Source organism: Psychrobacter piscatorii, assembly GCF_043641605.1.
Lineage (GTDB): Bacteria > Pseudomonadota > Gammaproteobacteria > Pseudomonadales > Moraxellaceae > Psychrobacter > Psychrobacter piscatorii_C.
The window spans coordinates 198,062-255,732 of the sequence record NZ_JBHZRK010000002.1; the positions used below are offsets into that span (position 1 = coordinate 198,062).

48 protein-coding genes (1 of these 48 cut by a window edge) are annotated in these 57,671 nt (G+C 44.5%); 21 read left to right on the plus strand and 27 right to left on the minus strand.

The window, feature by feature from the left end:
* Positions 1-33 precede the first annotated feature (33 nt).
* The 5 genes from ACHUET_RS03220 to ACHUET_RS03240 all read right to left on the minus strand — a co-directional run bounded on the left by ACHUET_RS03220 (position 34) and on the right by ACHUET_RS03240 (position 6,803).
* A complete protein-coding gene (locus tag ACHUET_RS03220) occupies positions 34-738 on the minus strand; it encodes a hypothetical protein (RefSeq protein ID WP_394210609.1) in 705 nt (234 codons plus the stop codon).
* Between the two features lie 228 nt (positions 739-966).
* Complete coding sequence (locus tag ACHUET_RS03225) at positions 967-2,115, minus strand: CaiB/BaiF CoA transferase family protein (RefSeq protein ID WP_394210611.1); 1,149 nt, start codon at positions 2,113-2,115, stop codon at positions 967-969.
* Positions 2,108-4,309 (minus strand): 3-hydroxyacyl-CoA dehydrogenase NAD-binding domain-containing protein, encoded by a 2,202-nt coding sequence (locus ACHUET_RS03230; RefSeq protein ID WP_394210613.1) that lies wholly within the window; start codon positions 4,307-4,309, stop codon positions 2,108-2,110. Before ACHUET_RS03230 ends, ACHUET_RS03225 begins: the two co-directional genes overlap by 8 nt.
* Positions 4,310-4,380: 71 nt before the next feature.
* Entirely contained in the window at positions 4,381-5,589 is a 1,209-nt protein-coding gene (locus ACHUET_RS03235) for an acetyl-CoA C-acetyltransferase (protein ID WP_394210615.1), read from the minus strand.
* A gap of 62 nt (positions 5,590-5,651) precedes the next feature.
* Positions 5,652-6,803 (minus strand): acyl-CoA dehydrogenase family protein, encoded by a 1,152-nt coding sequence (locus tag ACHUET_RS03240; RefSeq protein WP_394210617.1) that lies wholly within the window; start codon positions 6,801-6,803, stop codon positions 5,652-5,654.
* Between the two features lie 378 nt (positions 6,804-7,181).
* Here ACHUET_RS03240 and ACHUET_RS03245 point away from each other — a divergent pair, with 378 nt between their 5' ends.
* On the plus strand, positions 7,182-7,820 hold the full coding sequence (locus tag ACHUET_RS03245; protein WP_394210619.1) for a TetR/AcrR family transcriptional regulator: 639 nt from the start codon (positions 7,182-7,184) through the stop codon (positions 7,818-7,820).
* Between the two features lie 136 nt (positions 7,821-7,956).
* Here the strand turns inward: ACHUET_RS03245 and ACHUET_RS03250 are convergent, their stop codons facing one another.
* Complete coding sequence (locus tag ACHUET_RS03250; RefSeq protein ID WP_394210621.1) at positions 7,957-8,592, minus strand: hypothetical protein; 636 nt, start codon at positions 8,590-8,592, stop codon at positions 7,957-7,959.
* Between the two features lie 537 nt (positions 8,593-9,129).
* Between ACHUET_RS03250 and ACHUET_RS03255 the strand changes: the two genes are divergently transcribed.
* Positions 9,130-10,329 carry a sugar transporter gene (locus ACHUET_RS03255; protein WP_394210623.1) on the plus strand — a complete coding sequence of 400 codons (1,200 nt, stop codon included), beginning with the start codon at positions 9,130-9,132 and terminating at the stop codon, positions 10,327-10,329.
* Positions 10,330-10,377: 48 nt separating this feature from the next.
* On the opposite strand, the gene arfB is transcribed toward ACHUET_RS03255, so the two are convergent.
* From arfB to ACHUET_RS03285, 6 genes are all read right to left on the minus strand, one after another.
* Complete coding sequence (gene arfB, locus ACHUET_RS03260) at positions 10,378-10,791, minus strand: alternative ribosome rescue aminoacyl-tRNA hydrolase ArfB (protein WP_394210625.1); 414 nt, start codon at positions 10,789-10,791, stop codon at positions 10,378-10,380.
* A gap of 76 nt (positions 10,792-10,867) precedes the next feature.
* On the minus strand, positions 10,868-11,722 hold the full coding sequence (locus ACHUET_RS03265) for an HpcH/HpaI aldolase/citrate lyase family protein (protein WP_394210627.1): 855 nt from the start codon (positions 11,720-11,722) through the stop codon (positions 10,868-10,870).
* Between the two features lie 216 nt (positions 11,723-11,938).
* The gene (locus ACHUET_RS03270) at positions 11,939-12,700 is read right to left on the minus strand and encodes an SDR family oxidoreductase (RefSeq protein ID WP_286708012.1); all 762 of its coding nucleotides are present in this window, start codon (positions 12,698-12,700) and stop codon (positions 11,939-11,941) included.
* 51 nt (positions 12,701-12,751) lie between these two features.
* On the minus strand, positions 12,752-13,534 hold the full coding sequence (locus tag ACHUET_RS03275) for an SDR family NAD(P)-dependent oxidoreductase (protein WP_238037170.1): 783 nt from the start codon (positions 13,532-13,534) through the stop codon (positions 12,752-12,754).
* Positions 13,535-13,537: 3 nt separating this feature from the next.
* Positions 13,538-14,545: an NADP-dependent oxidoreductase gene (locus ACHUET_RS03280; RefSeq protein ID WP_394210630.1), complete on the minus strand. Its 1,008-nt coding sequence runs from the start codon at positions 14,543-14,545 to the stop codon at positions 13,538-13,540.
* Between the two features lie 22 nt (positions 14,546-14,567).
* Positions 14,568-16,373: an acyl-CoA dehydrogenase gene (locus ACHUET_RS03285; RefSeq protein WP_394210632.1), complete on the minus strand. Its 1,806-nt coding sequence runs from the start codon at positions 16,371-16,373 to the stop codon at positions 14,568-14,570.
* Between the two features lie 273 nt (positions 16,374-16,646).
* Between ACHUET_RS03285 and ACHUET_RS03290 the strand changes: the two genes are divergently transcribed.
* Complete coding sequence (locus ACHUET_RS03290) at positions 16,647-17,657, plus strand: GlxA family transcriptional regulator (protein WP_394210634.1); 1,011 nt, start codon at positions 16,647-16,649, stop codon at positions 17,655-17,657.
* Positions 17,658-17,693: 36 nt separating this feature from the next.
* Here ACHUET_RS03290 and ACHUET_RS03295 read toward each other — a convergent pair whose 3' ends face one another.
* On the minus strand, positions 17,694-18,974 hold the full coding sequence (locus tag ACHUET_RS03295; protein ID WP_394210636.1) for an LD-carboxypeptidase: 1,281 nt from the start codon (positions 18,972-18,974) through the stop codon (positions 17,694-17,696).
* Between the two features lie 236 nt (positions 18,975-19,210).
* Here ACHUET_RS03295 and ACHUET_RS03300 point away from each other — a divergent pair, with 236 nt between their 5' ends.
* On the plus strand, positions 19,211-19,690 hold the full coding sequence (locus ACHUET_RS03300) for a YkvA family protein (protein WP_394210638.1): 480 nt from the start codon (positions 19,211-19,213) through the stop codon (positions 19,688-19,690).
* 157 nt (positions 19,691-19,847) lie between these two features.
* Here ACHUET_RS03300 and ACHUET_RS03305 read toward each other — a convergent pair whose 3' ends face one another.
* Positions 19,848-20,153: a hypothetical protein gene (locus ACHUET_RS03305; RefSeq protein WP_394210640.1), complete on the minus strand. Its 306-nt coding sequence runs from the start codon at positions 20,151-20,153 to the stop codon at positions 19,848-19,850.
* A gap of 91 nt (positions 20,154-20,244) precedes the next feature.
* Entirely contained in the window at positions 20,245-20,793 is a 549-nt protein-coding gene (locus tag ACHUET_RS03310; RefSeq protein WP_394210642.1) for a hypothetical protein, read from the minus strand.
* 388 nt (positions 20,794-21,181) lie between these two features.
* Here ACHUET_RS03310 and dnaQ point away from each other — a divergent pair, with 388 nt between their 5' ends.
* The 3 genes from dnaQ to nudC all read left to right on the plus strand — a co-directional run bounded on the left by dnaQ (position 21,182) and on the right by nudC (position 25,699).
* Complete coding sequence (gene dnaQ, locus ACHUET_RS03315; RefSeq protein ID WP_394210644.1) at positions 21,182-22,795, plus strand: DNA polymerase III subunit epsilon; 1,614 nt, start codon at positions 21,182-21,184, stop codon at positions 22,793-22,795.
* Positions 22,796-22,943: 148 nt separating this feature from the next.
* On the plus strand, positions 22,944-24,626 hold the full coding sequence (locus tag ACHUET_RS03320) for a hypothetical protein (protein WP_394210646.1): 1,683 nt from the start codon (positions 22,944-22,946) through the stop codon (positions 24,624-24,626).
* Positions 24,627-24,757: 131 nt separating this feature from the next.
* Positions 24,758-25,699, plus strand: a complete 942-nt coding sequence (gene nudC, locus ACHUET_RS03325; RefSeq protein WP_394210648.1) for an NAD(+) diphosphatase — start codon at positions 24,758-24,760, stop codon at positions 25,697-25,699.
* Between the two features lie 66 nt (positions 25,700-25,765).
* On the opposite strand, the gene ACHUET_RS03330 is transcribed toward nudC, so the two are convergent.
* A complete protein-coding gene (locus ACHUET_RS03330; RefSeq protein ID WP_394210650.1) occupies positions 25,766-26,695 on the minus strand; it encodes a DMT family transporter in 930 nt (309 codons plus the stop codon).
* Positions 26,696-26,788: 93 nt separating this feature from the next.
* Between ACHUET_RS03330 and ACHUET_RS03335 the strand changes: the two genes are divergently transcribed.
* The 6 genes from ACHUET_RS03335 (at position 26,789) to ACHUET_RS03360 (ending at position 32,260) form a co-directional block, all read left to right on the plus strand.
* Complete coding sequence (locus ACHUET_RS03335) at positions 26,789-27,679, plus strand: LysR family transcriptional regulator (RefSeq protein WP_394210652.1); 891 nt, start codon at positions 26,789-26,791, stop codon at positions 27,677-27,679.
* A 297-nt stretch (positions 27,680-27,976) separates the two neighbouring features.
* Positions 27,977-28,834 (plus strand): RnfABCDGE type electron transport complex subunit B, encoded by an 858-nt coding sequence (locus ACHUET_RS03340; RefSeq protein ID WP_201601960.1) that lies wholly within the window; start codon positions 27,977-27,979, stop codon positions 28,832-28,834.
* A 91-nt stretch (positions 28,835-28,925) separates the two neighbouring features.
* On the plus strand, positions 28,926-29,621 hold the full coding sequence (gene nth, locus ACHUET_RS03345) for an endonuclease III (RefSeq protein ID WP_201601959.1): 696 nt from the start codon (positions 28,926-28,928) through the stop codon (positions 29,619-29,621).
* A 479-nt stretch (positions 29,622-30,100) separates the two neighbouring features.
* Positions 30,101-31,267: a methionine adenosyltransferase gene (gene metK, locus ACHUET_RS03350; protein WP_201601958.1), complete on the plus strand. Its 1,167-nt coding sequence runs from the start codon at positions 30,101-30,103 to the stop codon at positions 31,265-31,267.
* A gap of 75 nt (positions 31,268-31,342) precedes the next feature.
* Positions 31,343-31,702, plus strand: a complete 360-nt coding sequence (locus ACHUET_RS03355; RefSeq protein WP_101205642.1) for a DUF3144 domain-containing protein — start codon at positions 31,343-31,345, stop codon at positions 31,700-31,702.
* Positions 31,703-31,921: 219 nt separating this feature from the next.
* Complete coding sequence (locus ACHUET_RS03360) at positions 31,922-32,260, plus strand: hypothetical protein (protein WP_201601774.1); 339 nt, start codon at positions 31,922-31,924, stop codon at positions 32,258-32,260.
* A 121-nt stretch (positions 32,261-32,381) separates the two neighbouring features.
* Here ACHUET_RS03360 and ACHUET_RS03365 read toward each other — a convergent pair whose 3' ends face one another.
* From ACHUET_RS03365 to ACHUET_RS03395, 7 genes are all read right to left on the minus strand, one after another.
* Positions 32,382-34,025 carry a BCCT family transporter gene (locus ACHUET_RS03365; RefSeq protein ID WP_201601776.1) on the minus strand — a complete coding sequence of 548 codons (1,644 nt, stop codon included), beginning with the start codon at positions 34,023-34,025 and terminating at the stop codon, positions 32,382-32,384.
* Between the two features lie 166 nt (positions 34,026-34,191).
* Positions 34,192-35,457 (minus strand): PQQ-dependent sugar dehydrogenase, encoded by a 1,266-nt coding sequence (locus ACHUET_RS03370; protein WP_394210655.1) that lies wholly within the window; start codon positions 35,455-35,457, stop codon positions 34,192-34,194.
* A gap of 202 nt (positions 35,458-35,659) precedes the next feature.
* On the minus strand, positions 35,660-38,257 hold the full coding sequence (gene clpB / locus ACHUET_RS03375) for an ATP-dependent chaperone ClpB (protein ID WP_394210657.1): 2,598 nt from the start codon (positions 38,255-38,257) through the stop codon (positions 35,660-35,662).
* Positions 38,258-38,566: 309 nt separating this feature from the next.
* The gene (locus tag ACHUET_RS03380; RefSeq protein WP_201601782.1) at positions 38,567-39,148 is read right to left on the minus strand and encodes a L,D-transpeptidase family protein; all 582 of its coding nucleotides are present in this window, start codon (positions 39,146-39,148) and stop codon (positions 38,567-38,569) included.
* Between the two features lie 111 nt (positions 39,149-39,259).
* Positions 39,260-40,051 carry an SDR family NAD(P)-dependent oxidoreductase gene (locus ACHUET_RS03385; RefSeq protein WP_201601783.1) on the minus strand — a complete coding sequence of 264 codons (792 nt, stop codon included), beginning with the start codon at positions 40,049-40,051 and terminating at the stop codon, positions 39,260-39,262.
* Positions 40,052-40,123: 72 nt separating this feature from the next.
* Positions 40,124-41,842 carry an AMP-binding protein gene (locus ACHUET_RS03390; protein ID WP_394210660.1) on the minus strand — a complete coding sequence of 573 codons (1,719 nt, stop codon included), beginning with the start codon at positions 41,840-41,842 and terminating at the stop codon, positions 40,124-40,126.
* Positions 41,843-42,110: 268 nt separating this feature from the next.
* Positions 42,111-43,229: a DNA topoisomerase IB gene (locus ACHUET_RS03395; protein WP_394210662.1), complete on the minus strand. Its 1,119-nt coding sequence runs from the start codon at positions 43,227-43,229 to the stop codon at positions 42,111-42,113.
* Between the two features lie 187 nt (positions 43,230-43,416).
* On the opposite strand from ACHUET_RS03395, the gene ACHUET_RS03400 reads away from it, so the two are divergent.
* Positions 43,417-43,869, plus strand: a complete 453-nt coding sequence (locus tag ACHUET_RS03400; RefSeq protein ID WP_394210663.1) for a GNAT family N-acetyltransferase — start codon at positions 43,417-43,419, stop codon at positions 43,867-43,869.
* Between the two features lie 95 nt (positions 43,870-43,964).
* Here ACHUET_RS03400 and ppnP read toward each other — a convergent pair whose 3' ends face one another.
* From ppnP to ACHUET_RS03420, 4 genes are all read right to left on the minus strand, one after another.
* A complete protein-coding gene (gene ppnP, locus ACHUET_RS03405) occupies positions 43,965-44,249 on the minus strand; it encodes a pyrimidine/purine nucleoside phosphorylase (RefSeq protein ID WP_394210665.1) in 285 nt (94 codons plus the stop codon).
* A gap of 42 nt (positions 44,250-44,291) precedes the next feature.
* Positions 44,292-45,387 (minus strand): peptide chain release factor 2 gene (prfB, locus tag ACHUET_RS03410; protein ID WP_201601788.1). Its coding sequence is split into 2 segments (ribosomal slippage): positions 44,292-45,314 and positions 45,316-45,387, totalling 1,095 coding nucleotides; the frame shifts between segments, so codons are not numbered across the junction.
* 115 nt (positions 45,388-45,502) lie between these two features.
* Entirely contained in the window at positions 45,503-46,204 is a 702-nt protein-coding gene (locus ACHUET_RS03415) for an HAD family hydrolase (protein WP_394210667.1), read from the minus strand.
* Positions 46,205-46,513: 309 nt separating this feature from the next.
* Entirely contained in the window at positions 46,514-47,050 is a 537-nt protein-coding gene (locus tag ACHUET_RS03420) for a gamma carbonic anhydrase family protein (protein ID WP_394210668.1), read from the minus strand.
* A 500-nt stretch (positions 47,051-47,550) separates the two neighbouring features.
* Here ACHUET_RS03420 and carA point away from each other — a divergent pair, with 500 nt between their 5' ends.
* From carA to ACHUET_RS03455, 7 genes are all read left to right on the plus strand, one after another.
* Positions 47,551-48,792, plus strand: a complete 1,242-nt coding sequence (gene carA, locus ACHUET_RS03425; protein WP_394210670.1) for a glutamine-hydrolyzing carbamoyl-phosphate synthase small subunit — start codon at positions 47,551-47,553, stop codon at positions 48,790-48,792.
* A 152-nt stretch (positions 48,793-48,944) separates the two neighbouring features.
* Positions 48,945-52,208 carry a carbamoyl-phosphate synthase large subunit gene (gene carB, locus ACHUET_RS03430; RefSeq protein WP_394210672.1) on the plus strand — a complete coding sequence of 1,088 codons (3,264 nt, stop codon included), beginning with the start codon at positions 48,945-48,947 and terminating at the stop codon, positions 52,206-52,208.
* A gap of 214 nt (positions 52,209-52,422) precedes the next feature.
* Positions 52,423-53,100: a hypothetical protein gene (locus ACHUET_RS03435; protein ID WP_394210674.1), complete on the plus strand. Its 678-nt coding sequence runs from the start codon at positions 52,423-52,425 to the stop codon at positions 53,098-53,100.
* Positions 53,101-53,251: 151 nt separating this feature from the next.
* On the plus strand, positions 53,252-53,728 hold the full coding sequence (gene greA, locus ACHUET_RS03440) for a transcription elongation factor GreA (protein WP_394210676.1): 477 nt from the start codon (positions 53,252-53,254) through the stop codon (positions 53,726-53,728).
* Between the two features lie 507 nt (positions 53,729-54,235).
* On the plus strand, positions 54,236-55,138 hold the full coding sequence (locus ACHUET_RS03445) for a hypothetical protein (protein WP_394210678.1): 903 nt from the start codon (positions 54,236-54,238) through the stop codon (positions 55,136-55,138).
* A 237-nt stretch (positions 55,139-55,375) separates the two neighbouring features.
* Positions 55,376-56,644: a putative DNA modification/repair radical SAM protein gene (locus ACHUET_RS03450; protein ID WP_394210680.1), complete on the plus strand. Its 1,269-nt coding sequence runs from the start codon at positions 55,376-55,378 to the stop codon at positions 56,642-56,644.
* A 196-nt stretch (positions 56,645-56,840) separates the two neighbouring features.
* On the plus strand, positions 56,841-57,671 hold the 5' portion of the coding sequence (locus ACHUET_RS03455; RefSeq protein WP_394210681.1) for a TIGR03915 family putative DNA repair protein. The gene runs 42 nt beyond the window's last position; the window shows 831 of its 873 coding nt (coding positions 1-831); it begins with the start codon at positions 56,841-56,843; its stop codon lies off the right edge, out of view.

Consider the following 57,671-nt stretch of genomic DNA (forward strand, 5'->3'; position numbering starts at 1 on the left):
ATATTTGATCACTCTACTAGCTTGTCCTAAATACTATTCAACATCATCCAATAGCTTATTCAGCTCATCAACCATTGCGTCATCTATGATGCTGCCTTCCACATAACTTACGATCTCATCTACAGTCGTTAGATCCATGGCCGCAATGCCCAAGCTGGCTAGCTGCTCATTGATCGAGTCCAAGCTATCATTATCTTTGGAGTCGTCTAACAATTCCTCTTCAAACCTGCCTCTGACGAACCAATACATTTTTTCTAGCACGGTTTCTTTTTTGGTCAAAGTAGAATAGCCATCGCCATAAATGAACAGATTAAAATGATAAGGTATTTCTACATCATTAATGAAGAAAGTACGCTGACACTCTAGTGTATAGGCCTGAATCTCTTCGCCTTCAGTGCTGTCGTCATTTTGAGTATCCTCATCATATTCAATCGCCTCCTCTACCAATCCGCCTAGCAACTGATAGCCGCCCACTTTGATTTTGTGATTATAAATGATAGCAGAGTCTGCAATTGCATCAAAAATAACGGCGCTGACATCTAAAGTATGATTATCAATATCATAAAATGCTTTTAGTGCAGGCAAAAATCCTGTCAGCTCCTCTTCAGGTACTTGAATGAGAAACTGCTGCTCATATATTTTAATCATATCTTCAGGCGCATAGGTATTGGCAGTGTCGCTCTCGTTTCTACCTGTTGGCTGCAAAGGTAGAAAATTATACGGGTTATGTTTGGTCATTCAAAACGGCCTTTTTGCTTGAGTTAAATTTGTGAAATGTTTGTGTTGCTCAATCTTTAAGAGCCTTATTGCATGATACTTTTTTTAATATCACGGCGCTCTAGATTCTATACACATATTGTCTCTTATTCAGGCAATTTTAGATAGACAGATATACAAGTTCAATCACTGTAGTTTAAACAAGCAGTCCAAATAACACAGACTAAAAAGGTATCTCCATACCAGTGACTAGCTCATTTGCTGCCATCCTGAGGTTGCATGATGTTCATCTTGATGCGCAAACAAATGGTGAGCCTTGGCTTCATATAGATTCAGCACGGGGGTCACACAGACGTCTGTTGCTGCAAATACATGTTGCCAATGCTCAAGCGTTTGACTGGCAAATTTTTCCGCCATTGTTTTAGTCGCTGTTTGACTCTCAGGCCTATTGGGCATGATACCAAGCTGCCAGTGTATTTCTTTGAGCGCTAGTAACTCCAATACCTCACATAGACCTTGCCAAAACTTCAACTCCAAAGCGCCGACTGCTATATAGCGTTCATCAGCGGTTTGGTACAACCGATAGCATGGCAATGCACCGCCTAAAAAATCATGCTGCGGCATGAGTTCCTTTCTTGAATTGCCACTCGAAGCACTATTTGAATTGTCACCTGAAAAAGGACTGATTAGCTTACCCGTCACCTTTGGCATAATCATATGATTGTACAAACTGTGCGTCATACTAATAGCAATGTGTCGTCCTTTGCCCGTACGTTGGGCAGCAAATACAGCAGCCAACAGGGCTATCACTGCTGTGTCACTACCACCTGCCAAGTCCGCAAATTGAATATTAGGCATAGCCTGATCGCCCTCTGCTGTTTTTAACTGATCAAGCACACCGCTCATGGCCATGAAATTAATATCGTGACCGGCCTTATCAGACCAATTATGATTTATTTGAGAGCCATTTTCTGAGTAAGTACCTTCTTTTGCGTAACTGCCTGCGACGCCATAACCAGTAATAGATACCATCACCAACTTTGGGTTGATGGTATGTAAGGTTTTAGCGTCTAGTCTCATTTCTGCCAAGACACCTGGGCGAAAGCTATCTAGCATCACATCAGCTTCTTTAAGATGTGCTTTTATAGCTTCAATGGCTTTGGGATCATGAAAGTCATATTTTTCGGTCGTCTTACCGTGGTTCAGAGCTGCGAAGAGCTCACCAAATACCCGAGCAGGATCACCTTGTTTGGGTTCGATTTTAAGGACGTCTGCGCCCAAGTCCGCAAGCAGGCGCGTGGCAAAAGGTCCCGGTAGATTACGAGTCAGATCGATCACTCGTAACCCTTGTAGACAGTCAGCCATTTGATCGTGATTTGATAAATGCGCATCAGTCATCGGAGAATGCCTCGCCTTTGGCTGCCATATCTAGCAAAATCTGAGCAGGCTCAAAACGTTCGCCATATTTCGCAGCCAGCTCACGACTCCGCTCAACAAACGCACTCACGCCCATTGCATTGATAAACTGTAGTGTACCACCGTGCTGCGGTGCAAATCCCCAGCCAAAGATAGACCCTATATTCGTATCAGCAACTGAGCGCACAACATTCTCCTCATAGCACTTAGCAGATTCATTGGCTTGAATAAACATCAAACGGTCAACCAAATCTTGCTGCGAGGGTTGCTCTGATTTTGGCGGATATAAATTTACTAGCTCAGGCCATAGATGCTTATCACCTTCTTTTGGATAGTCATAGAAGCCTTTACCATTTTTTTTGCCTTCGCGCCCATGCTCATTGACCAGTGTTTTTAGTATGTCATAAGAAGGACGCACTACGATTGACTTACCTTCGGCTGCCATATCTACCTGCTGCTGCTCGCTGACGTGTAATGCTAAGCTCAATGACACCTCATCTTGCAATGCTAAGGGCGGCATCGGCATACCTGTTTTTAGTCCAGCGACTTCAATACTACGCGGATGCACACCCTCTCCTAGCATCGCAATGCCTTCTGATACATAGGTACCAAATACTCTGGAAGTATAAAAACCATGACTGTCATTGACGACGATAGGCGTTTTACCTATTTGCACAACATAGTCAAAAGCTTTGGCCAATGTCGCATCGTCGGTTTGCGCGCCCATGATGATCTCAACGAGCGACATCTTATCTACTGGCGAGAAAAAATGCAGACCAATGAACTGGTTTGGTCGCGTACTGGCTTTTGCCAATCCTGTAATCGGTAGCGTTGAAGTATTGGACGCATAGACAGCCTTGTTTGAAATCACTGCTTCACTTTGCTGGGTACACTTGGCTTTGATTTCTCGGTTTTCAAATACTGCCTCGATGATGAGATCACAATCAGCCAAATCATCGTAAGAGACGGTTGGTGTAATACGTGTTAAGAGCGCTTGTTTTTTCTCTTCGGTAGTACGCTTTCGGCTGATGGCTTTATCCAAAATATTAGCAGAGTACGCTTTGCCTTTTTCAGCATTGGCAATATTTGTATCCAATAGTACGACATCTATACCTGCTTTGGCAGTGACGTAAGCGATGCCTGCGCCCATCATACCAGCCCCTAAGATACCGACTTTTTTGGTCGGTGTCCGCTCAAACCCTTGAGGGCGAGACTGACCTTTTTTGATGCTATTTAGCTGAGTCCATAAGGTGTTAATCATGTTTTTAGATTCATTGGACAGTACGCAAGCGGCAAAATAACGCGACTCAATCTCAAGCCCCGTATCGATGTCTACGAGGCATCCTTCAAACACACAAGACATAATGTGATTAATCGCTGGATAGTTGCCATGAGACTTCTGATTGGCCATGGCTGGGGCGATAGAGAATATAGGCACTACCTTTGGATGCTTGCTATCGCCGCCAGGAATTTTAAAGCCTTTCTTATCCCATGGCTGCTGAGCGCTTGGATTGTTTTGAATCCAGTCTTTTGCTTGCTTGAGCATGTCTGCTTTATCAGTGGCCATTGCATCAATAAGTCCAATGTCTTTTGCCGCAGATGGTCGCAATTCTTTGCCTTGCGTCATCAGCTCCAGTGCCACCTGAATGCCGACCAATCGAGGCAAACGCTGCGTACCACCACCGCCAGGTAGCAAGCCCAGTTTCACCTCGGGCAAACCTAGCTTGGTCTTAGGCATGTCAATGGCAATACGATAATGACAGGCAAGTGCCAACTCTAAACCACCGCCTAATGCGGTTCCTGTCATAGCAGCAACGACAGGTTTACCTGATGTTTCAAGCGTACGCAAACTCCCTTTTAACTCTTCGGTCAGTACAAATGCTTGCTCGGCTGTCTTGATTTGGCTCAATTGGTCGATATCTGCGCCAACCACAAAGGTGTCTTTGGCCGATGTGAGAATTAAGCCTTTGGCTGCATCATCATTGATAAAACTATCGACTATCGTGGCGAATGCCTCCGTAAAGCCATCACCAATGACATTCATTTTGCGATTGCTCTGGTCAATCGTAATGGTAACGATGCCATCATCATCACGCTGGGCGGAGAAGTTTTCTAGTGCGTTAATGGCAGTCACGCTATCTGCTGTCTGGTTAGCTGCTTGGTTGTTTGTCATCATTTTTATCCCTTAAATGATTCTTTATCTATTATTTTTTGTCTACTTGTTTTTCATTGTATTTGAGAAAGAAGTTAGACGCGCTCGATGATGGTCGCAATACCCATACCACCGCCCACACATAGCGTGATCATAGCGGTCTGCAGATCGCGTCGTTCTAACTCATCAAGGACAGTCGTCATTAGCATCGCGCCCGTTGCGCCAAGCGGATGACCCATAGATATTGCACCACCGTTGACGTTGACGATATCAAGCGAGATTCCAAAATCATCAGCGGTATTCATCGGTACAGCAGCGAAAGCTTCATTAATCTCCCACAGGTCTATATCAGAGGCTTGCATGCCCGCTTTATCGAGGGCTTTTTGGCAAGCTGGCGTCGGTCCTGTCAACATAATAGCTGGCTCTGAGCCAATGACTGAGGCCATCGTGATTTTGGCGCGTGGTTTTAGCCCTGCTTTCTGACCAGCGGCCGCGCTACCGACCAAACAAATGGCAGCGCCGTCGACAATGCCCGAAGAGTTGCCTGCATGATGCACGTGATTGACGGTTTCAATTGTCGTATATCTATCCAAAATAACGCTATCAAAGCCCATTTTACCCGGCATAATAAAAGAAGGCTTTAGGCCAGCTAAAGTCTCGACATTGGTATTAGGTCGGATGGTTTCATCTTTATCCAGCAGCATCATGCCATTGATATCGGTGACAGGGACGACAGACTTATCGTAATAGCCCTTCTCCCAAGCCTGTGCAGCGCGGCGATGCGACTCGGTGGCAAAGGCATCGACATCACTACGACTAAAGCCTTTGAGCGTTGCAATGGTATCCGCACCCACGCCTTGCGGTACGAAATGCGTCGCTTCATTAACGCGCGGATCCATATACCAAGCGCCGCCATCTGAGCCCATCGGTACGCGGCTCATTGACTCAACGCCGCCCGCCACCACCATGTCTTCCATACCTGATATAATCTTGGCCGCTGCCAGATTGATAGATTCTAGACCAGAGGCACAAAAACGAGACAAGGTAAGACCTGCCACACTTTGCGCCCAGCCAGCATCAATAGCAGCAATGCGGGCAATATCAGAGCCTTGCTCACCCACTGGTGTCACACAGCCAAGCACCACATCATCGACCAAACTGGTATCCAAGTTGTGACGCTGCTCCATCTCTTTTAACAAAGTGCGTGTTAGCCAAATTGGTGACGCTTGATACAACGAACCGTCCTTTTTACCTTTGCCACGTGGCGTGCGGATCGCATCATAAATATATGCAGTCTCAGTCATAAAAAATCCTTTTTTTATTTTTTAAACAAACAATAATTATCGTAGTCTTATAATATAAGCGTCTACATAAAGCGTGATGCCAGCTCTTTCATAATCTCATTGGTGCCGCCATAGATTTTTTGTACGCGCGCATCAGCATATAAACGGGCGATAGGATATTCTGTCATATAGCCATAGCCACCAAACAGTTGCACGCATTCATCGATGACTTCGCACTGTTTTTCGGTGACCCAATATTTGATCAATGAGGCATGCGGTACAGACAGTTTGCCATCTAACATCGCCTCTACTGCCGCATCACACATGGTGCTGGCAGCAAGATAATCGGCATAGCACTCTGACATCTTAAAGCGCGTGTTTTGAAACCTCCAAATAGGTTTGCCAAAGGCTTCACGGCCTTTTACATAATCTAGTGTTAGATTGATAGCAAGCTTCATCGAGCCGACCCCTGATAGCGCAATAATTAAACGCTCACGTGGCAGCTCCTGCATCATCTGTATAAAGCCCATACCTTCTACCGTACCTAGGAGATTTTTTTGCGGCACACGTACATTGCTAAAGAACAACTCTGAGGTATCCTGCGATGTCAGACCAATCTTGTCGAGATTGCGTCCACGTTCAAACCCTTCTACGTTATCCGTTTCTATAATGATAAGTGAGACACCTTGCGCGCCTTGTTCACGATCTGTTTTGCATGCTAATAAAATCAGATTGGCGTGCTGACCATTGGTGATAAAAGTCTTAGAACCATTGATAATGTAGTCATCACCATCTTTTACAGCATAAGTTTTGATGTTTTGTAGGTCGGAGCCAGTACCAGGCTCGGTCATGGCGATAGCGCCGATATATTCGCCCGTTGCCATTTTAGGTAGCCACGCTTGTTTTTGTTCTTCAGTACCGTGGTCTAAAATATAAGGCGCGACAATGCCTGAGTGCACCATACCGCCAAATCCTGATTGATTGGCCTCAGTCTGTGCGTAGATGAGCGCGGCTTCGTGACCGAAATCTCCGCCGCCGCCACCATACTCGCTTGGTATTGCCGCACACAAGAACCCCATCTCGCCCGCCTCTTCCCACGCAGCACGATCGATCATGCCGTTTTTGCGCCACTGCTCATCCTTTGGCTCCCAAGATTGAAACATTTTCAAGGCGCTGTCATACACCATCTGATGTTCTTCGGTCATCCAGTTTGGGGTGAATTTTTCGATACTCATGGTGTCTATCCTTGACAAGGTGAAGTGAATAACAACTAGATAGTCAAGCCTATATAAATCCGCTACATCGTCATCCTCGCTAAGCATACTAATGTATAACTTACACTCGGTTTCCTTGTATCGAAATTATATTGAATTGACTATAGCTAAGTCGTTTTTAAAATTTACGGTAATTTATATTACCGTTATAGATATGCCATAAATTCTTTGTATTTATTAATATACGAGTCTTATACTAGGCTACGAAAAACCACTTCGCAATCTATTAAATAAAAATGGTAATTCAAATTACTCATTAATTTAATGATGAGAATTAGTCAGCAATTTATTCAATTGGTAGGACATATCAAATAAACAATACTCCAAGAAGTGATAAATATGAAAATCTTTAGTCAGTCAGATAGCAACACGCAAACTCGATCTTTAGCGCCTCTATCCGATATGCGACCCGCAACTTTGGATAAAATTGAGCAAGCCGTTCGTAAAGTCTTTGCAGGATTTGACGCCAATGAGGTGACGATGGCGCAGATTGCAAAGTCTGCAAACGTTTCCTTGCAAACGCTCTACAAGTACTTCGGGGACAAGCAAACGCTGTTTTATACCATTATGGATATCGTGCTCGGCAGATTAGCCGCTCGCATCATGGATCATCTGCAAGGGATTGATAGCGTACAAGATCGTCTACGTAAGACGCTGTGGGTCTGCTTTGATTTTGTCGACTCGCATCCAGATGCGGTGATGGTGCTGTCTTCTGTCTCGGCCTCGCGTATACGTAATATCGCGATCTATGAAAACAAAGAGTTAATTGGCGCGTTTTTGGCGGTATTAGAAGATGGTCAAAATCGTGGAGTGCTCAACGACACCGTTCCACTGCACATACTTTTTGATGTGTTTATGGGATTTATCAGTCGACTTGGCTTAATGCATACCATTCGCCAAACAGAGACGCCTATTAATGCAGAATTTGATGCGCTATTTGTGATTTTATGGCGCGCTATTTCTAAACCTGAAACATAAGACAAAAAATCTAATATCAAAAACTAAAAAGCCCCACAATAAAGTGAGGCTTTTTTATACTGAGTTTTCTAATTTATACTAAGGCTTCTTAGTCGATGAGCTTAGATTATTACACTCTTCATATACTCACAGCATGTTAGATACTGCTGGATTTTGGCAATCCATACTCTGCATGATCGACTACGTGGTTATTTTGTTCAATAGTCAATCGATAACCTTTGATAACACCATCGTATGGCAAACTGCCCTCATACTGCTGATAATGCTCGCAGATGCTGTCTTGAATCACTGATTCGCGCGTAGCATCGTCTAATTTAGCAAAACCGTTAGGCAAGTGTACTTGCGCAAAACGTGAAGCCGCGCCACGAGACATCCAGTTATCAGCACTGGTAAATGTGAAATCCACTTCCGCTCGTAAGCTATATCTGGGTAGCGTATGAGAGTGATTCGCCAAGTCATTTTTAATCTGCGCAATATCTTCTGCGAATGGCTGATACGGTATCTCAAGCACGACAAATAGCTTTGCCAAAAACTCATCAGCGGTAAAGTATTTGTCCATATAGCTGCTATCAAGTCCAAGATATCTATGCGACAGTACATGGCGCAAGCGGTCACAGGCAGGAATGGTATGCTTGATAGGATAACCCATGGCTCTGACAATATCTTGCGAACGTAGCTCAAGTGTGGCTATCTGATTGATTGCATATTGTGCTAAGAGATGGCGTGGGTGATAACGACGGGTATATTGAGATTGGTTGGCAATGTGGCTCATGATATTGAACACCTTAGACTCCTATAACTCCGACGAAAAAGGTTGATATACGCCCAAATAGGCAAAAAATCAGGCACAAATGAGGTTGTCGGAGTACAGGCTCATGCGCTTTACCAAGGTTATTTTATATCGTGCTGGAAGTTGCAAGGTTTATCACGCTGCCATGAAACGGTTGTCACGGACGGCGATAATAAAACTGTTAAACCCACGATAGATCGTTCAATGATGATAGCACAACAGATAGCAGAAAATAAATACCGATATGTTTACTTATTTTTCAATAGTAAATGGTTAGGTTTTTAAATTAAAAGTACCTCATATTGAAGGTTAATTTTCTTTATTTATCCCGTATTTTTCATTGAATCTCTTTTCCTAAGCCTCTCAAGTTGAGCTTTGGGTTAACAATCCTTATCAAAAAACATCTTTTACAATCGACTTTGGCTTGCTATCTTGCCTCGCGACGCTTGTATTCCAAGAATATCTGCCCCACCTTGACTTATCACCCGCCGTATTAGCACCTGCTTTGTATTGGATTTTATGAAAAATAACATTGAGACGAGCGCAAACGCTCGCCGAACTCAGTATTTTCAAGTATTTTTGATGGGCGTTAGTGCCTTTATTATGAACACCACAGAATTTGTCCCTGTGGCACTATTGAGCGATATCGCCCAAGATTTCTCTATCACCACAGCAGAAACGGGCTGGATGTTGACGCTTTATGCTTGGATTGTGGCAGCGATGTCATTGCCGCTGATGCTATTGACCAGTCGATTTGAGCGCAAACGGTTGCTCTTAGGGCTGTTTGCTGTCTTTATTGCCAGTCATGTGCTATCTGTATTTGCATGGAGTTTTGACGTACTACTCATTAGCCGAGTTGGGATTGCGCTGTCGCATGCGATATTTTGGTCCATCACAGCAGCAATCGCCATACGTGTGGCACCCGAAGGCAAAAAAGCCATGGCGCTGAGTGTGCTCGCAACTGGGACGTCGCTTGCGATGGTGCTGGGTGTGCCATTAGGACGCTTGGTTGGTCAATGGTTTGGTTGGCGGGCGACATTTGGCGGTATTGGTGTCATTGCGCTGATTGTTTTTGTGTTGCAAGCAAGACTGCTGCCTACACTGCCTAGTATGTTTGAGGGGTCTTTTAGAAAGATTCCAGAACTACTCAAAAACCCACTATTGGTCTGCCTATATTTGCTTATCTTGCTCGTCTTTACCGCACACTATACGGCCTACTCTTACATAGAACCCTTTATGCGTCAGGTCGGTAATATCAGCGAAAACGCGGCTACTTTTGTGCTACTGCTGTTTGGGGCGGCAGGCATTGTGGGTAGTGTGATATTCAGTCGTTGGGGTGATAGATATAACACCCAACTGATGCTGATATCTACGATATTAATACTTGTCTCTATGCTGACACTGCTATTTGTCGTGACGTCTGTATGGGCGCTTAGTGTTAGTGCACTGCTTTGGGGCGCGGCACTCATGCTGCTGATTATCTCAATGCAGGCAAAGGTCATCATGGTCGATGTCAATGCACAAGACATGCTGATGTCGATGTTCTCAGGTATTATTAATTTAGGTATTGGAACGGGCGCTTTGTTTGGTGGCTATGCAGTGACGCATATCTCGATATCAAGCGTGGGTTATGTTGGGGCCGTCATTGCTGGGATCGCCTTGCTATTGATGCTATTTATGATCAAGCGCTTCCCTGAATTGAGTAAAAGACTTGGTTAGGTAAGAGAAGACATATAGCCAGTTCAAAGTGAATAACCCATTCTGTGTTTAGTAATCCACTTTACCGCGTAAAGCTTTGGTTTTACCGCGCTGGGTTTTTTGATCCACGCGTTTACGTTTGGCATTTCGACTGGGTTTGGTCGGCCGTCTGGTTTTATTAACATGAGTGGCTTTATTGATAAAGCTTTGTAGCCTTTCAAACGCATCGATTTTATTGCGCTCTTGTGTGCGAAATTGCTGCGCTTTGATGATGAGTACGCCCTCTTTGGTGATACGGTTGTCTTTGCTGTTTAGCAAGCGCTGCTTATACTCATCACTTAGGCTTGATGAGTGGATATCAAAACGAAGATGGATAGCAGAGGACACTTTATTAACATTCTGCCCGCCTGCGCCTTGTGCGCGCATGGCACTAATCTCTACCTCATTATCATTGAGGCTAATATGGTTGTTGATAAAAATCATAATGTGCTTTTATATATGAGTAGATATGGCTCATGATAAAGCATTATAGATTTGCCTGCTACTTTGCTAATAACCGCTACCTATCCAATAGTTGACGACTACGCGCAATCACTGGCGCATCGACCATCTCGCCATCTATTTTGAACACCGCTTGCCCGCTTTTCTCATACTCTTCTATCACCCGCGTTGCAAACGCAAGCTCACGGTCTGTTGGCTTCAAGGCTTGATGAACGATCTCTACTTGCTTGGGATGAATGCATAACGTCCCTGCCATACCCATTTGTGACCACAAATTTACTCGATTACTTAACCCTACTCCATCTTTGAAATCAGGATAAATGGTATCGATTGGCGGCGATAACTGGTGTACTTTTGAGGTCAAAATAAGCTGATAGCGAATCTGATTGGCAACTATCTCCGCTGATGGCGTCCCTACTTGTACTTGCAGATCATTACACAGATCCAAAAACCCATAGCTAAAAGCGACCAAGCCTACTGCTTTTGCCATGCTATCGATTTGGTATAGCCCGATGGCACTCTCTATCAAAGCGATTACAGGTAGACCTGTCAGCTGATGTACGCTTTCAATATCAGCTACTTGCTCGGCCTTAGCCAATAACACACCAGCCAAGTTAGGCATTTTCTGGCAAAGCACGATGTCTTTGAAAAACTCTTCGCTACCCGCTTTATTAATGCGCAGCCAAATGGGCCGATAAGTTTGCTCTAAATTTTGCTCATCGTAGTAGCTTTTTAACGCATCTCGAGCCTCCGCTTTGTCTTGTTTGGCAACGGCATCTTCCAAATCTACGATGACGGCATCTGCACCACTGGCAAAGGCTTTTTCTATCCTATCGACTCTAGTTGCAGGTACAAACAGCCATGTCTTATTGTGCGAAATGGCATTAATTTTATTAGTGGTCAATGACTCCATGATTCACTCCTTTTAATTATTTGGACTTATTATGCCACGGTGCCGCCTATTTTTGCTTCGCACTAGTAGCCCATTTAATGGCAAAGTACTCAGAATAGCTATGCGATTTATTAAAAATAAAGTCAAAAAAACCGCACGAAACGTAATCTCATGCGGTTTTGATAGTCACTTTTATTTTTCGAATCATTTTCTATAGATTGTTTTTTAGCTTGCTGATTAAGCCAACATGCCACCATCTACAACGATAGTCGCGCCAGTCGTATAGCTTGACGCATCCGACACGAGATACAATACCGTACCAGCCATTTCATCAGGCTCCGCCACGCGCCCTAACGGAATTGAGTGTAGCGCCATTTTCAAGACTTTATCATTGGTGGTCAAAGCAGAGGCAAACTTGGTATCCGTCAGGCCTGGCAATAGTGCATTCACACGGATATTGAGTGGGCCACATTCTTTGGCAAAGGCTTTAGTCATGCTAATGACTGCCGCTTTGGTGATTGAGTAAATGCCTTGCTTATCGCCTGCCACTAATCCATTGACCGACGCAGTATTTAAGATAACACCGCCGCCTTGTTCTTTCATCATCTTGCCAGCAGCGGTCGACATAAAGAAGTAACCACGGATGTTTACCTCAACCGTTTTATCAAAAGCGGCTAAATCCGTATCTAGAATATGGCCATAATACGGGTTGGCCGCAGCGTTGTTGACCAAGATGTCAATTTGACCAAACTCACTTTTGATGTGTTCAAAAACCGCGTCAATTTGCTCCATATCTCCCACATGACAAGCAAAGGCGCTGGCTTTATGACCGTCAGCTTTGATGCTATCTGCTACTGCTTGGCAAGCATCGATTTTTCGGCTAGAGACAATCACATGCGCGCCTCTTGAGGCCAGCAAACGGGCAATAGACTCACCAATACCGCGACTGGCACCTGTCACTAGCGCAATTTTACCGGTTAAATCAAATAAATCCTTCATCGTTATTCCTTATGTTTTTAAAAACTATATACGTAAGCGTAAAAGTCAATATTATGCCAACATGCCACCATCTAAGGTAAATGCGTGACCATTCATAAAGCTGCTCTCGTCGCTAGCTAGCCATGCAATCGCAGCAGAAACCTCGTCCACCTCGCCCAAACGGCGTAACGGACTGGCCTTAACGGTTGCTTGCTGCGCGCGTTCGTTCATCGTTGCCATGGTGTTACGCACCATTGGTGTATCAATAAAACTTGGACATACCGCGTTAAAACGAATATTGGCGCGGGCGTACTCGTGGGCTGCTGACTTAGTCAGACCCATTACACCATGCTTTGCTGCACTATAGGCTGAGATCATGGGCGCGGAACGTAGACCGGCAATAGATGCCACATTAATCACATGACCACCGCCATTCGGTATCATACAATTGACAGCAGCACGCATACAGTGCCAGACCCCTTTTAGGTTCACAGCGATATTGCGATCAAAGTCATCATCGCTTAGCTCATGCATGGGTGAAGGCTTGTGGTCGATACCTGCGTTGTTTACCACCACATCTATGCCACCTAATGTCTCCATCGCGAAGTCAAACAATGCACGCACTTCATCACCGCTAGTCACATCTACCTTTCTAAAAGTGATGCTGTTACCTGCATCTCGGCCTTGCTGGGCAACAGACTCACCCATTTCTTCTGCCATGTCACCGATCACGACTTTTGCGCCGCGACTGGCCAATAGCAATGCGCTTGCGGCACCAATGCCTGATGCGCCACCAGTGATCAAAATACGCTTACCCGTTACATCTGATGCAATTCCGTTTGTATTCAGTGTCATGATTTATCCCTCTACCTTAAGTACTAGTTTGCCGAAGTTTTCACCGTTAAAGAGCATCATAAGCGTCTCAGGGAATGTCTCGATACCCTCAACGATATGATCTTTTACTTTGATATCACCTGACTGGATCCAGCCAGCAATCTCTTTCATCGCGATTGGATATTCTTTAATATTATCGAACACCACAATACCTTCCATACGAGCACGATTGACCAATAGCGATAAATAGTTCGATGGGCCTTTTACCGCTGTCGTGTTGTTATACTGACTAATAGCACCGCAGATAACGATGCGTGCACGTAGATTAATTTGAGTCAGCACGTCATTTAAAATATCACCGCCAACGTTATCGAAATAGACATCAACGCCATTTGGACAGGTTTTCTTCAGTGCTTTTTTCACGTCTTCGTTTTTATAATCGATCGTCGCATCAAACCCAAGCTCATCGACTAAGAATTTGCACTTCTCGCTACCGCCTGCGATACCAACGACGCGGCAGCCTTTGATTTTAGCAATTTGACCGACCAAGCTACCAACGGCACCCGCAGCACCTGATACCACGACGGTCTCGCCTGCTTTTGGTTGACCTGTTTTTAATAGACCAAAATACCCTGTCATGCCCGGCATCCCAAGTACGCCCAAATAGTAAGGTAGCGGTGCAAGATTTGGATCAACTTTGTGCAATCCTGTGCCATCACTGACCGCATATGACTGCACGCCATCGTGACCTGCAACATAATCACCAACGGCAAATTTCTCATGCTTACTTTCAATCACTTCACCCACCGTACCGGCGCGCATGACGTCACCAATTTGTACTGGTGCGATATAAGACTTGGCATCGTTTAGCCAGCCGCGCATCGCAGGATCGATAGAGATATAATCAACTCTAATCAGTAATTGACCATCGGTAATGGTTGGTAATTCTGTCTCGGTATAATCCCAAGTTTCAGCACTTGGTTCGCCCACTGGTCTTGCTTTTAATCGCCACTGCTTATTTATCGTTGTCATTGCTCTTTCCTTAGAATTGTTCTTAGAACCAGTCTGCTTGCATATCAGTGCAAACAGAATTGGTGTTGTTTAAAATTGCTATATCACGACTGATTAATGGTAGTTCCCAATCGATGAAGTACTTCGCCGCTTGTATTTTGCCTTTATAGAAATTTTGTTGCTCCACATCTTGCGTTGTACTTAGTAGTTGTTCGGCTTTACTGGCTTGACGAATCCAAATCCAGCTCAGCACAATTGAGGCAAAAATATTCATCAGCGCCTGCGCATTGCCCGTTAGCGTGATGGCTTCTTCTTTCTGCAACACTTTGCTTAGATGCACCAACACTTCATGCAAATGACCCATATAAGGTGTTAATTTACCCGCCAGTGCCGCACTCTCAGGCGTGGTGATGCTTTTTAAATCCTGCGTGATTTCACGCTTTAATATTTGGATACCAAGACCACCTTTTTGCCATAATTTTCGGAATGACAAATCTAGTGCCTGTACGCCATTTGTGCCTTCATGGATAGGATTGAGACGATTGTCACGCCAAAACTGTTCGGCATGATATTCACGCGTATAACCAGCGCCGCCCAGTACTTGAATACCCAAATCATTGGCTTTTGGCCCATATTCAGACGGCCATGCTTTTAGTACTGGCGTTAGTAAATCCAATAGTTCGGTCAGCTCGTTCTTTAACGTTTCGTCTTCACAGGTATTAATACGGTCGATTAGGTTTGAGCCGTATAGGCACAATGAGATACCGCCTTCAGAATAGGCTTTTTGCGCCAATAGCATGCGCTTGACGTCACCGTGCTGGATAATGGCAGTCGCATCATCTTCAGGTTTATTGTTTGGAGCAATGCGCCCCTGCGTGCGATCTTTGGCATAATCGAGCGAATACTGATAACCGCGATAGCCAATCATCGCCGCCCCGAAGCCAACTGCAATACGTGCCTCGTTCATCATTTTGAACATGTAACGCAGACCAAAATGCTCATCACCGATCAGATAACCATGGCACTCACCTTCATCGCCGAAGCTCAATGCCGTAGAAGTCGCACCTCGATAACCAAGCTTATGAATCAGTCCGGTCAGATGTACATCATTGCGCTCGCCGACAGACATATCATCGTTCAAGCGATACTTAGGTACGGCAAATAAAGAGATGCCTTTAACGCCACTAGGGCCACCGGGAATCTTAGCCAATACTAGATGGACAATATTTTCAGACAGTTCATGATCGCCGCCTGAGATATAAATCTTGCTGCCTTTGACACGATAGGAGCCATCGTCTTGTTTGACCGCGGTGGTTTTGATGTCGGCAAGTGACGAGCCCGCGTGCGGCTCTGTCAGCGCCATGGTTCCAGTGAACTCACCTGTCAGCATACGTGGCATAAAGGCGGCTTTGATATCCTCACTGGCAAAATGTGAGATGACATTAATTGCAGCAGTGGTCAAAAATGGATAGGCCGTCGTTGATGGGTTGGCTGCCATAAAATAGCCTGCCACCGCGGTCATGACCGTTTCAGGTAGCTGCATACCACCGTCTTCAAAACTGTAACGACCAGCGATAAAACCCGACTCGCGAAACGCATCAAAAGCGACTTTGACATCGCTTATCATGCTGACTTTTTTACCATCAAACTGCGGTTCGTTCTTGTCTGCCAGATGATTATGCGGTAAAAATAAATCCGTCGCGATCTTATTCGCGGTATCTAATACCGCATCAAAGGTCTCACGGCTATGCTCTGAAAATTTCGAGTGCTGGGTGAGTGATTCTGTTCCCAATACATCGTACAGCTGGAACGGTAATTCAAAGTCGTTGATAAGGGTATCTGCTGCCATAGTCGTCTCTTTTAGTAAAGTTCAAATATCGTAAGTCATGAAAATCCGTTTATCTTACTGCCACCTGTAATGGCTTTATCTCTTCTATTTACTGCACCGTTGAGTAAGGCAAAACAAGGGTCATAAATGCTTATCAATTGATATTAAGCTAATTTAGCGCTTTGCCGTATTGTCATTTATGACATAATCATGGTCAAATAAGACAAAATTTTAAGAAAAATTCATTAAAAACACCCTATTCTTAACAAGCGTACCTAAAAACGCGAGAGCCTTATGCCTTATTTCAAACCGTTTAAAGTAATCATTCTTGGCTTCGATGGTGTGCTTGGTAGTGTGCTCGCTGGCGCCTTAGATCTGTTTTCATTTACAGGGGTCAGCTGGCAGCGATTTTTAGATGAGGACGTAGAGCCACGATTTAAGGTACAGATCGCAAGCTTGGGTGGCGGTGCTATCAGATGTAGTAATCGCTTAATGGTTCATGCCCATTGTGATATTCAAGACGTGACAGAGTGTGACTTATTGCTAGTACCTACCATTGGCGATTCTATTGATAAGGTGCTCAGGCAAAATAGTGAGCTGCTCCCGCATTTAAAGCGACTGGCCAATACCAACGCGGATATTGCCAGCAACTGTAGCGGGGCTTTTTTCTTGGCGGAGGCAGGGTTGTTAGATCATAAAGTCGCTACAACCCATTGGGGCTATGCCAATAAATTTAAGGCAGACTTTCCACTGGTGGACTTACAAGAGAACCAGTTTGTTACTCATTCAAGTAACGATTCTGGCAATATATTTTGTGCGGCAGGCGGTAGTGCTTTTTATGACTTAGGATTGTTATTAATAGAGCGCTACTGCGGGCGGGAGATCTCTACACAAGTGGCAAAAACTCAGATTATTGATAGCAAACGAGGCAATCAGAATAGCTATACCAATGTGACTTTACACAAGCCGCATTCCGATCAGTTGGTCAAACAAGTCCAAGAATTTATCGAACAAAATTTTCGACAACCAATACAAGTCAGTAGTTTGGCTGCCATGGTAAATATTACCCCGCGCACCTTGAATAGACGCTTTCAAGCCAGCGTGGCGATGCGACCCGTTGAGTATATTCAGGCTGTCAGAATTGAGCAAGCCAAGCGCTTACTTGAGTTAGGCGATGTGACTATCAAGTCCCTTGCCGATCAAGTCGGCTATGATGATATCTCTTCGTTCACACGATTGTTCAAACGTGCGACAGAATTAACGCCCAAAGAGTATCAAGACAAGTTTTCGCGATTGGCGATTTAAGATTGGTCGTGTCTAATGTTTATGGATACTTAGTGTTTAAGCCGTCTGCCATAACCCTTCCACATTGATAGCATCCGCCTTGATGGTGGGATAATCGGTGAATGACAATTGATAGCCGCCCACTGTATTAGGAGTCAGCTGACAAGTGGCACCAAGCGGGAAGCTATGCTTTTTGCCAATATGACCGAAACGCATGCCACTATATATCGGTAATCCGGTCAGCTTATGCAATTGACGAATGACTGTGGCGACATCATAGCGCTTGTCATAGCTGTCCTCACCTGAACCAGACAATGCGCCAAACACAATCGCTTGTTGACCTTTAAACACATCGGCTAAATACAAGTCATACAGCATACGCTCAATACGATACGCCTGCTCGCCTACATCTTCTAAGAACACAATACCGCCATTAATGCGCGGCAAATACTCACTGCCAGTCAGCGCTGAGACCACACTCAAGTTACCGCCCCAAATGGTACCAGTGAGCACTTTAGGCTCGCCCGCTGTGAGTATGGTAGGCAATTGCTGACTGGTTAAAGACGCATCTTGTATGGTGATCGTCAGGTTAGGATTGGTTAGTGCTTGGGCGAACTGCCGACAGCTGACTTGATCGGGGGCAGCTTTGCCAAACTCGCTATAAAGCATAGGCGCGGCAAGTGAACTCATAGACCCTTTTGCCAGTAACGCGCACTGAATCGCAGTCACATCACTGAACCCTGCGAGTATCGTGCCGCGCTCTTTCATAATACGCCCAAGCGTCGTCCAGTCAACCATCGGTAAGAGTCGCATTGCTCCATAACCACCGCGCACTCCCAACAACAGCTTTGGCGCTGCTATCGCTCCGGTCGCGAGGTTTTGGAAATCACTAGCACGCTGCGAGTCCGTACCCGCAAAACGCAAATACTGACGATTGGTAATATCAGGATTACTTATTTTAAACCCAGCACAAGCCATACGATCTAATGCCAACTGATTGCGCTCATCACTACCGCCTACGTTTGAGCTGGCAAAAAGCTGCGTTTCAATCGTAGCCGTAGTGCAACTTGTTATTAGGGACGTTTGTGCTGAGCGCTCATCCAACAACGCAGTCGGCAGATCGTCTTTGGTCAGCTGCGAGCTATTATCTGCCTCAATGGGACTAGCAGCCAACACGTGAGAAATACTTTGAGTCGCCAATGCCGCAGCACCTGCGCCAACACCTATTCGACGCAAAAACTGTCGACGGTTTAAGCCAATACTAAGCTCATCAGCTAAGTTTAACGGTAGATTTTTATCTTTTATTGACTGCTGGATGGACGGTGTTTTTGAACCCATACGTTGTTACTACCTATACATTTTTGTTTTTATGATTTATGCATTATCACTTTTTGCAGCAGCGCACATCACAAATGACGCCGTCATACTCAAGCATTGTAACGCATCTTGCCAGCAGTCAAGTTACCCAAGCCTTTACCTATATTTACTTTTTCGCTACCGAGACACACAACATGGGGCGAGTATATTTGTTACTGTACATACAAATTAATCGCAAATAAACAAAGGCAACAATTATGTTTACCAAGAAAAATGATAAAGAAAAAACACTTGTTTCTAATTTGAAATACCTGATTGGAAAAGAAGACAAACTTAAAGAAAAGCTAGAGGACAATAGCTACCTTGAACCTTTTAGCGATGACTTGATGCTATTTATGAGTCTAATCAAAGACTACTATAAAGGTGACTATCGTAAGATTCCTTTTAGAACCATCTCAGCTGGCGTGGTTGGGGCAATCTACACACTAAATCCTATTGATCTTATTCCAGACTCTATTCCGTTTATCGGCTATATCGATGACGCACTTGTGCTTAAGTTTTGTCTAAAACAAGCCCAAAAGGATTTGCAAAAATATAAAGTATGGAAACAAGAGCAAGCGGATGCCAAAAGTAAGCCAGTAGATGAAAAAGATACTGATAAAATTAGTAACGATAAGACCAGCACTGATGAAGAAGATGATAATGAAACCAGTACTGATCTCAAAAAAGCTTCATAACTATTTATGTCTTAACCGATAATTATGTCTTAACTGCTAACTCCTTAACAGCCAAAGCATTGCAGTTTAAAAAAGCCACAGCCATTCACATTGGTTGTGGCTTTTTGTTGCTTTAATGAATCTCACGCTGAACGATTAAACCTTTAAACATCAGATTTTAATTAGGCACATCATAGCTTGCTTTTTCTGGATTGAGCCCGAACGAATACACAAAGGTTGCTACGAGGCTATTGACAATAATAAATGGCAAATCGATCGCAGCATGACCAAGCGCATAACGACCAATCAACCACGAAACAATCAGCATAACGATAAAAAACCCACCCAAGTACGCCAAAATAGCAGGATGCTTGAGATTATAAGGCTGGTCAGTCTTCGGCTGTTTTTCTAATACATACGTTCTTATCGCCCAACCCGCTGCATAAGAAAACCCACCTAACACGACATAACTAAAAAAATTCATATAGCTTGACTCTACTGATTTAACGGCCTGTAGCAAGATCGTTTTGGACAAATACGATTGATTATCAATGATATCTATGAGCAATACTTATCTAATTGCTCTCATTCACATTGTCGATAATGATGTTGGCGTGTGGATTGGCCAATATATCGGTATTGACGTCGTCACACTCTACTCGGTAGATGGTGTTAGCACCTCGATAAATATAAGACAGATACTCACTGTCTAATAGTGGGTCGATATTGGCATAAGCAGGCTTGACATGCGCCAATACTAGCACTCGATCAGGACGTCCAATGACCGCATCGACATTGTCTGGATCAATAGAGAAAAACTGCGGTATGTCACTATTTTCAATCACTTCTAACGCTTCAGGCTCATCCCAGACACGCTTAGCACTTGCAGGCTCTTTCATCTGCATCACCCAAGCGCCGTCTTGTTCGCTAACCTTTATTTGCGCAGGCTCATCTTGACTCACCGTATAACAACCGGCAAAGACAGATAAATCTGCGGCAACTTCAGTATCTGCTTGAGTGCTGCTGTTATCACTACAGCCACTCAAAAGAAGCGCTGTGCTGGCCGTAGCACTGAGCATCAGATACGTCAGTCGCTTATAAAAAACATTTGAGCATAAAGACATAATAAAGCTATCCTGCGGTCATGTATGGGAGACTTGCATTGAGCGCGTTATCATGAAAAAACTATCAAATAGCTACCTACAAATATTTTCTGTGGATACTATTGTGACAAATGTAACAAAGACAGCGCGCTGGTATTGGCTTCTTTAAAAGCATTTTCGCGAAAAAACAGACGTTTTTTAGCGAACCAAGCTATTTTAACAGAAAACAATCAGGTTACTATTGTGTTATGCATTGCCATCGCTGGTTTTGCGATTTTGTGCGTCACGACCACCCATATTTACGATAGATTTGTTATACTCACAGCGGCACTAGCATCGTTCAATTAGCATGAGCGCGATGCTCTAATACCACTTTTATGCTTACTATTTATTAGGTTTATACATTTCTATGTCAGACAACCGTAACGCCATGCCACACTCTCATACAAGCGACGCAACTGATCCGTTAGCCGCCAAGAAAAACACAACGGTAGCGTATACTGACGGTGCCTGCAAAGGCAATCCCGGCGCTGGCGGTTGGGGCGCGCACCTTATATTTAGCGATGGTAGCACGCAGGATTTATATGGCGGTGATACGGAAACCACCAATAATCGCATGGAGCTCATGGGTGCGATACAGGCCCTAACACATAGCTCACATGAGCAAAAACTTGAGATTTGGACAGACTCCAGCTACGTCCAAAAAGGCATCACCGAATGGATTGAAGGCTGGAAGAAAAAAGGCTGGAAAACAGCCAGTAAAAAGCCCGTCGCCAATCAAGACCTTTGGCAACAATTGGATAACCTATGTCAACAGCGTGATGTTGATTGGCATTGGGTCAAAGGACATGCTGGACATGCCGGTAATGAAAAAGCAGATGAACTGGCAAACTTAGGGGTTACGTCAAGCAGTGGTCACTCCTCTATGATAAAAGAATCAGACGCACCTAAAAACAAAGACCGCATAGCGACTGATAAGAAACCTGTCACCAATGATGATTGGCTAAAGTTCGACCCATTGGGTCTAGATATGGTAGATGACGAATTTGATGAAGATGTGTCAGAAAATGAGTTACTAATCAATGACAGTCACCATAGCCATGAAGAACGTATGATGAATGATGATGTCATGGTAGAGACTACTCACTATCAAGACAACGCACCCAACATGATGAGTAACAAAGCCATGCTAGAAGCCCAAACACCTATGAATGATACCGACATGACTAGTGATATGTCACCTATAGATAATGATGCACCCAAGTTCGATGGGGATACTAGCCGTGCCAATCCTCATTTCAAACCGCTATTGCCAAAACCGATACATCGTCATGAAGCAAATCGTCAGCTCATCATGGATACAGAGACCACAGGACTTGACGCACTAAAGGGTGATCGCGTCATCGAGGTCGGTATTGTTGAGATGGTTGGGCGTAAATTTACTGGTGAAAAACTACACGTCTATATCAATCCGCAGCGCGGCATGGATGAGGAAGTCATTCGTATTCATGGTATCTCTGAGGCATTTTTGGCCGACAAGCCTACTTTTGATCAAGTTGCTCAGTCATTGTACGAATTTATGGATGGTGCTGAGATTATCGCTCACAATGCCACCTTTGATATGAACTTCTTAAACATGGAGTTTGCTAAGGTTGGTCTAAATGACTTTGCTGAGCGCGTACAAGTGACCGATTCACTGGTCATGGCAAAGCAGCAGTACCCCGGACAAAAGAACACGTTGGACGCCCTCGTACGTCGTCTGGATGTTGGTAAGCAAGACCGTACTTTTCACGGGGCTTTACTTGACTCAGAGATTTTAGCCGAAGTTTATTTGGCGATGACTGGTGGACAAGTGACGCTCGCCATTGAAGAGGACACGCAATCAGATGGTGGGCAGACTGCCCATGCCAGCTTTGCTAATTTGGCCAATTTATTGCTAGCGTCGACGTCAGATGAGACTACCAATCAAAGCTGGTACGCTTCTCTTGCAGAAGACTATCCTGAGCTAAAAGCCAATATGTAGCTGCTATATCGAGCCTGCATTACACTGACATTTGTACAATATAATCTTGATTATTGTCATATAAAGCGTTAAAACATCACTAACACCTATTTTTAATATCCTACTTACACCATTGCTATTCTCATCAGTACATTATGGAAAAATACTTATGGACCAGTCTGCGCAAATGAAGTTAACCGCCCCAACGCTTAGTGTTACTGATTTTAACCTACCATCACTTCACTTATTACATGATGAGGTTATCGCAACGCTTAAAGATACTGAGATTCATCTGAGCGAGTTCAATGATGATAGTAGCCAAGCGCCTTTATTGGCAGATTCTATTGACGTACTAAAGCAGCTGTCTTGTATTTTTAAACTGATTTCTCTTGTCGGTGCGGAAGTGTTAAACAATGCGATCGTCGATGGTTTGCAGCGCCTTTATGATAGTGGCGATAATCATGATACCGCGCTGATCATGGATTTATCAGAAGCCATCATGACTCTAGATCGCTATGTCGAGTTTGTATTATTGACTGAGTCGGTAGAGCCGACTTTGTTATTGCCAGTGGTTAACAAGCTCAATGCTCATGTGCAAAAAGCGCCCATCACCGTAGAGTCTTTTTCTGCTTTTGGCAGCAGTAGCGTCATCATTGCCAACCCTGAAAAAAACTTCGAACCACTAAGCACACTTAACCTAGACACAGAGCTGCTAACTTACGCCTATCGTAGTGGTCTTGGCGTTGTCCTACTCAATCAAGACGGCAACATCAATTCAAACGATCAGCAAAAACTCGATGCCATGAGTGCTGCTTGTGCGTTGATCGCAGCAAATACCAACAGTCTGTTTTGGCAGGCAGCGACTACAGCCGTGACCGATATCGCAGCGGTCTTGCCATTGAACTTGAGCCAAAAGCACACGCTGATTTACTTAGAGCAGCAATTTCAAAGCTACTTACCAGTGATGGACACGCGTTTTGCAGACTTGGTCAATTTTGCCTGTCAGCGTGATACGGTTGAGGCCCAGCAGCTTCGTGAGCAGTATGCAAGCAACCATCTAGAAGGTGCTCAGCTTGAGGAAATGAAACGTTTCTTGTTTGGTCCCAATCGCGCGCTGACCGATACGCTGAACGACATCATTCAATCTCAAATTAACACCATCAAAGAAAATGTGGATAGCTACGCCCGCGGCGACTCCATCAATCCTGTTGATATGCAAACTGCACAGATCATTGAAGAGTTGACTGAACTGAGCTCAGCCTTACGCTTGCTAGGACTGTCCAATGCAGCTAATAGTCTTAGCACAGCGGCAAGTGCGGTCAGCCGTTGGCAGGCGCCTTCTCCAGATGATTTTGATCACTTGCTACTGGCATTGATGCATGCAGAGAACGCTACGATTGCCATGGCAGAGATGCATACCCCAGGGGCGATTTATTTACCACTGAATAACCAGCATATCTCATTGCATCAGCTCAATACAGCAAACGATACCTTAATACAAGAAAGCCGTACCGCCATTGCCAGTGCCGAACAAGCCATCAATGACTATTTGGCAGAGCCTGAGCGCGACATGCTTAATATCCAAAATATACCGGGAATGATGCGCCAAGTGGCAGGCGCATTGCGCTTTTTACAATTACCAACACCCGCTAGTATGCTTGGCCAATTAGCCATTTATATCGAAAAACGCATAGAGAGTGGACGACGTATCGAAGACGATACACTGGCTTATATTGCTGATGTTATTATGGCGGTCGATCATCATCTGGATGGTTTTGAGAACAATCGTCCTGTCAGTAAACAAGCGCTTGACGTTGGCCAGCAAAGCTTAAGTCATCTACTTGCGGCTTAGTACTGCTTGCACAGGTTTTATCGTCGCCATTTTGTCATTTTGCGGCGATGAAATTTAATCGGAATACTTTACGTTAAATAAGTCTGTATCTAAATCGATACGGACTTGCTTCGAACTGTTTGGAATCTTTTATGGCCCATGCTTTTATATTGAGTGATGACACCGTTTTATGCCGTCAAATGCCAGATGGTTGGTGGCCATTACAAATCCAACTACCACAGAGTAGTACTGAGTCAGACGAGCAAGCTTATCGGCTCGGTCACGTGACGCTACATGAGAGTCTATCGCCAAATCACTGGCAATCTGATGATAATAATATTAGTAGCCTTTCAGCTGATTTGATCAGTCATAACACTGACCAAACTTTCACTGCGCCGTCCACCACTGCCATGACTTATGATTACGCACTCGCTCATAACGTGACGCTGCCTATCATCGCCGAAAGCAGTACTGATACGTTTGTTCCTTATCGACAGCTGATGCCCCATCTGCCTGTCGCCCTATCGGATCAGATTAGCCAAGCGATACAGTTACTACGGTGGCAGGCAGATACGCAGTTCTGTAGTCGCTGTGCCAGTCCTACCGTCCATGCTGACCAAGGCGAGCGCGCCATGGTTTGTCCAGTATGCCAGCTACGCCAGTATCCTCGCGTGCAGCCGTGCGTGATTACCGCTATCACTCGCTCAAACCCAGTGTCAGGTGAGACGCAGATCTTACTCGCGCACCACCATCGACACGGACAGCAAAAACTGCCGCCCATGTATGGTTTGATCGCAGGGTTTGTTGAGGTCGGTGAAAACCTAGAGCATGCAGTGGTACGTGAAGTGGCAGAAGAGGTCAATATCAGCGTGGCAGATATTCGCTATGTGAGTAGTCAGCCTTGGCCGTTTCCCTCCAACTTAATGCTTGGATTTCGTGCCTCTTATGCCAGTGGCGAGATTATCATTCAAGAAGACGAGCTAGCGCATGCTGACTTTTTTGATCTCTCTAACCTGCCCAAGATTCCACCAAAAGGCAGTATCGCTCGAGAATTGATCGATCAGATTGCCAAAGAACAAGGCATCTTATTATAAAATTCAATAGCACTGACACTGGCAGCTCATTTTAGCTGGTAATGTCAGTGCCTACTGCGTCTTACTTTAGACATTATGCACAGTCAGACGCTGATGTTGCCATTTGACGAGTCTAGGTATCAATAGCCCTGCAATCACAATCGCCATGCCTAATAATTGCAAAGCGGTCACTTGCTGACCGTAAGCAAAGGCAGTGAGCGCAGCAAATACGGGTACAAAGTTAAAGAATAATGACGCATTAGCAGCGCCCAACTGCTTAACGCCAGAGATCCACAATAGATAACCGCCAACTGTGCCGAAGACGCCAATAAATATCAGGTCACCAAAGACACTGCGACTGATGGCTAAGCTTTCTTGCAATGGATGAACGTCTGCACTAAATAGCACCATGAGCGATATCACCCCAAGACCGGACAGCATACCAACCAAGGTATAAGGAATCATTGGCATCCATCGGCTGATTCCTTGGGTCAGATAAGTATAAAGACTCCAGCACAGCATGCCTAAAAAGATCATTTGATCGCCGTGGTTAAATTCAAACCCTAGCAGTTTGGAAAATGCGCCATCGGTCAGTACCAGCAGTACTCCAGAGAGACAAACCACCAAACTAAACAGCGCGCCTTTGGTAGGAAACTGGCGCTGCGCTATAGAGCCAATCAAAGAAGTCACCAGCGGGCTAAGCGCCATAATCAAAGCACCATTGTTTGCATTGGTCTGTTCAAGCCCAGTAAACAGCCCCAAATTTAAGCCACCGACACCAATGATGGATACACCAATCGCCCACACCCATTGTTTTGGTGTGAGATTAGGGATTGGCATGTGCTTATATTTTGTATAAAGATACAGACACACCGAGGCAATGCTAAAACGCCACATGACTAAGGTTAATGCATTTACTTCACTCAAGGCATGCTTGCCGACAGGAAAACTTGCGCCCCAGAGAAACGTACACAGTAATAAATATAGGACGGCGGTGGTGTTCGCTGAACGGCTCATATTGCACCCAAAAAACTTGCGAAAAGATAACCACCAGTGTATATATTTTAAATACGGTATAAACAAGCAATAACGAGAGCATAGATTCTGAATATGAAATTTAACTACTCCCTCGATGACATGCGCAGTTTTTGCGTGGTTGTCCGCTACGGCAGCTTTCGCCAAGCCTCTATAATGCTTGACATGCCCCTATCGACATTGAGTCGCCGAGTTGCCAAACTAGAAGCAGATCTGGCACTTAGGTTGCTCAACCGAGATGCGCACCGTGTACAGTTGACCCATGCAGGGCAACAATATTATAAAAGCAGCGCCCATCTCTTTGATGAGTTAGAAAACGTCGCGTGTTGCTTACTACAAGATAAAAATGAGGCCAAAGGCACAATCAGAATCAGCGCCCCTGTCAATTTTGGTAGTGATATTTTAGCGCCTCATTTCAATGCTTTTTTAAAACAATATCCAGATATCCATTTAGATTTGCGTCTATCCAATCAGACCATTGATATTGACGCGCAAGCTATTGATATTGCTTTTCGTATTGGTGAACACAATGCCGACCACTGGGTTGGGCGGCAGCTGACCAATATTCGCTTTATGATTTGCGCAGCCAGCGATATCGATGTCTCTGGTATCCAAACGCCCTATGATTTGGCAGGCTACCCTACGGTATTGTGCACCCCTATGTCTACTTGGCATCTACAGCATCGTACAACGGGCGAGATGCAAGCACATCAGCCAACAAACAATATCCGTCTAAAAGTTGATAATATTAGTTTACTAACGGGAGCTATTGCAGATGGTATCGGTCTAGGTTTCATCCCCGATTATGATGCACAGCTTTTGATTACATCAGGCGGTTTGCAACAAGTACTGCCTGATTGGAATAATCAACCTAGAGGCTGCCAGATGCTCTATCGCGACCGTGATAACATGCCGCATCGTATGCATCTATTGATTAATTTTATCCTCAAGCGTTTTGGTAAATAGACATTCCAAAAGCGCTCACCGTTTTCAGAATAAATGCATCACGATATGATTGCTCTTATACTTTAACGTTATAGACTAGGTTTTTGACGCTGATGTTTTACGGCTTTAAATGTGTTAATCTTCGCAGCGCAACAGCGATCAACACGTCTGGGTCATTGACTATTTGACATAGAACGTCAGTACAAAAACCCATAATTTGCCTATAGAATATGCAATGAATAGTCACTTATCTAACTAGCCACTGACAGACATAAGTGACAATCGCTAATGATGACCGATACTAAGGCCAGTAATACCATGTCCCAGACCGACACCTATCCTCAAAGTACTGAACAGACACGCTTGGCAGACTTACCGATCTTGTTTAAGTCGCTGCACATTGACACTCTGCCAAATGATGTACAAGAAAAAATTGCACAAGTTGACGCTTGTCTGCCGCAAACGCAATGCGGACTTTGTGAGCATCCAGATGGTTGCTTGCCATATGCAGCTGCTATCGTATTAGATGGTGAACCGTACAATAAATGTGTGCCTGGCGGTCAATCCGTGACCGATGCGATTGCTCAGACAATTGGGGTAGATACTCATCTGACAGCCGCGCCATCACAATGGCCGATAGACATGACATCAGGACGCCCAACTGAGGTTCGTGCTGTGATTCGTGAAGACGACTGTATCGGCTGTACCAAATGTATTCCGGCTTGCCCAGTGGATGCTATTGTTGGTACTGGCAAACACATGCACACGATTTTTACCGATTTGTGCACAGGCTGTGAGCTATGTATCGCACCCTGCCCTGTTGACTGTATCGACTTGGTCGTTGTCGAGCGCGAGCTTTCTCCCTTTGAGAGAGTAGCCGAACAAGAAGATTTGAGACAACGCTACCACACGCATCTCAAACGCGTAACAGAACAATTGGCTGATACCAGCAATAGCAAACCTGTGGTCAGCATGGTAGAGGCCAAGCTCAACAATGCAGCGAGCCAATCACTAAATATCAGCGAAGCACAAGCAAAGAATACCATTGCAACGGCTAAGCTACGTACCAAAATCAAAAAACTAGAAAAGCAGCTCAGCGTGCGCGCCAATGATAAAAAACAAATGGAGCTTGAATCCTTGCAAGCAGAGCTCGAATCATTACAAGTAACGCTTTGATTACGTGATTGATACTTTAATAACTCATATAAATGCCATCGCTAGCATATAATTTTGCAACACCACTCACTAAAATAATAGTTAAAACACCATGAGTAAAACGGTCAAACACAAAACAGCCGATACACCGCCCTCTAGAAGAATGCCCAACCGCGATGTGCGTCCATTTTTTGAAAAGCTAGCGGCGACGATTGACGAGCCAGTCACAGAATTAAACTACCAAAGTAATTTTGAGCTCCTCATTGCGGTTATCTTATCTGCACAAGCGACTGATGTGAGCGTTAATATTGCCACCCAGCAGTTGTACCCCGTGGCTAATACGCCTGAATCTATACTGGCATTGGGCGAAGACGGTCTAAAAGCTTATATCAAAAATATTGGCTTATATAATGCCAAAGCAAAAAATGTCATAAAAACTTGTCGTGATTTGATTGAAAAGTTTGATAGCACCGTCCCTGACAACCGCAAAGATCTAGAATCATTGGCTGGTGTGGGGCGTAAAACTGCCAATGTAGTGTTAAATACTGCCTTTGGTCAGCCAACCATGGCGGTCGACACGCATATTTTTCGCGTAGGCAATCGCACAGGCCTCGCCACTGGTAAAAACGTACTTATCGTCGAAAACAAACTGGTCGAGCGTATCCCAGATGATTTTATCGTTGATGCGCATCATTATCTTATTTTGCATGGGCGTTATACCTGCCAAGCGCGTACGCCAAAATGCGGCACATGCCCTGTCTATGAAGAGTGCATGTTTAAAGATAAAGCGACCTTTTTAGAACTATAACGTAACGACAATCCTGTCTCAAAGGCAAACTTGTGTAGCCATGAACTGGCAAGTGCCTACGTTTTACTACAGTGAATCACTTGTTGAGCATTTCTTATATTATAGCAAGTGCTGCTCACTAGAGTTTTATAACGTTTCAGGGTAGAATAACCCTATTTTGCGTTAAGAGATTTTGGCAATTACCCCGCTTCTGATAAGGCAATCTGCACACTGACAGTAGCCTATTAGAGCGAACATTGACCTAACTCTCTACTGCCATAGCTATAAAAGCTTATTATCATTGCTCCATATATGAGTTGGTTGAATGATAGTAGGCCTAGATTTTAGCCAAATTGATGACAAAAACTTTGTTCAACACCGATTTTTAGCATTGAGAAACACCGATTATCTGCCGCGTAAATGCGTGGTCAACATTAATTAGAGCAGCACCTAAAGTGTTGCTTTTCCTACCTTTATTGATTCAATTAAGCGATCCCATTATGCGTGAATACAACTTATTTACCTCCGAATCTGTGAGCGAAGGCCATCCTGATAAAATGGCTGATCAAATATCAGACGCCATCCTTGATGCTATCTTACGTGAAGACTTACACGCACGTGTGGCCTGCGAAACTTTAGTAAAAACAGGCGCGGTGATACTTGCCGGTGAAATTACCACAACTGCCAATATCGATTTAGAACGTCTGGTGCGTGACACGGTCAACGGCATCGGTTATCACCATTCAGACCTAGGTTTTGATGGTGAAACCTGTGCGGTTATCAACATGCTAGGTAAGCAGTCTCCTGAAATCGCGCAAGGTGTCGATCGTAGCGACCCTGAAGAGCAAGGTGCAGGTGACCAAGGTTTAATGTTTGGTTATGCCAGTAATGAAACTGATGTATTGATGCCAGCCCCTATTGAATATGCCCATCGTTTGATGGAGCGTCAATCTGAGCTACGCCGCGCAGGCGAGCTACCTTGGCTCCGTCCCGATGCCAAAGCACAGGTCACCTTAAAATATGATGGCAACCGTCCTGTCGCTATCGATGCTGTTGTATTATCCACACAGCATGACCCAAGTATTGCGCAGTCTGATCTACAAGAAGCGGTGATGGAGTCTATCATCAAACAAGTACTCCCAGCTGACCTATTACATGCGGGTACACGCTACCATATCAATCCAACAGGTAAGTTTGTTATTGGTGGTCCAGTTGGTGATGCAGGTTTGACGGGTCGTAAAATCATCGTTGATACTTACGGCGGTATGGCGCGTCATGGTGGCGGCGCATTCAGTGGTAAAGATCCCTCAAAAGTAGATCGCAGTGCTGCTTATGCCGTACGTTATGTGGCCAAAAACATCGTCGCAGCAGGTCTTGCTGATCGCTGTGAAGTACAAGTGAGTTACGCGATTGGGGTTGCTGAGCCGACTTCTATCTCGGTCAACACCTTTGGTACGAGCAAAATCAGTAACGATGAGATCATTCGCCTGATTCGTACTCATTTTGATTTGCGTCCTTATGGCATCACTCGTATGTTGAACCTGTTACAACCAATGTATCAGCAGACGGCTACCTTTGGACATTTTGGTCGTCAAGGCTCAGAAACTGCCTTTACTTGGGAAAAAACAGACAAAGCTGATATCTTAAAAGCAGACGCTGGTTTATAAGAGTCATTACGTTGAATCATTTACAAACCGTCTTTATATACTAAAATTATCGACACTTATTATTAGGAGCAGCTTATGTCTCAAGACAGCAACACTCAAGACAACAATGTGGATGCAAGCATTGAAATCACCCCTGAAATGCAGGCATTTTACCAACGTGCTGATGCCATCATCGGTGTCGCCAATAGTCAGCTAGGCCCTGATGCCCATTCAGGACAGGTAGGTGCTTCTTTGTTGTATGCTGCCGCACGCTATAGCGCGTCCGTTGCCTCGATTGGATTTGTGAAAGGCGATGATTTTGCTAAAGAAAAAGATGATATCGTCGAGTTTTATGTCAAACAGTATCGCCAGATGTTAAGCGACAACTTGACAGATTATGCACAGAACTTTGATAAATACGTGCAGCTAAACCAAGACGACAAACCAGCTGAATAAGTAAATCTTGTCCGTTTAGATGCTCTTTTATTAAGAGAGTAGCAAATAAAGTACACAAAAAACCCAAGCTAAATTAAGCTTGGGTTTTTTGTGCAAAATGATTGAGTAGACAGCCATCGATTAAATATTATAATGTTTTAAGCGCTTTACCAATATCACAATAACGCTCACGAGCGATAGCAGGACGCTATCGAACGCCATTAATAAGGAAATGTAATCATGCAAAACAGCTTATCCAAACGACTCTCGGTACTGAAACCATCATCACTTATATTATCTTTAGCAATAGTATTGACAGCTTGTAGCTCTACACTGAATACAACTACGCCGACTACTGTGCCTACTCAATCAAGCACGAATAATAGCCAAATGCTTGAAAATACGCTGACCCAATGTCCAACCTCTCACTCTGAGAGCACCATGTGTACCATGCAATATGACCCTGTCTGTGTGAAAACGAAAGTTGGCTCAGTGATAAGTTACCGTACTGCTGGTAATGCCTGCTCAGCTTGTAATATTCCTGAAGCCATCGGTTATACAAAAGGCGAATGTAGTTAATTCATAAAAATACTTCATTCCAAAAAAGATATTTGAGTAGTCACAAAAAAGCCCCAATTTAAAAATAAATTGGGGCTTCTATTAACGATTAGAACAACGGTTAAAATAACGATTTTACTGCTTAATCACCCTTAACAATCTTGGGTGGGCCTTTGAGTAAATGCTCATCAACAAACTCATCTGCAGAGTTATGATCTGCTGATTCATCTGTAATAAAGCTTTGCTGCGCTCGATATAGAATCAAACGGTCACGGCTAAGACCTCGCAACAACGCATACATTATGACGAAAACCACTAAAGCAAATGGCAATCCTGCTACGATGGCAGCTGCCTGCAAAGCAGACAATCCACCAGCCGCTAACAATATAGCAGCGATAATGCCTTCTGTGGTTGCCCAAAACAAACGCTGAATCTTTGGTGGATTGGTATCGCCACCAGCGGTCAGCATGTCAATCACAAAACTGGCCGAATCTGATGAAGTCACAAACCAAAGCATAATCATGACAACAATCATTAGCGTAATCGGTTTAGCTAGTGGGTAGTACTCAACCAGCTTAAAGATTGCGCTACCCGTATCTGCTTGTACTGCTTCAACCAATCCTGGGCTAATACCTGTCACAGCAGAGGCAAGCTCCATGTGAATAGCCACGCCGCCAAAAGTTGTGAACCAGAAAAACAAAATAAGCATAGGGATTAATAGCACCCCAAACGTAAACTCACGGATGGTACGGCCACGAGAGATACGGGCAATAAAGATACCAACGAATGGTGCCCAGCTCACCCACCATGCCCAATAAAATATCGTCCAAGCACTTTGCCAGTCTGTTCCACTATAAGACTCGCCCCACGTACCCAAAGGTACGATTACGGTCAGATAGTTACCGATATTTTCGATAAAGCTATCGAAGATAAAGAGTGTCGGCCCTAAAGCCACCATGAATACCAATAAAACGATTGTAAAACCAATATTGATATCACTAAGGCGCTTAATACCTTTATCCAGACCCATCATAACGGAAGCGGCTGCAAGCGCTGTGATGAAAGCTATCAAACCGAACTGTACAGTGAGACTATTCGGCATACCAAATAGTTTCTCAAGTCCCGCATTGATCTGCATCACTCCAAGCCCGAGTGAGGTAACCACACCAAACATCGTACCGAACACGGCCAAGATATCGACCGTATGCCCCCAGCGACCATAGATTCTTTTGCCGAGTAAAGGATACAAGGTTGAGCGAATCGATAAAGGCAAACCACGACGAAAATGAAAATACGCTAACGACAGTGCCACAATCGTATAGATGCCCCAAGCGTGTAGACCCCAATGCATAAATGAGATATTCATCGCTTGCTTTGCGGCTTCAACCGTTTCGGCCTCGCCCATTGGTGGTGCCATAAAGTGATACAACGGCTCCGCTGTACCCCAATAAACGAGACCAATACCAATACCAGCAGAGAACAACATACCAATCCAAGAAAACAGATTGTATTGCGGTCGCTCCGTTTGGTTGCCTAAACGAATATCACCATAGCGACTCATTCCTAAGTAAATGCAAAGCCCGAGCGCTGTATTCACTAAGATAATAAATAACCAACCGAATTTATCGGTAATGAAATTCTGTAAAAAACTAAAAACTGCCCCTGCTGTTTCAGTGAAAAGCGCACCGAAAATAATAAATCCAACGATCAACAGTGACGATGTAATAAACACAGGTTTACTCACCCGTGGAAAAGGTCCTAATCTGCCTACTTTTACTTCTTCCATGTGCAAGTCTCAAAATTTAAGGAATATTACCTTAACAAAATAGGCTTTAACTATCAATCAATTACAAAATAAAACTTGATAAAACCTTTAACTTATTCTAATAAGATTGATAGTTTTTTTAAAATGTCTACATAAATACAGATGTAAAAGCAGCTTTATCATGATGTTATTTAGGCAATAATCTGAGTAATCGTCCACCATCACCATCTTCCAATGCCCACACTTGTCCATCAACTGCCAGCACGCTACGAACACGCTCACCCATGTCATAACGATAGCGTTCAATAGCACTATCATCTTCATCGACACTTACGACAATAAGCGCTTTTGAAGATAAACCACTGATTAAAAAATCGCCTTGTAATGCTGGAAAATCATTGTGTCTACCAGCCGTATATAGACTCAGTGATGACGGTGAAATAACGGGCGTCCATGTGATTTTGGGCATTTCAAACTCAGGACGAGTGTCGTGATCTGGGATTGGTGTACCTGAATAATTGCGGCCATTTGATACAATCGGCCAGCCATAGTTTTTGCCTTTTTCAATCAGATTAAATTCATCACCGCCCTTTGGCCCCATCTCGTTTACCCAAAGCCTGCCGCTTTCATCAAATCTTATGCCGAGCACATTGCGATTACCCATTGTCCAAAACTGAGAGGCAATGTCATTGCTATCATTGACAAATGGATTGTCTTTTGGCACCGAGCCGTCAGCATACAATCTAATAATCTTACCTAGATTCATGCTCATATCTTGTGCAGGCTCTTTTTTCTGGCGTTCTCCTGAGCTGATATATAGATACTGTCCATCAGGTGAAAACAATAAGCGATGGCTGTAGTGACCTTGCCCCGTGACTTTTGGAGATTGCTCCCAAATAGGCATGATGGCCTGTAGTGTGGGCGTATTTGTGCCTAATCCTGCAAGCGTCGCTTTGATTACTTTTGCCCCAAACTTATTACTATCACCTCCCTTTCCTGCTTCTACGTAGCTGATATATACAGTATTCGAAGTCGCAAAATCTGGTGCTAATATAATATCTCCCAAACCACCTTGACCACCGTAGGCCACTTTAGGGATGCCTGCTACTTGTGTTTTGCTACCCGTCGCCGTATCTACAATGAACAGCTCCCCTGTTTTCTGTGTCACTAGTAGTTTGGGCGCTTTGCCATCTGTATTGGGTAGTGCTGTCATGGCCCAAGGCTCATCAAAAGTTGCGACCGCTTTGGTTGTAAACTCAGGCTTGTCTGCGCTAACTTGAGCATCACTTGTCTGCATATCTGCTTTAGAGGTTTGCATCTCTTTCTGTTCTGGTACGTTGTTGCTGGTATTGACGGTTGCAGGATTGGAGCAAGCTGATGTGCTGAACAACAACGCTGCAATGATTAACGGCGAGGTTAAGGGCAGACTTACACGTTCAATAGGGGTTGTCATTGTTTTATCCTTTCTATCCGATTGGCATTTTTGGTCATCCATTTATTTATAGCATAGTCTTGATATTTAAGAGATATTTAAATGGTAAAAAAAAAGTAACGCAAAATACCACCGTAAACGAAAAACCCCTTACCTACGATTGTAGATAAGGGGTTTGTTGTGGGAGTATCATGAGGTCATAAAGACCTGAAGGCTAGAGTGATTAGCTCATTCTAAGCTTGTCAAAAGTTAGCTTGTCGTCGGCACCAACATCAACTTTGATAATATCACCAGCGACAAAGTCGCCCGCCAAGAGCTTTAATGACAATGGGTTTTCGATCTCTTGTTGAATGGCACGCTTCAAAGGACGAGCACCATAAACAGGGTCATAACCCACGGCAACCAATTTATTCATCGCATCGGCTGACAGCTCAATATCCATCTCACGCTCTTGGATACGCTGACGTAAGCGATTCAATTGAATATCAGCAATACCTGCCATCTGCGACATACCAAGCGGATGGAAGACTACGATTTCGTCAATACGGTTGACGAACTCTGGACGGAAATGCTGCCCAACCGAATCCATCACTTCCGCTTTGATATCCTCATAGCTCTCGCCAACCATTTCTTGGATCTTGTGCGAACCCAAGTTACTGGTCATGATAATGACGGTATTTTTGAAATCTACCACCCGACCTTGCGAATCGGTTAAGCGACCATCATCCAATACTTGCAGTAAAATGTTGAACACATCAGGGTGCGCTTTTTCTACTTCGTCGAACAATATGACACTGTATGGTTTACGGCGTACCGCTTCCGTTAATGTACCGCCTTCTTCATAACCGACATAACCTGGAGGCGCGCCGACTAAACGGCTGACACTGTGTTTTTCCATATACTCACTCATGTCGATACGTACAATCGCATCTTCAGAGTCAAACAAGAAGTTTGCTAGTGATTTGGTCAGCTCTGTCTTACCAACACCAGTAGGTCCTAAGAATAAAAACGAACCAGAAGGACGATTGGGATCAGATAAGCCTGCACGGCTACGACGTACCGCATTGGCCACCGATTCGACCGCTTCGTTTTGACCGATGACACGCTCATGGAGCTTTTCTTCCATTGCGATCATCTTATCACGCTCGCCTTGCATCATTTTACTGACTGGAATACCAGTTGCGGCTGCCACCACTTCTGCAATTTCATTGTCGGTGACTTTATTACGTAGCAGTTTGACACCACTACCTTCACCTGTTTGCTCTTTTTGCTCAGCCAAATCAGACTCATGGATACGACGCTCCAATTGCGGAATGGTTTCGTATTGCAGCTTACTCATGGTCTCGTAGTCGCCTTCACGGCTGGCTTTGTCATAGGCAATACGGGCTTTATCCAGCTCGTCTTTGAGCTGTTGACTGCCTTTGACCAATGCCTTCTCTGCTTGCCACACTTCATTAAGATCAGCGTATTCTTTTTCTAACTCTGCTATTTGCGCATCGAGCACTTTACGCTCGGCTTGCGCGCCAGCATCTTCTTCATTTTTGAGCACTTCACGCTGCATTTTTAGCTGAATGAGGCGACTATCGAGCTTACCTAGTGATTCAGGCTTGCTGTCCATCTCCATGCGCAAACGGCTAGCTGCTTCATCAATTAAATCAATCGCCTTGTCTGGTAGCTTACGGTCAGTGATATAGCGATGACTCATGCGCGCAGCAGCAATGATTGCGCTATCTTGAATATCGACGCCATGGTGCAGCTCGTAACGCTCTTTTAAACCCCGTAATATCGCAATAGTATCTTCGACCGTTGGCTCATCGACCAGTACTTTTTGGAAACGACGCTCAAGCGCGGCGTCTTTTTCGATATACTTGCGATATTCATCCAATGTCGTTGCACCGACACAATGTAGCTCACCGCGTGCCAGTGCAGGTTTTAGCATATTACCTGCATCCATCGCACCTTCAGATTTACCCGCACCAACCATCGTATGCAGCTCATCAATGAACAAGATGACATTACCTTCTTGTTTGGCCAAATCACTCAATACGCTTTTGAGGCGCTCTTCGAACTCACCGCGGAATTTTGCCCCTGCAATGAGCGCGCCCAAATCTAACGACAGTACTTCTTTACGGCGTAGCCCTTCTGGTACATCACCATTGATGATTTTTTGTGCCAAGCCTTCGACGATGGCGGTTTTACCAACGCCCGGCTCACCAATGAGTACAGGGTTATTTTTGGTACGGCGCGACAGTACCTGAATGGTACGGCGGATCTCTTCGTCACGGCCAATGACTGGATCTAGCTTGCCAAGCTCTGCTTGCTCAGTCAGATTAATCGTGTACTTGTTGAGCGCATCACGCTGATCTTCGGCGTTTTGGTTATTTACCGTATCATCACCGCGCAGCTGCTCAATCACCGCTTTTAGTTTGCTTGCTGTCACTCCAGCACTTTCAAATATCTTTTTGGTTTCGCCTTGTTCGGCGAGTGCCAACATCACCCATTCTGTTGCGATAAAATCATCGCCTTCTTTTTGTGCCTGACGATCTGCCAAGTTCAATATTTTTACCGAGTTTGGGTTTAGGTTGACGTCACCTGTAGGCTCCGAAATGGTCGCTTGGTTATCTAATGCTTTTGCCACGCCATTTTTTAGCGCTGGGACAGAAGCGCCTGCTTGTTGGCAAATAGATAAATTAGACTCATCTTGTAGCAACACTGCAAGCAAATGTAAAGGATCAATGCCCGTGTGGTCGCGACCTAATGCTAGGCTTTGAGCTTCTTGAATGGCGGATTGCAGTTTTTGCGTAAACTTCTCAAATCTCATGTTTATATCCTTTTATAATTAGTATTTTCAGTGAGCCTTCTAAGGATTATCTTAGTCTAGTGCCCACTGTTATCTGTCACTTATATAAGGTATATATACACCTATTTCAAGACGATTACCAAATAAAGCCTTACTTAAGACAATGATATTTATTATTAATAATATTTAAACGGGTTATTAATGCCAGTTAAATATAGTTAGTAGGTAGGAAACGCCATTTTATTGATGTAAGTTAAAGAGAACTCTCCATTGAATACGGTAATAAGCAATGCACTTATTGAGCATAGACCCAATCATAATCCGACTATGCTACTCCACGATTTCAATAGGAGTACCAAGTGTCACCGCTGCCATAATTTCATCCATCTCATCATTGGTGACAGCGATACAACCATCGGTCCAATCGCGTCGTTGATTCAACCAGCCCAAATGTCCAAAGCCATTCATTTGCCCATGAATCATAATATCGCCGCCCGGATTGACCCCTAATGACTTCGCTCGTGCCTTGTCTTCATCATTAGGATAGCTAATATGGATAGAACGATGCGCAATAGAGTTCTCGTTTTTATAATCTAAGGTATAAATCCCAACGGGCGTACGCTGATCGCCTTCTTGTTGCTTATGTCCCGATGGACTACCCCCTAGCGCAATACGATACGACCTAATGATTTTACCATCGCTCATCAATTTTAAGACACGATCTGATTTGTCGACGAAGACTCGATCAATGACTGCCGACGCAGGAATGGGGTTTTTGGATTTTGAGGTGGTTTTGGCATAAGCAATGGCGCTGGTGCTGACAATAGCAGCAAGACTAAGAACAATGATAATGGGCAACCAAGGCGTACGCTGCTCATTAGATGGGTGAAATTTTTTATAAAAAAATGACATAGGCTTTGATCCTCATAATTAATTTTTCGTCATTAATCATATGTATCAAAACACTATGTCAGATTCTGTAGATAAATTTTGTGCAAAAGTAATGAATCAATCGCTATGCTGTTACACCATGCGAATCGCACCATCTAAGCGGATCACCTCGCCATTTAGATAGGCATTGTCAATGATATGAGTCACCAATTTGGCAAACTCATTGGGTGCGCCCAAACGTTTAGGATATGGCACGCCTGCTTCTAGCTGCTCGCGGGCTTTTTCTGGAATAGACTCCATCATCGGCGTAGCAAAGACACCTGGTGCGATAGTCATCACGCGAATACCATGACGAGCCAGCTCACGAGCAAGCGGCAAGGTCAGACCAACCACGCCTGCCTTAGACGAAGAATAGCTGGCTTGACCTACTTGTCCGTCAAAGGCTGCGATAGAGGCTGTATTAATAATAATACCTTGATCTACATTCTTCTCTACATGGTCGCCTGCATTGCTATCATTAGCTATGCGCTTTGCAATGCTAGCAGCGACCAAACGGGCGACATTAAATGAACCGACGAGATTGACATTGACCCCGCGGCTAAATGCCTCAAGGTCTGCCGGATTGTTATCACGATCTAACAGTTTTTGTACCACTACAATACCAGCACAGTTGATTGAACCTTGTAGGCCACCGAAAGCTGACTCTGCCATCTCAACCGCTGATTGTACTTCATCGCCGTTAGTGATATCACAGCGCACAAAGCGCGCACTATTACCCAGCTCAGCGACCAGTGCTTGACCTGCTGCTTCATTTAGATCAGCGATAACGACATTACCACCCTGCTCTACAATCGCACGAGCTACTGACTCGCCCAAACCTGATGCGCCGCCTGTGACCAAAAAGCTGCTTTCTTTAATTTGCATGTTTATTCCTTTAAATCTTCATTTCTTATTAGCTGTTTTCTATGAATTATCTATAAACGCTCTATTGGGTAGTTACGCGGCAGATAAACTACGTAGCAAAAAGCGTTGAATCTTGCCACTTGGTGTTTTTGGTAATTCGGTCACAAACTCGACCTCACGCGGATAGGCATGAGTTGATAGACGTTTGCGCACCAGCTCTTGGATTTCTTTGGCGATTTGCTCGCTACCTTCGATACCCTCTTTTAGTACCACATAAGATTTGATCGTATGTCCACGCACTTCGTCTGGCACGCCTACCGCCGCAGATTCTGCCACTGCTTCATGCTCTAATACAGTGTTTTCGACATCAGTAGGTCCTACGCGGTAACCTGCGGTAATAATGATGTCATCATCACGGCCTGAGAACCAGTAACTGCCATCCCTATGACGCTCGACCACGTCGCCTGTCAGATAATAATCATCTACAAAGGCTTGTTTTTCATTCCAGCTATAACCGCGGAAATAAAACGCAGGTGACTGACTGACGACGACTGCTAGCTGACCCTGTTCACCATCTGGCAGTACATTCATATCATCATCTAGTACCACTAGCATATGACCTGGTAGCGCCATTCCCATCGAGCCTACTGGAGATTCGTGTTTTAGCGCATGATGCGCACAGCAAGTCATGCCGGTTTCTGTTTGACCGTATTGATCTTTTACCTGACAGCCCAGATAGGTCTCAACCCAGTTAACGACTTCGGTGTTCAGTGTCTCCCCTGCCGAGTTGGCACAGCGTAGAGCAAGTTTGGCATTAGTATCAAGGTCATCTTGATTGCGGTCTTTATTGTCAAATACGCCGCTGGATTTCATCATACGAAATGCGGTGGGTGACGACGCCAAATTGGTAATCTGGTGGCGCACCATAAAGTCACGTGTATTAGTCGCATCAAATCCTGCTTCATTAAAATAAGTCGTGATACCCAATAGCAGTGGCCCTGTGATGGCATAATATAAGCCATACGCCCAGCCAGGATCGGCCATGTTCCAATATTGATCGTCTTCGCGTATGTCGATGGCATAACGCATATAGAGATAAAATGCAGGTAATGCGGCTAATGGCACACTGACGCCTTTTGACTTACCGACTGTACCTGAGGTGAACATTTGCAAAAATGGCGCGTCCGTATCGAGCGTGACGGGTTCCATCGTTTGCGCCTGTGATTCCATGGATTGACCATAATGATCGTCACCCCACGTCTGAGCTTCCTCAGTACTGCTGACCAATACCATTTTGGTTTGTGTGGCTAAGTCATCAAACTTGCGGCGGTTTTCTACATTGGTAAAAACGACTTTGGTATCGGCTTTATCCATGCGATATTTGATTGAGTCATAACCAAAAGCGGTGAATAACGGCTGATATACAGCGCCGATGCGCCATGTTGCCAATACAACGGTCAGCAGCTCGGGCGTACGTGGTAGCATCGTCGCTACTTTGTCTCCCGCTTTTACGCCATACGACTGTAGTAAGTTAGCGACTTGCGCACTTGCTTTGTCAAGCTCACCAAAGCTCATGCGCGTGACATTTCCTGCCGTATCTTCATGTACCAGTGCGGTATTGTCAGCGCGGCCATCACGGACATGACGACCACAGCACGCCATATAGGCATTTAGTCGATCATCGACATGCTCGCCAAAAATTTCTGACAGCAATGTATCCATATCAAAATTATTATAATAATCGGTATAGTTTTTTGATGTCGCTGAAGCATCTGTGTGGTTGATGGTAGGAGTCTGAGAGGCGGTGTTCATAAGCTAATCCTTTAGCAATAGCAGAAAAAATGATATTCATAGTTGCAAAACGGTCACATCCTATAGACCGTTTAGTATCTTTGTATTTAACATGCTCTATTAGTAACGTATTTTTATACTTATTTCAATACATAACGTATCATTTTTATTTTATATAAATAAGCGTGACCTATAACTATTTATCGTAAAATAGCCATTAATAAAATTAAAAAAATTTTACAATCATATATTTAAGTTGATTTTAAAGTACTTTCTTAAGCAACGATATTTAACGATCAGCACTTAAAAAACCTAGTAAGGCTTTCTCCTCACAGCTTTGGTATTTTTTCGTACGACCGCGGCGTGCTTGTTTATAGTCATCATAAAATTGCCCTGCCAAAAAACGCTCAATAATGATGGGGTGAATATACGACGCGCGGCATACGGTTGGCGTATTGCCCAGCTCTGCCGCCACGCTTTTTACCATATCGGTGACCAGCTGCTGACGCTCAGCGCTTTCTGGTGCGCTGACAAGTATGTTAGCGCCTGCGGTCGTTTGCAGCTCATCATATAGGTAGCTTGCCGCGAGTACACTTGCCATCCATGTACGAAAATCTTTTGCACTATATAATTTGCTTTCGCAGTCTGTGCCACATGTATGCATCCGTAAGTAGTCATTAATATCGCTGCTATCGACGACTTGTTTGTGTCCATTGTCATCTAAGTATTTAAATATTTGATAACCTGGCAGCTCAGAGCAGGCCTGCACGATGTCAATTAAACGCTCATCCTGCAGCTCAATATGATGCTCTTTAGCGCTTTTTCCGACAAAATCAAACGCAAGTCCGTTATCCGTTTCGCTGACATGCTTACTACGTAGCGTACTCAGACCATAGCTTTTATTTTGTTTGGCATAGCGGCTGTTACCAATACGAATCAACGTGGTTTCGAGCAACTTCACGATGGCAGCAAGTACATTGGTGCGTGACAATGACTCTGCTTCCAAATCTGCCTCCACCTGCGCGCGTAAATTAGGCAGCGTTTCTGCAAAGCCTATCATTGCATCAAACTTGGCTTGGTCGCGGATGTTATTCCACGAGGGATGATACAAGTACTGCTTGCGTGATTTTTCATCGCGTCCTGTCGATTGCAGATGGCCTTTTTCGTCTTGGCATATCCACACCTCCGACCACATAGGCGGTATCACCAATGCATCAAAACGCTGACGTAATGCTTTGTCTTTGACGGTGTTGCCCGTTGCATCGCGATAAGTAAAACCGCGGCCCCAACGTCTACGCTCATAACCTGGTTCGTCGTCACTCACATAGCGCAGATTGGCACGGCGTGCGAGACGCTCATAGTCATGGCGCACATCCTGCGTTGTCGACTGCTCGTTTGTTTTGCCCATAAAAACACTCTTCCAATAATTTTATGGTTTTAGCATAATCAACTGCGCTTATTTTTGCTGTTTGTTTGCCACGGACAAAGTGTAATCCTGTGTAAAATAAAGCAGTGATAAAAATAGTGACAAGGGTTCTAAGTGCTACATTTTTGAGGCATAATTCAGCACTACTCACGACTTAAGTTTATAAAAAATGAATCATTCACCTGTGAAAATAAAGCCACTAACTCTCGCCGATCACGATCTTTGGGCGCACTTATGGCAAAACTATCTGACATTTTATGAGACCCATTTGCCATCAAGCACGACAGATACGACATGGCGCAATCTGCTTGATGATGACGTCTCTGTTTATGGGTTTGGGGCGTGGAGAGAGGATGTTTTGGTAGGTATTACCCATGTGGTACTGCATCGCAACACATGGAATACTAACGAGTGTTGTTACTTAGAAGATTTATACGTCGCGGATAATATCCGTGGTCAAGGTGTGGGACGTGCATTGATTGAACATGTATACTTCTTCGCTAAGGATAAGGACTGCAACCGAGTCTACTGGACGACACAAGAAAGCAACGTCGCCGCTCGCAAACTCTATGATGTCATTGCCACTCAGACAGATATGATTCAGTACCGTAAGGACTTATGAACAGAGTAAGCTAGAGAATGAAATGCCCACAAAAAAAGCCAAGCATTTGATGCTTAGCTTTTTTTGTTTTTTATATTACTTTAATTTAAAAGTAACTATTTACCGTACAGGCATAAATAAGCCGTTTCGACATCAACTTTTACTTGGAACTTTTTGTTAGCTTCAACGGTAAATTGCTCGCCAGCATTAAACGTTTGCCACTCATCACTCTCTGGTAGCTTAACCGTCAATGCACCGCTCACCACACTCATGGTCTCAAACTCACTGGTGCCAAATTCATACTCACCGCTTTCCATAACACCGACAGTGGCAGGCTTGGTCGCCGTTTGAAAAGCAATGGATGTCACTTTGTCGTCAAAATAATTATTTACGCTTGGCATAATCTTCCTTAATTACATGTTAGTTGGTATTTGAATTCTATTTTATAGACCTGCTTTTAGACTGGCTTCAATGAACTGATCGAGATCGCCATCTAGTACAGCGCCAGTGTTAAAGGTTTCAACACCCGTACGCAGATCCTTAATACGAGAATCATCAAGCACGTACGAGCGAATCTGGCTGCCCCAACCGACATCAGACTTGTTGTCTTCAACCGCTTGTTGTTTTTCCATACGTTTTTGCATCTCAAGCTCATAGAGCTTAGCACGTAGCATCTTCATAGCCGTCGCTTTGTTGCCATGCTGACTACGCTCATTCTGACAAGTCACTACTACGCCTGATGGTTCATGGGTAATACGTACCGCAGAATCAGTCGTGTTGACGTGCTGACCGCCCGCGCCAGATGAACGATAGGTATCAATACGCAAGTCAGCAGGGTTGATGTCAATCTCGACGTTGTCATCAATCTCAGGCGAGACAAACACCGCTGCAAACGAGGTATGACGACCATTGTTGCTATCAAATGGTGACTTACGTACCAAACGATGCACGCCAATCTCAGTACGCAACCAGCCAAACGCATAGTCGCCTTTGATCTCGATCGTGGCCGACTTGATACCCGCGACGCTGCCAGCAGACACTTCAATTACATCTACCTTAAAGCCGTGAGCTTCTGCCCAGCGTGTATACATACGCAATAGCATCTCCGCCCAATCTTGCGCTTCGGTACCGCCACTGCCTGATTGAATATCCAAGTAGCAGTTGTTTGGGTCCATCTCGCCGCTAAACATACGGCGGAATTCCAAATCGGCTACGCGCTGCTCAGCGCTATCTAGCTCGCTCTGCACATCAGCAAGCAACGACTCATCCTCTGCTTCGACTGCCAACTCTAGCATGGCAGACGCGTCTTCTAGCGTGGTTTCAAGAGAGACCACCACATCGATGACACCATCAAGGTGGCTTTTTTCTTTATTAATCTTGGTGGCACGCTCTGGATCATTCCACAGCTCAGGATTTTCTAATTCTAAATTAACTTCTTCTAAGCGTTCTTGCTTACCATCAAAGTCAAAGATACCTCCGCAAATCCTGCCCGCGCTCTGATAGATCTTTAATTTGTTCTTGATACGGATTGATTTCCATAAGTTTTCCTGTTTTTCTAAAAAAATAAATAACGAATACGGCGCTATTTTAAATGAGATTGATCATAAATGGTTGTCTAATTATTCTTGTTCCTACTATTACTAGATTAAGCAATCTAGATTGACCAGTCTTCTACTGCCCAACGATGCGCCAAGGCATGAGCATGTAGCGCCTCATCAGGTGATACACAGATCGCCACATCCGCCCATTCTAGCAATGGGATGTCGTTTTTGGAGTCTGAATAGGCATAGGTTTTTTCAAAGGTGATACCAGCGGCTTGCTGCTTATCGAGCCACTTATCTAAATGATATATCTTGCCTGCCTGAAAGTTTGGCTTATCGTTCAGCTTGCCTGTATAACGCTCATCTTTAATCTCAAGCGGCGTTGCCAATACATTGGCTGATTCGACGCCAAAACGCTTGGCAATGGCAGACACCACAAAATCATTGGTCGCAGAAATAATCACCACATCGTGGCCTTGCTCAATATGCTGACACAACGCTTCCATCGCTTTTGGGCGAATATGTGGCTCGATTTCGCTTTTGATGTAATCTTCTCTTAGCTCATCGAGTCTATCGAGTGGCAAACTACTCAAAAACTGCGCGACGAACTCATTGTACTCTGTCGCATCTAGCGTTCCTTCGATATAGTCATTGTAAAACTTCTGGTTGGCGGTGCGATACTCAGCTTCATCTACAAGGTCGTGCTTGACGATATACTCACCCCAAAGATAATCGCTATCGACATCCAGTAAGGTATGATCTAAATCGAATAATGCCAGTTGTTTTTGTTGTGTTTGTGCTTGATTTGCCTGCATGGTGAGACCTTATCGTTGGTTGCGAAAAAATATGAAGTATTTAATAAAATTGGATACGGTTATTTACCAAAAATGAAAGTGTGGATTAAATACAGCCTTTAGCCTGTTATCTGTCAAATTAGACTTAGGGCGTGTCATCAATTAGCTCATTCAATCATTTAGCGGTCTTAAAATGGCTAAATCTTGTGAATATATCTATATTCTCTGCAATTTTTTCCTCGTTTGACTACTATTTATCTCATTTTAAGCTTCGCTATCTAAATGATGACACGCCCTAGCTCGCCTATATGCCTTTAATAAGAAATGTCTTTAATCAGGCATTGCTATTTCGGTCAGACCGTCTTTATAGGTCTCACAAAGCTCAGCGTAATGGTGTGCTGACATTTTTAGCATGGCAGCTTGCTCATCGGTTAGGGTTTTGACGACTTTTGCAGGCGCACCCATCACCATTGAGTTGTCTGGAATCACTTTGCCTTCTGTGACTAGGGCTTTGGCACCAATGATACAGTTCTTACCGATTTTGACATTATTAAGCACCACGGCACCAATGCCAATCAGACTGTTGTCACCGATCTGACAGCCATGCAGCATGGCCATATGACCAACCGTGACGTAATTGCCAATATTGGCCTCGATACCAGCATCAGTATGAATCACACTGTTTTCTTGCACATTACTATAGTCACCGATATGAATGTGGCCGACGTCACCGCGCAATACCGCACCAAACCAAATGCTGGCTTTATGACCCAAATACACATCACCGATTACTTGTGCCGAGTCAGCGACCCAACCATTAAAGGGTACTGCAAACTTAGGGGTTTTATCTAAATATTGATAAATCATAACGATTCCTTGTCATCTTCATTATTGTTATAACAAACGATCATAAAAATTGGGTCTAGCGCTGCGCTGTTCATTGTGACAAAGCCGACTGCGAAAATCTAGCGCTATTAATGGCTGGCGAATATTAGGATAATCAAAACCATCATATTTTTGCTTAGGCTATTTTTTAAAACATTGCAGCTTTTTATAAAGGATCAGTTATTACCTATATAGTGACTATTAATCCAATAAATCGGCTAGCCATAACTCACTATTTTGTATATAATACGCAAAATCTGTGCCTAAGCGAGCGGACATGATGCAAGTTACCTATTCACTATCTAGTGGGTTTTGTAGTTTTCATCAATAATGTCTTCTCGCTTTTTTGTGGAAAATTTTTGTGTATCGCCCTTTTATTTTCTTTATCTGACAGTCGTCAAGTACCGTGAATAAAAGGATACGGAGCAAATCCTTAACCAACAAAACATGATGGCACTCACCAATAATAGCGGAGGCAATCCTTGAATTCATCGGTAGAAACACAAGCAATTTTGGCACTAGCAGACGGTACAATTTTTCGCGGTGTCAGTATCGGCAGCCTAGGTCATCGTGTTGGTGAAGTGGTATTTAATACCGCCATGACAGGGTATCAAGAAATTCTAACCGATCCAAGTTATGCGCGACAGCTGGTCACCCTAACTTATCCGCATATCGGTAATACAGGCACCAATGCCGAGGATACCGAGTCTGGTAACGGTCACAAAGTATGGGCAGACGGTCTGATCATCCGTGACGCCACTATGGCCACTTCTAACTTCCGTAACTCAGAATCACTTAGTGACTACTTACAACGTAACGATACCGTCGCTATCGCTGAAATTGACACGCGTCAATTGACACGCCTATTACGTGATAAAGGGGCTCAGAACGGCTGTATCATGACCGCATCAGATGGCGAGACGATCAGCGTTGAAGATGAGCAAAAAGCGATTGAGCTAGCAAAAGGCTTTGCAGGTCTAAAGGGCATGGACTTGGCAAAAGAATGCTGCACGACAGAGAGTTTTAAGTGGACAGCGGGCACATGGGATCTGTCAGACACCCTACTCAACCGTGATGTTGCAGGTAGCCATGACAGCGGTACTGGCGGCTTCTTTAAGCAACTCGGCACTCATATCGATGCCAAATTCAACGTCGTCGCTTATGACTTCGGTAGCAAAACAAACATCCTACGCATGCTCGTTGACCGCGGTTGTCACGTAACGGTTGTACCAGCACAGACCCCTATCGCAGACGTGCTAGCAATGAACCCAGATGGCATCTTCTTATCAAACGGCCCTGGTGATCCTGCAGCTTGTGATTACGCTATCGATGCGGTACGTCACATCATTGAACAAACTGACGTGCCAACGTTTGGCATTTGCTTAGGCCATCAGCTGATTGGTCTGGCTAGCGGTGCAAATACTATCAAAATGAAAACGGGCCATCATGGTGCCAACCATCCGGTACAAGATCTAGCGACTGGCACAGTGATGATTACCAGTCAAAACCATGGTTTTGCGGTTGATGAAGACACGCTACCTGACAATGTCAAATCGACCCATCGCTCACTGTTTGATGGTACTAACCAAGGTATCGAGCTGACCAATAAGCCTGTATTTAGTTTCCAAGGTCACCCAGAAGCCAGCCCTGGCCCACATGACTGCGCGCCATTGTTTGATAAGTTTGCGGATATGATGGAGCAGTCTAAAACTGCCCAAGTTTAAATAATGATTAGAACTATATAGTAAGTCAAAGCTTGAATCGCTAAACGTGGTTCGAGCGGCACTATAACAAAGCACTGTAAGTATAAGACGCCATAAGCGTTATTAAAAATAAAGATTACTTAAAATATCATCAAACGAAGGTAGCTCTAACTATGCCAAAACGTACCGACATAAAAAGCATTCTTATCATTGGCGCAGGCCCCATCGTTATCGGCCAAGCGTGTGAGTTTGACTACTCAGGCGCACAGGCGTGTAAAGCACTAAAAGAAGAAGGCTACCGTGTCATCTTGGTCAACTCAAACCCTGCGACCATCATGACTGACCCTGTTATGGCTGATGCGACCTATATCGAGCCGATCACGTGGCAGACGGTTGAGCAAATCATTGCCAAAGAACGTCCTGATGCGATCTTGCCAACCATGGGCGGACAGACCGCGCTCAACTGTGCGCTAGACCTAGATAAGCATGGCGTATTGACTAAGTACGACTGCGAGCTGATTGGTGCCACCAAAGACTCGATCGAGATGGCAGAAGATCGCGACTTATTTGACAAAGCGATGAAACGTATCGGCCTCGAGTGCCCGCGCGCTGAAACCGCTGAGACCATGGAAGAAGCTTTTGCTACTCAAGAAAAAATGGGCTATCCGTGTATCATTCGTCCGTCATTTACGATGGGTGGTTCAGGCGGCGGTATCGCGTATAACCGCGATGAGTTTATCGAGATTTGTGAGCGCGGTTTTGATCTTTCACCAAACCATCAGCTACTCATCGATGAGTCACTCATCGGTTGGAAAGAGTACGAGATGGAAGTGGTTCGTGACAAAAATGACAACTGCATCATCATCTGTGCCATCGAAAACTTTGACCCAATGGGCGTGCATACAGGCGACTCAATCACCGTAGCCCCTGCGCAGACGCTGACCGATAAAGAATACCAAATCATGCGTAACGCATCACTCGCGGTACTGCGTGAGATCGGTGTAGAAACGGGTGGCTCAAACGTCCAGTTCGGTATCAACCCTGATACGGGCCGCATGGTCGTCATCGAAATGAACCCACGCGTATCACGCTCGTCTGCCCTAGCGTCAAAAGCGACTGGCTTCCCGATTGCCAAAATCGCGGCAAAACTGGCGATTGGTTACACACTAGATGAATTGCAAAATGACATCACGGGTGGCAAAACCCCAGCGAGCTTTGAGCCTGCCCTTGATTATGTCGTCACTAAGATACCGCGTTTCAACTTTGAAAAATTCCCACAAGCGGACAACATCCTATCGACTCAGATGAAATCGGTCGGCGAAGTGATGGCGATTGGTCGTAATTTCCAAGAGTCTATGCAAAAAGCACTACGCGGTATGGAAACAGGCGCGGACGGTTTTGATGAGCAAGTGGATTTATCAAAAGTCAGTGCTGAGAAGGCTCGTAGCGAGATTATCAACCGCCTAACGATTCCAACCCCTGATCGCATCTACTATATTGCTGATGCCTTCCGCGTCGGTATGAGCGTCGATGAAGTGTTCAATTTCACCAAGATTGACCCATGGTTCTTGGTACAGATCGAAGATATCGTTAAGACAGAAGCGACGGTGAAATCGCTAGGCTTTGGCGGATTGAATGAGAAAAATCTACGCAGCTTTAAGCGTAAAGGCTTGTCAGATTTACGTTTGGCTAAATTGCTAGGCGTGTCACAGAAGCAACTACGCAAAAAGCGTTGGGACCTAGGCGTCTATCCCGTGTATAAGCGTGTCGATACCTGTGCTGCAGAGTTTGCGACCAGCACCGCTTATATGTACTCAACCTACGATAGCGAATGTGAAGCCAACCCAACAGACAAGAAAAAAATCATGGTTATCGGTGGCGGGCCGAACCGTATCGGTCAAGGTATCGAGTTTGATTACTGCTGTGTACATGCAGCGCTTGCCATGCGTGAAGACGGCTATGAAACCATCATGGTCAACTGTAACCCAGAAACCGTTTCAACCGATTATGATACCTCTGACCGTCTATACTTTGAGCCAATCACATTAGAAGACGTGCTAGAAATCGTCCGCATCGAAAACCCAGACGGCGTGATTGTCCAGTTCGGCGGTCAAACCCCATTGAAACTGGCGCGCGCGTTAGAATCAGCTGGCGTAAAAATCATCGGCACGAGCCCTGATGCCATCGACCGCGCGGAAGACCGTGAGCGTTTCCAGCATATGATCCAACAGCTAAATCTAGTACAGCCATCAAACGCACTAGCAACGAGCTTGGAAGACGGCTTGGTTAAAGCAAAAGACGTGGGTTATCCATTGGTTGTACGCCCATCTTATGTATTAGGTGGCCGCGCGATGGAAATCGTCTATAACGAAGACGAGCTAAGACATTACCTACGTACCGCAGTTCAGGCTTCAAACGAAGCACCTGTCCTACTTGATCGTTTCTTAGACGATGCCATCGAAGTCGATGTTGACTGCGTATGTGACGGTACTGATGTCGTCATCGGCGGTATCATGCAGCATATCGAACAGGCGGGTGTCCACTCAGGTGACTCAGCATGTTCACTACCGCCATACTCACTGTCTGACGAGCTATGTGACGTGATGCGCGCGCAAACAGTTGCAATGGCAAAAGAGCTTGGTGTTGTCGGTCTGATGAACGTTCAGTTTGCTGTCAAAGGCGAAACCGTATATATCCTAGAAGTGAACCCACGTGCTGCTCGTACCGTACCCTTTGTCTCTAAATGTATCGGCACCTCATTAGCGCAGGTTGCGGCTCGTTGTATGGCTGGTACCTCACTTAAAGACCAAGGTTTTACGACTGAGATTGTTCCAGCATTTTATGCCGTCAAAGAAGCAGTGTTTCCATTTGCTAAGTTCCCAGGTGTTGACCCAATCTTGAGTCCTGAGATGAAATCAACAGGTGAAGTCATGGGCGTGGGCAAAACCTTTGGTGAAGCATTTTACAAAGCCATCATCGGTAGTAACGAGCGTCTGCCAGGCTTGCCTACTGAAGGCGAAACCAAAACCGTCTTTATCTCAGTTCGTGACAGTGACAAAGCGCAAATCGCTCCGATCGCGCGTCAGCTTGTAGACTTTGGCTTCAAGATCGTCTCAACGACTGGCACGCAAAAAGTACTGAGCGACGCTGGTATCGAAAGTCAGCAAATCAACAAGGTCACTGAAGGTCGCCCGCATATCGTTGACGCCTTGAAAAACGGCAAAATCGATCTTATCATCAATACGACTGAAGGCAAGCAAGCACAAGAGGATTCATTCTCTATCCGCCGTAGTGCGCTACAAGGCAAAGTCTTCTATGTCACAACGTTAGGCGCGGCAGATGCCGTCTGTAAATCTTATGCCATTGACTTACCGTTTGATGTCTATAAGTTACAAGATTTGCATGAGCAAGCAAAGTCTATTGACGCGGCTAAATAATTTCAGTAAATTAGTGGTTAGAATTTAAATAACCCATTAGTTTATTAGAATCGACTTATTAATAATCAAAGAGCATAGTGGCATGATTGCAACTATGCTCTTTATTGTCGTACTGATCAGGTAAAATATCATGGCATTTTATTTAAGAGCAAGTTTAATAGTAGTGCCTGTCATTGCACTTTTAGGTTGTCAAAGTACAAAGCCGTTGACAAGCATGTTTACCGTGCAATCAAAAGTTGCCGCCGCGCCAGCGAAGTCATCTAGTCGCTTACAAGTCATTACGAATCCGAGCAGTCGTATCTTTGCAACGCCAAATAGTACCTGCTATAAAACAGAAATTGAAGGTACGGGCACAGTTTTGACTAACTTTAGAAGTGGCCTGTTCAAAGACCCTAACCAAGAAACCCTATCGTACAATCTAGATATTGAAAAACCCACAACTTTGCAAAAAGCTATTGTGTATGCTTCAGCCACCGGAACAAAAGCGTTTAGCATGAAAGACATTGATAGAGAAAAGTTTTCTATCTTGCATAATGTAGCGTCCAAAAATGGCACTATCACGCCAGAGAGATGGCAAGATTTTACGATTGCTTCTTTACCCTTATCCAAACAAGAAGAATTGGCAAAAAAGACTATTTTGACTGAAAGATATCTTGAGACAGGCAAACCTATCTCTTTTTCACTGCAATCTACGACTAGTGACGGTCAATACTCTTGTCATGTAGAGAGTTATTTTAATCCTCAAGCAAATACAGATTACCGTCTTATTGGAGAGATTGAACAAAGATATTCTAAATCTACTTGCCATCTAAATTTATACCAAAAATCTACAAATGGTGCATCATGGCAGCTCTCGACATTACATCAAGTCGATTATAAAGACTGTCAGTAATTTTCAATATTAAGTCACTACGCTTTAATAAACTTTTTTTGCGTCGATTATCTCTAACCTCTATTTATCAAATATCCTATTATTAGATAACGTTTTATCTAGTAACAAAGCTTATTATATTCAAAAACTGTTATTGGTTTAAGGAAAAAACATGCAACGTTACCCTATGACTCCACAAGGACACGCGGCTTTAGAAGCCGAATTAAAACAACTAAAAAGTGTCGACCGTCCACGCATCACAGCGTCGATTGCTGAAGCACGCGAACACGGCGATTTAAAAGAAAACGCTGAATATCATGCTGCCCGTGAGCAACAAGGGTTTTGTGAAGCACGTATTCGTGATATCGAAGCCAAACTTGGTGGCGCACAAGTCATCGATCCTTCAACGTTACTAAAAGAAGGTCGTATCGTGTTTGGCGTCAGCGTTGTGATCGAAAACATGGATACTGAAGAAGAAAAACAGTACAAAATCGTCGGCGATGATGAGGCTGATTTCAAGGCTGGCAAAATTTCAGTCAATTCACCAATCGCTCGTGGCCTCATCGGTAAGTTTGAAGGCGACGAAGTGCGTATCGAAACCCCAAAAGGTGTGGTTGAGTATGAAGTGATGAAAGTTATCTACGATTAATCATGCGCGCTATATGGTAGACAATTTGAACAGTATATTGTTAGTTTAAGCAGTACATTGTTAGATAATGGACGCTTACTCCTTAAGTAGCCGTTTGATTCAATTGCAGATATTTTTAATCGTTATAGATACGGCCGTCTATCTAGACATCTTATGACATCACTAAAAGTGCCATTACGCATTGATAGCATTTATGCGGTGTCAGTTACACAATGCTGCTTTTATACACGATTTGTTTTGGCGCATAATTATTTTAGTTTTTAGTGCATCGTAATTTTTATATTAGGTGATGTTACCCACATAATATCGATATAAATTTATCCTGAAGCACTTTTACTCAAAATAATGATGGTCTGATTATAGACACCGGCTATCGTCAGTACTAACACCCTCGTTATTTGGCATACTTTTTGGTGTCATTTAGCGGGGGTTTTGCTTGTTTAGACGTTAATTATTGCTGTTTTACTTATTGCTGCTTTTTTTATTGATACTGTTAAGGAGTCTATTATGACCATGAAGTCTTATGCACCATCAGCACTAACCACCACGGTATCTGCAATACTCGCAGGTATGGTGCTTGCATCCTCAGCCCATGCTGCGCCTGAGATCGCGATCAGCTCATCTGCTGGTGGTAGCACGACGGTAGTTGAACAATATTCTAATGGCCAAACAGCCACTATTACTGCGACACCAAACGGTATCACCATGCAAGATGGCATGCCTTATGCCGTGACACAAGTGACGACTGTGCCGCGCTATGTCGTTCGCCAGTCTCCTGTGGTTCAAGGAAGCGCAACCGTCACTAGCGTACCGGTCACCAATCGAATGACCAATAGCGTCACCAAAGTAGACGTCGTCACGGCGCCAGTTAGCACCGTAACACAAGTCCTGCCTGTTGCCACGGCCACTCAATTGCCTGTTATGAATGCGCCAGCGACCACTGTTATTACTAATCAACCAGCCCTCAATCAATCTGTGAGCAATCAAATCACGACGACCACGTTAGATACTTTGCAGTTGACCCCGACTTTTAGCACGCCGGGTGTCGTCAATGCAAACACTAAGGTCATGAAAATCCTAAAAAACAGTGCTGGACGTGAAGTTGCGGTGCCTGCCAACCACATCGCCCCTGGTGATGTCATTGAATATCACACCACCTACACCAACACTACGGCACAGCCCGTTAATGACATCAATGCGATGGTTTCATTGCCAAGCGGCGTCCAGCTGGTATCGTTAAATAGCCCATTGCCAACGTTTGCCACTACGGGTGGCGACACTTATCAAACCATTCAGCAAGTTGGCAATACCGTTGTCATGCAAGAAAACTACTCTGGCCTAAAATGGAACTTAGCAAATCTTAATGCCAATGGTAATCAAACCGTGGTGATAAGAGCTAGAGTGCAGTAAATAACTCACTAATGACAGCACACGTGTCTTTAACAGTATCACTTTGCAAAAGGTCTTGAGTGTTCAGGGCCTTTTTTAATGCGTGTCATATCGAGTAGTATTTATCCTCGTTCACAAACTCTTAACGCGTACGACACTATTTGTCGTGTTATTTTTCAAATTTTCTTATAAATACAATGACTTAATGCATATTTTGGTAAAATAGTTACTCATTAATTAATTGGTAATAACCGACTTATGGCAAACATCAATTATGAAAGATTACAGGGCAAACTCAATATCTTGGCCGACGCTGCCAAATATGATGTTTCTTGCTCATCCTCCGCTGGTACACGTAAGAACCAAGGCGGCGGACTGGGTGATGCCTCAAAAAGTGGTATCTGTCACAGCTATACCGAAGATGGTCGCTGCGTCAGTTTGCTAAAGATCCTTTTGACCAATCATTGTATCTATGACTGCGCGTATTGCACCTCACGTAAAAGCAACGACACGCCGCGCGCTGCTTTTAGTGTCGAAGAAGTCGTCGATTTGACCATGCAATTCTACCGCCGTAACTATATCGAAGGTCTCTTTCTCAGCTCTGGTATCTTCAAAAGCGGCGACTATACGATGGAGCGACTGGTCGAAGTTGCCAAAATCCTGCGTACTCGCGAGCGCTTTAACGGGTATATCCATCTAAAGACGATCCCCGGCGCGTCAAAAGAACTATTGCTCGAAGCAGGACTGTATGCTGATCGCTTGAGTGTAAATATTGAAATCCCAACCAAATCAGGACTGGCTTTGCTTGCGCCAGAGAAATCGCATGAGCAATTAAAAGCGCCGATGGAAACGGTAAAAGAAGAAATTATCACCATCCGTGAGAGTCGCAAAACCCACAAAAAAGCGCCTAAATTTACGCCCGCCGGTCAGACCAGTCAAATGATCGTCGGTGCTAGCAACGAGACGGATCTGCAGGTGATTCAGCTATCGAGTCACTTTTATAAAACCTATGATCTAAAACGCGTCTACTACTCAGGTTATGTACCGATGCTCTCTGACAATCGCTTGCCCGCGATTGGCACCCCTGTGCCGATGGTACGTGAGAACCGTCTTTATCAAGCAGATTGGTTAATGCGTGTTTATGGGTTTGGTGCGCATGAGATTGTGGAGCCAGAGTCGCCATTTTTGGACTTAGATTGTGACCCGAAACTGGCATGGGCGATACGTCATCGTGAGCATTTTCCTGTCAATATTCAGACAGCGACTTATGAGATGATCGTACGTATCCCTGGTATCGGTACCAAGACTGCCAAAAAAATCGTCAAAGCACGCAAATTCAATCAGTTGACGCTCTATCATCTAAAAAAGATGGGCGCTGCGGTCAACCGTGCCAAGTATTTTATCGCTACCACTGGCAAAAACGAGCACCTTGCCCATTTGACACGCGATAACTTCCGTCAGTACGTACTGGCACAAACTCAGACCAAGTTTAAAGATCAGCGCAGTGGTCAGTTGGCGTTGTTTTAAATTTGGCATTGTCGTAAATATAAATCAATCTAAAATCGATAAAATAAAAAGGTAGCGCTACTGGTGATATTTTTTGCAGCCTCTGTCACGCGATGCGAACAGCACGCAAGAAAAATATCCACCAGTAGCATTTGACAATAATTACATAGATTTTATGACGAGCCAAAATACATTTCACATCGTTTTAGGATAAACCATGTCAGCACTTGTGCAAAACGACAATTATACTATCGGTCAGTTAACACCTAGCATTGTGCTGTATGAGCCAAGCTTTGAAGGCTGGCTCAGCGCGGTGTTTTATGTTTATGCCAATCGATTGCAAGAAGATGCATCACTCAAGCTCACCGCTCAAGACTGTTATGTGCCCTCCTTAATAGCGCAAGCGACTAGCGTCGCAACGGATGCAGACAAAGCAGAGCGCGTATTGGTTAAACTAAATAGCTTGCTTGGTCGCTCAGGTATGCGCAATATCTTGTGGGGGTTTTTGTCAGAAAAGGACGACATCGGCACAACTTTGTTCCGCGTGGTCAAATATGCCATCGACTACCCTCGCCGAAATATCATGCAGGATTTGGGTAATTTGGACGTGCTTGAGCTGGTACAAACGGTCAAATCCGTTGGTCGCGAAAAACATCGCATGGAGGCGTTCGTGCGTTTTGAGCATACAACTGATGATATTTATTTTGCACGGGTTGAGCCTGATTTTAATGTATTGCCACTGATTGGGGAGCATTTTCGTCAGCGTTATCAAGATCAACATTGGGCGATCTACGATCTGACTCGTGGTTATGGCATTTATTATGATAAAAGTAATAGCACGCCTACTCGTCCTGCACCCCTGCAAACCATCACCGATCTCGATGATGCCGTCTTACGCAACCCTGCCAGCATTCATAGTCCCGATGAGCAGCGCTATCAAAAGTTTTGGCAAGGTTACTTTACCAACGTCAATATCAAAGAGCGTAAAAACCCCAAACTACATAGACAGTATCTACCACAGCGCTACTGGAAATACTTAAGTGAAAAA

Bases quoted from the DNA above. Each gene is read 5' to 3' on its own strand.
- ACHUET_RS03220 (WP_394210609.1), bottom strand. From the start codon at position 738: ATGACCAAACATAACCCGTATAATTTTCTACCTTTGCAGCCAACAGGT.
- ACHUET_RS03225 (WP_394210611.1), bottom strand. From the start codon at position 2,115: ATGACTGATGCGCATTTATCAAATCACGATCAAATGGCTGACTGTCTA.
- ACHUET_RS03230 (WP_394210613.1), bottom strand. From the start codon at position 4,309: ATGATGACAAACAACCAAGCAGCTAACCAGACAGCAGATAGCGTGACT.
- ACHUET_RS03235 (WP_394210615.1), bottom strand. From the start codon at position 5,589: ATGACTGAGACTGCATATATTTATGATGCGATCCGCACGCCACGTGGC.
- ACHUET_RS03240 (WP_394210617.1), bottom strand. From the start codon at position 6,803: ATGAGTATCGAAAAATTCACCCCAAACTGGATGACCGAAGAACATCAG.
- ACHUET_RS03245 (WP_394210619.1), top strand. From the start codon at position 7,182: ATGAAAATCTTTAGTCAGTCAGATAGCAACACGCAAACTCGATCTTTA.
- ACHUET_RS03250 (WP_394210621.1), bottom strand. From the start codon at position 8,592: ATGAGCCACATTGCCAACCAATCTCAATATACCCGTCGTTATCACCCA.
- ACHUET_RS03255 (WP_394210623.1), top strand. From the start codon at position 9,130: ATGAAAAATAACATTGAGACGAGCGCAAACGCTCGCCGAACTCAGTAT.
- arfB (WP_394210625.1), bottom strand. From the start codon at position 10,791: ATGATTTTTATCAACAACCATATTAGCCTCAATGATAATGAGGTAGAG.
- ACHUET_RS03265 (WP_394210627.1), bottom strand. From the start codon at position 11,722: ATGGAGTCATTGACCACTAATAAAATTAATGCCATTTCGCACAATAAG.
- ACHUET_RS03270 (WP_286708012.1), bottom strand. From the start codon at position 12,700: ATGAAGGATTTATTTGATTTAACCGGTAAAATTGCGCTAGTGACAGGT.
- ACHUET_RS03275 (WP_238037170.1), bottom strand. From the start codon at position 13,534: ATGACACTGAATACAAACGGAATTGCATCAGATGTAACGGGTAAGCGT.
- ACHUET_RS03280 (WP_394210630.1), bottom strand. From the start codon at position 14,545: ATGACAACGATAAATAAGCAGTGGCGATTAAAAGCAAGACCAGTGGGC.
- ACHUET_RS03285 (WP_394210632.1), bottom strand. From the start codon at position 16,373: ATGGCAGCAGATACCCTTATCAACGACTTTGAATTACCGTTCCAGCTG.
- ACHUET_RS03290 (WP_394210634.1), top strand. From the start codon at position 16,647: ATGCCTTATTTCAAACCGTTTAAAGTAATCATTCTTGGCTTCGATGGT.
- ACHUET_RS03295 (WP_394210636.1), bottom strand. From the start codon at position 18,974: ATGGGTTCAAAAACACCGTCCATCCAGCAGTCAATAAAAGATAAAAAT.
- ACHUET_RS03300 (WP_394210638.1), top strand. From the start codon at position 19,211: ATGTTTACCAAGAAAAATGATAAAGAAAAAACACTTGTTTCTAATTTG.
- ACHUET_RS03305 (WP_394210640.1), bottom strand. From the start codon at position 20,153: ATGAATTTTTTTAGTTATGTCGTGTTAGGTGGGTTTTCTTATGCAGCG.
- ACHUET_RS03310 (WP_394210642.1), bottom strand. From the start codon at position 20,793: ATGTCTTTATGCTCAAATGTTTTTTATAAGCGACTGACGTATCTGATG.
- dnaQ (WP_394210644.1), top strand. From the start codon at position 21,182: ATGTCAGACAACCGTAACGCCATGCCACACTCTCATACAAGCGACGCA.
- ACHUET_RS03320 (WP_394210646.1), top strand. From the start codon at position 22,944: ATGGACCAGTCTGCGCAAATGAAGTTAACCGCCCCAACGCTTAGTGTT.
- nudC (WP_394210648.1), top strand. From the start codon at position 24,758: ATGGCCCATGCTTTTATATTGAGTGATGACACCGTTTTATGCCGTCAA.
- ACHUET_RS03330 (WP_394210650.1), bottom strand. From the start codon at position 26,695: ATGAGCCGTTCAGCGAACACCACCGCCGTCCTATATTTATTACTGTGT.
- ACHUET_RS03335 (WP_394210652.1), top strand. From the start codon at position 26,789: ATGAAATTTAACTACTCCCTCGATGACATGCGCAGTTTTTGCGTGGTT.
- ACHUET_RS03340 (WP_201601960.1), top strand. From the start codon at position 27,977: ATGTCCCAGACCGACACCTATCCTCAAAGTACTGAACAGACACGCTTG.
- nth (WP_201601959.1), top strand. From the start codon at position 28,926: ATGAGTAAAACGGTCAAACACAAAACAGCCGATACACCGCCCTCTAGA.
- metK (WP_201601958.1), top strand. From the start codon at position 30,101: ATGCGTGAATACAACTTATTTACCTCCGAATCTGTGAGCGAAGGCCAT.
- ACHUET_RS03355 (WP_101205642.1), top strand. From the start codon at position 31,343: ATGTCTCAAGACAGCAACACTCAAGACAACAATGTGGATGCAAGCATT.
- ACHUET_RS03360 (WP_201601774.1), top strand. From the start codon at position 31,922: ATGCAAAACAGCTTATCCAAACGACTCTCGGTACTGAAACCATCATCA.
- ACHUET_RS03365 (WP_201601776.1), bottom strand. From the start codon at position 34,025: ATGGAAGAAGTAAAAGTAGGCAGATTAGGACCTTTTCCACGGGTGAGT.
- ACHUET_RS03370 (WP_394210655.1), bottom strand. From the start codon at position 35,457: ATGACAACCCCTATTGAACGTGTAAGTCTGCCCTTAACCTCGCCGTTA.
- clpB (WP_394210657.1), bottom strand. From the start codon at position 38,257: ATGAGATTTGAGAAGTTTACGCAAAAACTGCAATCCGCCATTCAAGAA.
- ACHUET_RS03380 (WP_201601782.1), bottom strand. From the start codon at position 39,148: ATGTCATTTTTTTATAAAAAATTTCACCCATCTAATGAGCAGCGTACG.
- ACHUET_RS03385 (WP_201601783.1), bottom strand. From the start codon at position 40,051: ATGCAAATTAAAGAAAGCAGCTTTTTGGTCACAGGCGGCGCATCAGGT.
- ACHUET_RS03390 (WP_394210660.1), bottom strand. From the start codon at position 41,842: ATGAACACCGCCTCTCAGACTCCTACCATCAACCACACAGATGCTTCA.
- ACHUET_RS03395 (WP_394210662.1), bottom strand. From the start codon at position 43,229: ATGGGCAAAACAAACGAGCAGTCGACAACGCAGGATGTGCGCCATGAC.
- ACHUET_RS03400 (WP_394210663.1), top strand. From the start codon at position 43,417: ATGAATCATTCACCTGTGAAAATAAAGCCACTAACTCTCGCCGATCAC.
- ppnP (WP_394210665.1), bottom strand. From the start codon at position 44,249: ATGCCAAGCGTAAATAATTATTTTGACGACAAAGTGACATCCATTGCT.
- ACHUET_RS03415 (WP_394210667.1), bottom strand. From the start codon at position 46,204: ATGCAGGCAAATCAAGCACAAACACAACAAAAACAACTGGCATTATTC.
- ACHUET_RS03420 (WP_394210668.1), bottom strand. From the start codon at position 47,050: ATGATTTATCAATATTTAGATAAAACCCCTAAGTTTGCAGTACCCTTT.
- carB (WP_394210672.1), top strand. From the start codon at position 48,945: ATGCCAAAACGTACCGACATAAAAAGCATTCTTATCATTGGCGCAGGC.
- ACHUET_RS03435 (WP_394210674.1), top strand. From the start codon at position 52,423: ATGTTTACCGTGCAATCAAAAGTTGCCGCCGCGCCAGCGAAGTCATCT.
- greA (WP_394210676.1), top strand. From the start codon at position 53,252: ATGCAACGTTACCCTATGACTCCACAAGGACACGCGGCTTTAGAAGCC.
- ACHUET_RS03445 (WP_394210678.1), top strand. From the start codon at position 54,236: ATGACCATGAAGTCTTATGCACCATCAGCACTAACCACCACGGTATCT.
- ACHUET_RS03450 (WP_394210680.1), top strand. From the start codon at position 55,376: ATGGCAAACATCAATTATGAAAGATTACAGGGCAAACTCAATATCTTG.